At 69.6% G+C, this 53,372-nt stretch carries 52 protein-coding genes (1 of these 52 cut by a window edge); 31 read left to right on the forward strand and 21 right to left on the reverse strand.

Going from position 1 to position 53,372, the window contains the following annotated elements; translation table 11 throughout:
- Nucleotides 1–1,038, reverse strand: partial view of an NAD(P)/FAD-dependent oxidoreductase gene (locus GGQ63_RS02825; protein ID WP_183852255.1) — the 5' portion only. Its footprint begins 303 nt before the window's first position; only the first 1,038 of its 1,341 coding nucleotides appear in the window; its start codon is at nt 1,036–1,038; its stop codon lies off the left edge, out of view.
- A 158-nt stretch (nt 1,039–1,196) separates the two neighbouring features.
- On the opposite strand from GGQ63_RS02825, the gene GGQ63_RS02830 reads away from it, so the two are divergent.
- Genes GGQ63_RS02830 through GGQ63_RS02850 form a run of 5 tightly spaced genes read left to right on the forward strand, consistent with a single transcriptional unit; the run spans nt 1,197 to nt 5,244 of the window.
- The gene (locus GGQ63_RS02830) at nt 1,197–1,847 is read left to right on the forward strand and encodes a sigma-70 family RNA polymerase sigma factor (protein ID WP_246429567.1); all 651 of its coding nucleotides are present in this window, start codon (nt 1,197–1,199) and stop codon (nt 1,845–1,847) included.
- Nucleotides 1,844–2,503: a ChrR family anti-sigma-E factor gene (locus tag GGQ63_RS02835; protein WP_183852256.1), complete on the forward strand. Its 660-nt coding sequence runs from the start codon at nt 1,844–1,846 to the stop codon at nt 2,501–2,503. Before GGQ63_RS02830 ends, GGQ63_RS02835 begins: the two co-directional genes overlap by 4 nt.
- Before the next feature lie 7 nt (nt 2,504–2,510).
- A complete protein-coding gene (locus tag GGQ63_RS02840) occupies nt 2,511–3,392 on the forward strand; it encodes an alpha/beta hydrolase (protein WP_183852258.1) in 882 nt (293 codons plus the stop codon).
- The gene (locus GGQ63_RS02845; RefSeq protein WP_183852260.1) at nt 3,389–4,219 is read left to right on the forward strand and encodes a DUF1295 domain-containing protein; all 831 of its coding nucleotides are present in this window, start codon (nt 3,389–3,391) and stop codon (nt 4,217–4,219) included. The genes GGQ63_RS02840 and GGQ63_RS02845 overlap by 4 nt, the downstream gene beginning before the upstream one ends.
- Nucleotides 4,216–5,244, forward strand: a complete 1,029-nt coding sequence (locus GGQ63_RS02850; RefSeq protein WP_183852262.1) for an SAM-dependent methyltransferase — start codon at nt 4,216–4,218, stop codon at nt 5,242–5,244. The genes GGQ63_RS02845 and GGQ63_RS02850 overlap by 4 nt, the downstream gene beginning before the upstream one ends.
- A gap of 69 nt (nt 5,245–5,313) precedes the next feature.
- Here GGQ63_RS02850 and GGQ63_RS02855 read toward each other — a convergent pair whose 3' ends face one another.
- The 9 genes from GGQ63_RS02855 to GGQ63_RS02895 form a co-directional block, all read right to left on the reverse strand.
- A complete protein-coding gene (locus GGQ63_RS02855; RefSeq protein ID WP_183852264.1) occupies nt 5,314–5,721 on the reverse strand; it encodes a DUF2177 family protein in 408 nt (135 codons plus the stop codon).
- A 50-nt stretch (nt 5,722–5,771) separates the two neighbouring features.
- Nucleotides 5,772–6,839: a hypothetical protein gene (locus GGQ63_RS02860; RefSeq protein ID WP_183852266.1), complete on the reverse strand. Its 1,068-nt coding sequence runs from the start codon at nt 6,837–6,839 to the stop codon at nt 5,772–5,774.
- 190 nt (nt 6,840–7,029) lie between these two features.
- The gene (locus GGQ63_RS02865; RefSeq protein WP_183852268.1) at nt 7,030–8,142 is read right to left on the reverse strand and encodes a CgeB family protein; all 1,113 of its coding nucleotides are present in this window, start codon (nt 8,140–8,142) and stop codon (nt 7,030–7,032) included.
- Entirely contained in the window at nt 8,139–9,233 is a 1,095-nt protein-coding gene (locus GGQ63_RS02870; protein WP_183852270.1) for a glycosyltransferase family protein, read from the reverse strand. The genes GGQ63_RS02865 and GGQ63_RS02870 overlap by 4 nt, the downstream gene beginning before the upstream one ends.
- Nucleotides 9,230–10,348, reverse strand: coding sequence for a CgeB family protein (locus GGQ63_RS02875; protein ID WP_183852272.1), 1,119 nt, complete (start codon nt 10,346–10,348; stop codon nt 9,230–9,232). Before GGQ63_RS02875 ends, GGQ63_RS02870 begins: the two co-directional genes overlap by 4 nt.
- Complete coding sequence (locus GGQ63_RS02880; protein WP_246429568.1) at nt 10,345–11,415, reverse strand: glycosyltransferase family 4 protein; 1,071 nt, start codon at nt 11,413–11,415, stop codon at nt 10,345–10,347. Before GGQ63_RS02880 ends, GGQ63_RS02875 begins: the two co-directional genes overlap by 4 nt.
- 23 nt (nt 11,416–11,438) lie before the next feature.
- Nucleotides 11,439–12,734, reverse strand: coding sequence for a TIGR04295 family B12-binding domain-containing radical SAM protein (locus tag GGQ63_RS02885; protein WP_183852276.1), 1,296 nt, complete (start codon nt 12,732–12,734; stop codon nt 11,439–11,441).
- Complete coding sequence (locus GGQ63_RS02890; protein WP_343061059.1) at nt 12,731–13,822, reverse strand: NAD-dependent epimerase/dehydratase family protein; 1,092 nt, start codon at nt 13,820–13,822, stop codon at nt 12,731–12,733. Before GGQ63_RS02890 ends, GGQ63_RS02885 begins: the two co-directional genes overlap by 4 nt.
- A complete protein-coding gene (locus tag GGQ63_RS02895; protein ID WP_183852280.1) occupies nt 13,822–14,931 on the reverse strand; it encodes an SDR family NAD(P)-dependent oxidoreductase in 1,110 nt (369 codons plus the stop codon). The genes GGQ63_RS02890 and GGQ63_RS02895 overlap by 1 nt, the downstream gene beginning before the upstream one ends.
- Before the next feature lie 185 nt (nt 14,932–15,116).
- Here GGQ63_RS02895 and GGQ63_RS02900 point away from each other — a divergent pair, with 185 nt between their 5' ends.
- The 3 genes from GGQ63_RS02900 (at nt 15,117) to GGQ63_RS02910 (ending at nt 17,725) form a co-directional block, all read left to right on the forward strand.
- Nucleotides 15,117–15,647, forward strand: a complete 531-nt coding sequence (locus GGQ63_RS02900; RefSeq protein ID WP_183852282.1) for a DUF1003 domain-containing protein — start codon at nt 15,117–15,119, stop codon at nt 15,645–15,647.
- A gap of 61 nt (nt 15,648–15,708) precedes the next feature.
- Complete coding sequence (locus GGQ63_RS02905; protein WP_183852284.1) at nt 15,709–16,518, forward strand: SDR family NAD(P)-dependent oxidoreductase; 810 nt, start codon at nt 15,709–15,711, stop codon at nt 16,516–16,518.
- A gap of 34 nt (nt 16,519–16,552) precedes the next feature.
- Nucleotides 16,553–17,725: a zinc-dependent alcohol dehydrogenase gene (locus GGQ63_RS02910; RefSeq protein WP_183852286.1), complete on the forward strand. Its 1,173-nt coding sequence runs from the start codon at nt 16,553–16,555 to the stop codon at nt 17,723–17,725.
- A 491-nt stretch (nt 17,726–18,216) separates the two neighbouring features.
- Here GGQ63_RS02910 and GGQ63_RS02915 read toward each other — a convergent pair whose 3' ends face one another.
- From GGQ63_RS02915 to GGQ63_RS02935, 5 genes are all read right to left on the reverse strand, one after another.
- A complete protein-coding gene (locus GGQ63_RS02915; protein WP_183852288.1) occupies nt 18,217–18,399 on the reverse strand; it encodes a hypothetical protein in 183 nt (60 codons plus the stop codon).
- Between the two features lie 65 nt (nt 18,400–18,464).
- Complete coding sequence (locus GGQ63_RS02920; protein WP_183852290.1) at nt 18,465–19,391, reverse strand: glycoside hydrolase 5 family protein; 927 nt, start codon at nt 19,389–19,391, stop codon at nt 18,465–18,467.
- Nucleotides 19,392–19,413: 22 nt separating this feature from the next.
- A complete protein-coding gene (locus GGQ63_RS02925; RefSeq protein ID WP_183852292.1) occupies nt 19,414–20,172 on the reverse strand; it encodes a TIGR04290 family methyltransferase in 759 nt (252 codons plus the stop codon).
- Between the two features lie 83 nt (nt 20,173–20,255).
- Nucleotides 20,256–20,855 (reverse strand): histidine phosphatase family protein, encoded by a 600-nt coding sequence (locus GGQ63_RS02930; protein ID WP_183852294.1) that lies wholly within the window; start codon nt 20,853–20,855, stop codon nt 20,256–20,258.
- Nucleotides 20,852–21,946: an inositol-3-phosphate synthase gene (locus GGQ63_RS02935; protein WP_183852296.1), complete on the reverse strand. Its 1,095-nt coding sequence runs from the start codon at nt 21,944–21,946 to the stop codon at nt 20,852–20,854. Before GGQ63_RS02935 ends, GGQ63_RS02930 begins: the two co-directional genes overlap by 4 nt.
- A gap of 132 nt (nt 21,947–22,078) precedes the next feature.
- On the opposite strand from GGQ63_RS02935, the gene GGQ63_RS02940 reads away from it, so the two are divergent.
- On the forward strand, nt 22,079–23,815 hold the full coding sequence (locus tag GGQ63_RS02940; RefSeq protein WP_183852299.1) for a hypothetical protein: 1,737 nt from the start codon (nt 22,079–22,081) through the stop codon (nt 23,813–23,815).
- A 20-nt stretch (nt 23,816–23,835) separates the two neighbouring features.
- Here the strand turns inward: GGQ63_RS02940 and GGQ63_RS02945 are convergent, their stop codons facing one another.
- From GGQ63_RS02945 to GGQ63_RS02955, 3 genes are all read right to left on the reverse strand, one after another.
- Nucleotides 23,836–24,060, reverse strand: coding sequence for a hypothetical protein (locus GGQ63_RS02945; RefSeq protein WP_183852301.1), 225 nt, complete (start codon nt 24,058–24,060; stop codon nt 23,836–23,838).
- Nucleotides 24,057–24,575 (reverse strand): DUF4142 domain-containing protein, encoded by a 519-nt coding sequence (locus GGQ63_RS02950; RefSeq protein ID WP_183852303.1) that lies wholly within the window; start codon nt 24,573–24,575, stop codon nt 24,057–24,059. Before GGQ63_RS02950 ends, GGQ63_RS02945 begins: the two co-directional genes overlap by 4 nt.
- 130 nt (nt 24,576–24,705) lie before the next feature.
- Nucleotides 24,706–25,227, reverse strand: a complete 522-nt coding sequence (locus GGQ63_RS02955) for a ferritin-like domain-containing protein (RefSeq protein WP_183852305.1) — start codon at nt 25,225–25,227, stop codon at nt 24,706–24,708.
- Between the two features lie 249 nt (nt 25,228–25,476).
- Between GGQ63_RS02955 and GGQ63_RS02960 the strand changes: the two genes are divergently transcribed.
- From GGQ63_RS02960 to GGQ63_RS02980, 5 genes are all read left to right on the forward strand, one after another.
- A complete protein-coding gene (locus tag GGQ63_RS02960; RefSeq protein ID WP_183852307.1) occupies nt 25,477–26,346 on the forward strand; it encodes a manganese catalase family protein in 870 nt (289 codons plus the stop codon).
- Nucleotides 26,347–26,527: 181 nt separating this feature from the next.
- Entirely contained in the window at nt 26,528–27,283 is a 756-nt protein-coding gene (locus GGQ63_RS02965; protein WP_343061060.1) for an SDR family NAD(P)-dependent oxidoreductase, read from the forward strand.
- An 11-nt stretch (nt 27,284–27,294) separates the two neighbouring features.
- Nucleotides 27,295–28,200 carry a polysaccharide deacetylase family protein gene (locus GGQ63_RS02970; RefSeq protein ID WP_183852309.1) on the forward strand — a complete coding sequence of 302 codons (906 nt, stop codon included), beginning with the start codon at nt 27,295–27,297 and terminating at the stop codon, nt 28,198–28,200.
- On the forward strand, nt 28,200–28,673 hold the full coding sequence (locus GGQ63_RS02975; protein WP_183852311.1) for an ureidoglycolate lyase: 474 nt from the start codon (nt 28,200–28,202) through the stop codon (nt 28,671–28,673). The genes GGQ63_RS02970 and GGQ63_RS02975 overlap by 1 nt, the downstream gene beginning before the upstream one ends.
- On the forward strand, nt 28,670–29,578 hold the full coding sequence (locus GGQ63_RS02980; RefSeq protein WP_183852313.1) for a polysaccharide deacetylase family protein: 909 nt from the start codon (nt 28,670–28,672) through the stop codon (nt 29,576–29,578). The genes GGQ63_RS02975 and GGQ63_RS02980 overlap by 4 nt, the downstream gene beginning before the upstream one ends.
- Before the next feature lie 20 nt (nt 29,579–29,598).
- Here GGQ63_RS02980 and GGQ63_RS02985 read toward each other — a convergent pair whose 3' ends face one another.
- A complete protein-coding gene (locus GGQ63_RS02985) occupies nt 29,599–30,300 on the reverse strand; it encodes a GntR family transcriptional regulator (RefSeq protein WP_183852315.1) in 702 nt (233 codons plus the stop codon).
- Nucleotides 30,301–30,741: 441 nt separating this feature from the next.
- Between GGQ63_RS02985 and GGQ63_RS02990 the strand changes: the two genes are divergently transcribed.
- The 9 genes from GGQ63_RS02990 to GGQ63_RS03030 all read left to right on the forward strand — a co-directional run bounded on the left by GGQ63_RS02990 (nt 30,742) and on the right by GGQ63_RS03030 (nt 43,343).
- Nucleotides 30,742–32,073 carry an aspartate aminotransferase family protein gene (locus GGQ63_RS02990; RefSeq protein ID WP_183852317.1) on the forward strand — a complete coding sequence of 444 codons (1,332 nt, stop codon included), beginning with the start codon at nt 30,742–30,744 and terminating at the stop codon, nt 32,071–32,073.
- A gap of 11 nt (nt 32,074–32,084) precedes the next feature.
- Nucleotides 32,085–34,100 (forward strand): hydantoinase/oxoprolinase family protein, encoded by a 2,016-nt coding sequence (locus GGQ63_RS21915; RefSeq protein ID WP_183852319.1) that lies wholly within the window; start codon nt 32,085–32,087, stop codon nt 34,098–34,100.
- Nucleotides 34,097–35,689, forward strand: coding sequence for a hydantoinase B/oxoprolinase family protein (locus GGQ63_RS03000; protein WP_183852321.1), 1,593 nt, complete (start codon nt 34,097–34,099; stop codon nt 35,687–35,689). The genes GGQ63_RS21915 and GGQ63_RS03000 overlap by 4 nt, the downstream gene beginning before the upstream one ends.
- An 81-nt stretch (nt 35,690–35,770) precedes the next feature.
- On the forward strand, nt 35,771–37,357 hold the full coding sequence (locus GGQ63_RS03005) for an ABC transporter substrate-binding protein (protein WP_183852323.1): 1,587 nt from the start codon (nt 35,771–35,773) through the stop codon (nt 37,355–37,357).
- Nucleotides 37,358–37,436: 79 nt separating this feature from the next.
- Nucleotides 37,437–38,477 (forward strand): ABC transporter permease, encoded by a 1,041-nt coding sequence (locus tag GGQ63_RS03010; RefSeq protein ID WP_210308350.1) that lies wholly within the window; start codon nt 37,437–37,439, stop codon nt 38,475–38,477.
- Nucleotides 38,478–38,482: 5 nt separating this feature from the next.
- Nucleotides 38,483–39,325: an ABC transporter permease gene (locus GGQ63_RS03015; protein WP_183852325.1), complete on the forward strand. Its 843-nt coding sequence runs from the start codon at nt 38,483–38,485 to the stop codon at nt 39,323–39,325.
- A complete protein-coding gene (locus GGQ63_RS03020; RefSeq protein ID WP_183852327.1) occupies nt 39,322–40,965 on the forward strand; it encodes an ATP-binding cassette domain-containing protein in 1,644 nt (547 codons plus the stop codon). The genes GGQ63_RS03015 and GGQ63_RS03020 overlap by 4 nt, the downstream gene beginning before the upstream one ends.
- Nucleotides 40,962–42,269 (forward strand): amidase, encoded by a 1,308-nt coding sequence (locus GGQ63_RS03025; RefSeq protein WP_183852329.1) that lies wholly within the window; start codon nt 40,962–40,964, stop codon nt 42,267–42,269. Before GGQ63_RS03020 ends, GGQ63_RS03025 begins: the two co-directional genes overlap by 4 nt.
- A gap of 51 nt (nt 42,270–42,320) precedes the next feature.
- A complete protein-coding gene (locus GGQ63_RS03030) occupies nt 42,321–43,343 on the forward strand; it encodes a LacI family DNA-binding transcriptional regulator (RefSeq protein WP_183852331.1) in 1,023 nt (340 codons plus the stop codon).
- 23 nt (nt 43,344–43,366) lie between these two features.
- Here GGQ63_RS03030 and GGQ63_RS03035 read toward each other — a convergent pair whose 3' ends face one another.
- The gene (locus tag GGQ63_RS03035) at nt 43,367–43,654 is read right to left on the reverse strand and encodes a putative quinol monooxygenase (RefSeq protein ID WP_183852333.1); all 288 of its coding nucleotides are present in this window, start codon (nt 43,652–43,654) and stop codon (nt 43,367–43,369) included.
- A gap of 244 nt (nt 43,655–43,898) precedes the next feature.
- Here GGQ63_RS03035 and GGQ63_RS03040 point away from each other — a divergent pair, with 244 nt between their 5' ends.
- The 8 genes from GGQ63_RS03040 (at nt 43,899) to GGQ63_RS03075 (ending at nt 51,361) form a co-directional block, all read left to right on the forward strand.
- Entirely contained in the window at nt 43,899–45,266 is a 1,368-nt protein-coding gene (locus GGQ63_RS03040) for an ABC transporter substrate-binding protein (RefSeq protein ID WP_183852336.1), read from the forward strand.
- 62 nt (nt 45,267–45,328) lie between these two features.
- Nucleotides 45,329–46,180, forward strand: coding sequence for a carbohydrate ABC transporter permease (locus GGQ63_RS03045; RefSeq protein WP_183852338.1), 852 nt, complete (start codon nt 45,329–45,331; stop codon nt 46,178–46,180).
- The gene (locus GGQ63_RS03050) at nt 46,177–47,013 is read left to right on the forward strand and encodes a carbohydrate ABC transporter permease (RefSeq protein WP_183852340.1); all 837 of its coding nucleotides are present in this window, start codon (nt 46,177–46,179) and stop codon (nt 47,011–47,013) included. The genes GGQ63_RS03045 and GGQ63_RS03050 overlap by 4 nt, the downstream gene beginning before the upstream one ends.
- Nucleotides 47,010–47,744 carry an SDR family oxidoreductase gene (locus GGQ63_RS03055; protein WP_183852342.1) on the forward strand — a complete coding sequence of 245 codons (735 nt, stop codon included), beginning with the start codon at nt 47,010–47,012 and terminating at the stop codon, nt 47,742–47,744. The genes GGQ63_RS03050 and GGQ63_RS03055 overlap by 4 nt, the downstream gene beginning before the upstream one ends.
- Nucleotides 47,741–48,502, forward strand: coding sequence for a creatininase family protein (locus GGQ63_RS03060; protein ID WP_183852344.1), 762 nt, complete (start codon nt 47,741–47,743; stop codon nt 48,500–48,502). The genes GGQ63_RS03055 and GGQ63_RS03060 overlap by 4 nt, the downstream gene beginning before the upstream one ends.
- Nucleotides 48,503–49,429, forward strand: a complete 927-nt coding sequence (locus tag GGQ63_RS03065; protein ID WP_183852346.1) for a phosphotriesterase family protein — start codon at nt 48,503–48,505, stop codon at nt 49,427–49,429.
- Nucleotides 49,430–49,436: 7 nt separating this feature from the next.
- On the forward strand, nt 49,437–50,942 hold the full coding sequence (locus GGQ63_RS03070; protein ID WP_183852348.1) for a xylulokinase: 1,506 nt from the start codon (nt 49,437–49,439) through the stop codon (nt 50,940–50,942).
- 71 nt (nt 50,943–51,013) lie between these two features.
- Nucleotides 51,014–51,361, forward strand: coding sequence for a RidA family protein (locus tag GGQ63_RS03075; RefSeq protein ID WP_183852350.1), 348 nt, complete (start codon nt 51,014–51,016; stop codon nt 51,359–51,361).
- 58 nt (nt 51,362–51,419) lie between these two features.
- Here GGQ63_RS03075 and GGQ63_RS03080 read toward each other — a convergent pair whose 3' ends face one another.
- Nucleotides 51,420–52,463 carry a hypothetical protein gene (locus GGQ63_RS03080; protein WP_183852352.1) on the reverse strand — a complete coding sequence of 348 codons (1,044 nt, stop codon included), beginning with the start codon at nt 52,461–52,463 and terminating at the stop codon, nt 51,420–51,422.
- Nucleotides 52,464–53,372: the final 909 nt, after the last annotated feature.

Consider the following 53,372-nt stretch of genomic DNA (forward strand, 5'->3'; position numbering starts at 1 on the left):
GAGCGTCACGAAGAGCGGCACGTCGGAGCGCAGCTCCTGCAGACGGTTCATCCAGTAGGTCACCGACAGCCGCCGCTCCGCCCCGCTCGCGGACAGATAGTTCCAGCTCGACCATGCCGCCCGCCGCTTCGGCATCAGCGCGGCATCGCTGTGCAGCACCGCCTCATTGGTGCTGTAGCGGAAGGCGGAGAGCACGCGGCCCTCCTCCTCGGTCGGATCGGCGAGGAGCGCCAGCGCCTGGTCCGCATGGGTGCCGATCACCGCATGGTCGAAGCGGCGGACCGCGCCCGAACCGTCCGTGACCTCGACCCCGCCGGCGATGCGCCGGAGCGCCTTGACCGGATTGCCGGTCTCGATCCGGTCGGCGAAGCCGCGCGTCAGCCGCTCGACATAGACCCGGCTGCCGCCGTCGACGGTCCGCCATTGCGGCCGGCCGACGAGTTGCAGCAGCCCGTGATTGTCGCAGAAGCGGATGAAGGCGGCGGCCGGATAGTCGCCGATCTCGAGCGCCGGGGTCGACCAGATCGCCGCCGCCATCGGATAGAGATGGTCCTCCCGAACCGCCCGGCCATAGCCGCGGGCGTCGAGATAGGCGTCGAGCGTCATGTGGGCGATGCCGCTGTCGCGCGGCGCCTCGCGATAGAAGCGCAGCAGATCGCGCAGCATGGTCCAGAACCGGCGGCTCACGAGATTGCCCGGTTGCGCGAGGAGGCCCGAGGGTGAGCCGGCATATTCGAGCCGCCCGTCGTCGAGCGAGACCGCGAACGACATGTTCGACCGCCTGGTCGGCACGCCGAGATGCCGGAACAGCGCCGTCAGGTTCGGATAGGTCGCCTCGTTATAGACGATGAAGCCCGTGTCGACCGGCTGAGTGCCCGCCATCACGGTGTTGCTGTGGCCGCCGGTCCGCTTGTCCGCCTCGAACACCGTGACCCGGTGGCGCTGCGACAGCAGCCAGGCGGCGGAAAGGCCGGATATGCCGCTGCCGATGATCGCTATGTCGAGACCGGCCGCCGCGCCGGTCGGGGGATTGCGCATCAGGCGCTCCGCAGGTGTGGAAAGTCGGTCGTCGATTGCCTACCCTCTACGGCCATCCGGCGAACCCGGATCACCGGTTGTCGCGGCGGCGCGATGCCGGCAAGAAAAAGCCGGGCCGCCCGCTGATCCGCGGTGTGCCGGGGCGCGTAACAGGGAGCATGAACGCCCTTGAGCCGAGTGCCGTCTCCGTCAAGCCGGTCGCCCCGCGGCCGCCGCGTCGCGTCGTGCGCATGAGCACCGCGCCGCCCGACGAGATGACGCTGTCGCCGGAGGCGCAGGTGCGGCTCGTCGCGGCGATCGCCGCATCGGCCGACCGGCAGGCCTATGCCATCCTCTTTCGCCACTTCGCCCCCCGCGTGAAGACCTTCCTGATGCGCTCCGGTCTACCGGCCCTGACTGCCGAGGAGCTTGCACAGGAGACGCTTCTGAGCGTCTGGCGGAAGGCCTCCTATTTCGATCCCGGCCGGGCCGGCGTCGCGACATGGATCTTTACGATCGCCCGGAACTTGAGGATCGACCACCTGCGCCAGCAGCGGCGGCGCGATGTGCAGGAGGAGGACCCGAGCGAGGAGGCCGACGCGCCGCCGACGGGCGAGGCCGTGCTGATCACCGCCGAGCGCGAGGCGATCGTCCGGCGGGCGCTGACCCAGCTCTCGGACGAACAGGCGACCGTCGTGAAGCTCTCCTATTTCGGAGAAAAACCCCATTCCGAGATCGCGAGCGAACTCGGCATTCCGATCGGCACGGTGAAATCCCGCATTCGCCTCGCCATGCTCCGCCTCCGGGCGCTTGTGGACGACCTTCGATGACCATCAACCACCATCCGAGCGAGGAATCGATCGCCCGTTATGCCGCCGGCCGCCTGGAAGCCGGACCGGCGCTCGTCCTCTCCGTACACCTCGCCGGCTGCCCGCATTGCCGAGGCCTTCTGCGAACCTTCGAGGCGGTCGGCGGGGCGCTGATCGAGGACATGCCGCCCGCCGAGATGGCGGAGGACGCGCTCGAGGTCGCCCTCGCCCGGCTCGATGCGGACGCGCAGCGCCCGGCGCGCCGCGTGTCCGCGCCACAGCAGCTCGCACCGCGCCTCGGCGATGTCGAATTGCCGGCCGCGCTCGCCGGCTGCGAGATCGGTCCGTGGCGATGGATGGGGCCGGGCTTCCGTCTCAGCCGCGTCCGGCTGCCCGGCGAGCCCGACGCCAACATTCTGCTGATGCGGATCTCCGCGGGCCGCAAGATGCCGGAGCACGGCCATACCGGCCGGGAGTTCACGCAGATCCTGTCCGGCTCCTTCTCCGATTCGAACGGGCGTTACCGCGCCGGCGACCTCGCCGAGGAGGATTCCGAGACCGAACACCAGCCGATCGTCGACCGCGAGAGCGAGTGCATCTGCCTCGCCGCGGTCGAGGGCCGCATGAAGCTGCAGGGCTTCGTCGCCCGGATGGTCCAGCCGCTGCTCGGCTTCTGACCACCCGATGGTACGCGCGCTCGCGCTCGGCCTGCTCGGCCTCGCGACGGCTGCGGGGGCATCGGCCGCCCTCGCCCCGGTCGGCGCGCTCAACCTGATCGCCCGGCTCGGCGGCGGCTATTCGCTCGAGCGCGACATCGCCTACGGCCCCCTGCCGCGCCAGCGTCTCGACGTCTACAGCCCTCGACGCGCTCCGGCCGATGCGCCCGTCGCGGTCTTCTTCTATGGCGGCAGCTGGGAGAGCGGCGAAAAGGCGATGTACCGTTTCGTCGGCGCCGCGCTCGCCAATCGCGGCATCGTCACGGTGATCCCGGATTACCGGGTCTACCCGGACGTCCGCTTTCCGACCTTCCTCGAGGACGCCGCGCGCGCGGTGGCCTCGGCGCGCCGCAGCGTGTCGCCCGGCGCGCCGGTCTTCCTGATCGGCCATTCGGCCGGCGCCCACATCGCCGCCATGCTGGCGCTCGATCCGCAATGGCTGGACGGCGTCGGCCTCACGCCGCAGCACGACGTCGCCGGCCTCGTCGGCCTGTCCGGCCCCTATGACTTCCTGCCGCTCCACAGCGCGACGCTGAAGGCGATCTTCGGCCCGGGCGAGACGCTCGCCCGCACCCAGCCGATCGAGTTCGTCGGACCGGGCGCGCCGCCCGCTTTCCTCGCCACCGGCCGGCGTGACACGGTGGTCGATCCCGGCAACACGGAGCGCCTCGGCGAACGGATCCGTTCGGCCGGCGGCGACGTAGAAACCCGCATCTATGACCGGGTGAGCCACCAGACCATGATCGGCGCCTTCTCCTTCCCCCTTCGGCCGCTCGCGCCCGTCCTCGCCGACGTGGCCGCCTTCATCCGCCGCGACGCCCCGGCCGCGTGGGAGCGCGTCCGCCGATGAGCGTCGGGCTTCTCGTCCTCCTCCTCGCCCTCGGCCTCGCGGCCGTGATGGCGTTCGCCTGGTCCGCCGTGGTGCGGAGCGGCAAGTCGGGCTTCGCCGACGCCGTCTGGTCGATCGGGACCGGCGCCGCCTGCGCGATCGCGGCGATCGTGCCCTCGGTCGGCGCCGCGCCGAGCCTGCGCCAGGGCGTGATGGCGGCGCTCCTCCTCCTCTGGGGTCTGCGGCTCGGGCTCCACATCGCCGGCCGTGCCGCGCATGGCGACGATCCGCGCTATGCCGAACTGAAGAAGCAATGGGGCGCGCGCTATCGCAGCCGGCTCTTCCTGTTCCTGCAGATCCAGGCCGCCGCCTCGCTCGTGCTCGCCGTCTCGGTCATCGCCGCCGCCCGCAATCCGGCGCCGGATTTCGGGCTCGCCGACTGGATCGCGGTGGCGATCGTCGCCGTCGCCGTCGCCGGCGAGGCGATCGCGGACCGCCAGCTCGCCGCTTTCCGTGCCGATCCGCGCAACAAGGGCCGGGTCTGCGATGTCGGCCTCTGGGGCCTGTCGCGCCACCCCAACTACTTCTTCGAATGGCTGGTCTGGATGGCCCTCCCGTTCTTCGCCTTCGACGCGAGCGGCGGCCATCCCTTCGGCTTCGTCGCCCTCGCGGCACCGGCGCTGATGTACTGGCTGCTCGTCCGCGTCTCGGGCATTCCGCCGCTCGAGGAACACATGCTGCGCTCGCGCGGCGCCGCCTTCCGCGCCTATCAGCGCCGCGTCAACGCCTTCTGGCCCGGCCCGCCGCGCCCCGAGACACAGACCGTCGAGAGGAACCCGTCGCCATGAGCGTCGTCGCCAGCGCCATCCGCACCGTCGAGCGCACGCCCCTGCCCGATCCGCTGACCCGGGCGGGAATCTCCCTCCTCGTCGGCCGCACCCGCCGCCGCCTCGCGGGCGAAAGGGATCGCGATCCGGATTTCGCCCGGTCGATGGTCGAGCATCCGATCGCCGAGCACACCGACGCGGCGAACGACCAGCATTACGAACTCCCGCCGGCCTTCTTCGGCCATGTGCTGGGGCCGCGCCGGAAATACTCGTGCTGTCTCTACCCGACCGGCCGCGAGACCCTCGCCGAGGCCGAGCTTCTGGCGCTCGAAGAGACCGTCGCCCATGCCGGCCTCGCCGACGGGCAGCACATTCTGGAGCTCGGCTGCGGCTGGGGCTCGCTCACCCTCTTCATGGCCGAGCGCTTCCCGAATGCGCGGATCACCGCGGTCTCGAATTCGAGCGGCCAGCGGCTCCATATCGAGGCGGAGGCGGCACGGCGCGGCCTGTCGAACGTCACCGTCGTGACCGCGGATATGAACGGCTTTGCACCGTCGGGCCTGTTCGACCGCGTCGTCTCGGTCGAGATGTTCGAGCACATGTCGAACTGGCGAGCCCTTCTCGCGCTCGTCCGCTCCTGGATCGCGCCCGACGGCCGGCTCTTCCTGCACGTCTTCTCGCACGAGCGGCAGCCCTATCGCTTCGACCACCGCAATCCGCAGGACTGGATCGCCCAGCATTTCTTCACCGGTGGCATCATGCCGAGCCATCGCCTGATCCGGCAGTTCTCCGAGAGCTTCGCGGTCGAGGACGAGTGGCGCTGGAACGGCACGCATTACCGCCGCACCGCCGATAACTGGCTCGAGAATTTCGACGCGCGGCGCGCCGCGATCGATCCGATCCTCGAAAGCGTCTATGGCGGCGACGCGGCGCTGTGGGCGCGCCGCTGGCGGCTGTTCTTCCTCGCAACGGCCGGGCTGTTCGGCCATGCCGAGGGCCGCGAATGGGGCGTCAGCCATTACCGCCTGCGGCCGCGCAGCGCCTGAAGCGGAGTGCCGCGGCGATCGTCCGCGGCTCCGATCGCCCGCCCGACCTCGGTCCGCCCGGTGGCGGCGCTACCGCCGATCCACCCGCTTTGCGACGATGAGCCCCACGGTCGCGGCGAGGCCGGTGACGAAGGTGCCCCAGGCGAGATCGGCGACGGTCAGCACGGGCGACCAGACGGCGAGCGTCGCCTGATTGGTGAGATCGTAGGTCGCATAGGCGCAGAAGCCGAACGCCCCGCCCCTCAGCGCCGCGGCCGCAAGCCCGCGCCGGCGCGACGGATGAACGGCGAAGAACACGATGCCGGCGACATAGATCAGGTAGAAGAGGCCCGCCGCCACGAGATCGGGTTCGGCCCGCAGGATCGGCCCGAGCACCGGCCGATAGAGCACCCCGCTCATGCCGACGAGCCACACCGCATCGACGGCGAGAAAGGCGACGAGGGTCGCGGGATAGGCGACGGCGACAAATCGGGACATCGGGCGCTCCTTCGGCTCGCAATCCCTTACGAGCACCAGCCCGGTCCGGATCAGGGCGTGAAGAGGCGCATGATCTCGATGGCGATGTTCTCCACCGGATCGATCTTGCGGCCGACGATGTGCGCCATGGGCAGCAGGATCCCGGCGATACCGGTCCAGAGGAGCACACGGCCGGCCTTCGGGCCGAACCGGGCGGGGAAGCCGAGCATGCCCAGCACGACCACCGGAAGGACGATCGCGCTCGATCGGGAGATGTCGGCCGCCGTGATTGTGGTCAGCCCATAGGTCGCGAGCATCACGCAGACGAACAGCACCCGCGACGTGGGCCTCTGATCCGCGACGGCAGCGCCGAGCGGGAACCAGGCGGCCCGCAGCCCGAACCACCAGCCGAGCGGCGTCAGGCCGACCCACCCCGCCGCCATCCGCAGGCTATCCGCCATAAAGGCCCGCTCGACCGTGGTGCCCGCTCCGAAAAAGGTCAGGCCCCCTCTGATCGCGGCATAGACGAGCAGTGGTGCGAGCAGCCAGAGATCACGGCCGAGCAGGCGGTTCTCCGTCCGGCTGCCGCGCACCAGCCAGGCGAGCGGCAGGCCGATGATAAATCGCTCGTCGACCCAGGGTGCGAGAAGGACCGCCGCGAGGACCGCCGCCCGGGAGCGGTCGAAGGCGACCACCAGAAGCGCGAGCCAGACCCAGGCGTCGTTGATGCCGTACCAATGCAGCGGCACGATCGCGGCGGACGTCGTCGCGACCAGCAGGACGCCGCCGAAGACGTAAGCGGCCGAGGCGTGTCGCTCCCACAGGAGCCGGCCGACATAGGCGAGCAGACAGAAGAGGCCGATCCATGGAATGACGAACGGCCAATAGCCGGGGAGTTGAAGGTAATGTCCGACCAGCGGCGGCAGCAGCCGCCACCGCATCGCCGCTTCGATATCGCTGCGGAACGGCTCGGACACCTGCAGCAGGAAGGTCTGCGCGCGATCCCACTGGAAGGTCCCCGGCCGATAGTCCGTCATGACCCAGAGGCGTGGCGCCTGAAGCAGGAGGACCAGCGCCGCAGCCATGAACGGAAAGACGAGAATGTACCGAAACTTGATCGTTTCGCCCCGCCCGGCCATCGCTCTTCCGTCGATTCAGGAAGACAGTCCCCGGCCCAGCACTATCCTGTCCGTGAACTCGGCGCAACGCGCGTGATCGGACCTCGCCGGGCCCCGCCCGGCAGAGCCGAAGCGGGCCCTCAACGCCCACGGTACAGACCGCGACCGCGCGTCGGCCGCTCAGGACGCCCCCCTCTGCCTGGGGAACGTTTCAGCCCGCCGCGACACGTCCGGGTGGGGGGTGTGCCGCCCGGCGTGCGATCGCGGCACGGAGCTCCGCTTCCAGCTCGCCGGCGCGCACGGTCCCGGTGTGCCGCGCGAGCACGCGCGCCCGCGCCGCAGCCGCGATGGCGGTCCGCTCGGCCTCCCCCGTCCCGGTGAGGATCTGCACGACCGTGTCCGGACCGTCGGCGGTCAGGATCGCCGTGCCGACGGGAAAGAAGTCGGAGAGGCCCCGCCAGCGGTCGCTGACGATCGGCGTGCCGCAGGCCGCCGCCTCGAACAGCCGCACGCTCGGCGACCAGCCGGCGGCGATCATGTCGGCCCGCGTCACATTGAGGGTGAAGCGCTGCCGGCTGAAGAAGGACGGATGCTCGGCCGGCGGCAGATGCGCGATCCGCTCGACATTCTCCGGCCAGTCGATGTCCTCGGGATATTGCGGGCCGGCGACGACGAAACGCCGCCACGGCAGGCGGCGCGCCGGCTCGATCAGCAGCGCCTCGAGCGTCGGCTGCCGGTCGGGGCTGTAGGTGCCGAGATAGCCGAGGTCCCAGCGGATCGGCTCGCCGGTCGGCCGGTAGCGCCCGGCGTCGACCGCGCAATAGAGCGGCGCGGCGCGGTGTGCCCCGAAATGGCGCTCCAGCCGCTCGAGCGTGGGGCCGCCGGTGAAGGAGAGATAGACGTCGAAGAGCGGGATCTGTCCGGGCGCGAGGTAGTCGCGCTCGCCCGCCGCCATCCTTGCGAGGGTGACCGGCGTGTCGATGTCATAGAAGGCGACCGGACCGGTCGCCATCGCAGTGACGAGGTCGATCACCGCGACCCCCTCCGGCACATAGGAGCCGATCACCACCGCATCGGCGCGCTTGATCGTCTCGTCCAGTTCTTCGTGCAGCGCCGCGACGGTCTCATAGTAGATCAAGGAGCAGAAATCGGGCTCCGGCAGATCGCGGTTCGCGGCATACCATGGCATGTCGCGTTCGAGAAAAGTGAGCCGGTGGCCGGCCGCCGCGAGCCCGCGCATCAGGCCGCGAAAGGTCGTCGCATGACCATTGCCCCAGGAGGAGGAGAGCGACAACCCGATGAAGACGATGTCGAGCGGCCTCATTCGGCGGCCTCCGCCGCCGGCCGGTTGACGTGGGCACGGAACAGCCGGTCCGCTTCCGCCGCGCGCCGGGCATAGGTGTGCTCGCCGAGGACGCGGGCGAGCGCGCGTGCGCCGATCGCCTGCGCCCGCTCGGCGGTCAGGCCTGCGACCGCCTCCGCCACATCGGCCCCGTCCCGCGCGACGAGCACCTCCTCGCCCGGCTTCAGGAAATGCTCGATGCCGACCCAGGCGTCGGTGATGAGGCAGGCTCCGGCCCCCGCCGCCTCGAACACCCGTGTCGCCGGCGAATAGCCGGTCTCGGCCATGCTTTCCCGCGAGACGTTGAGGACCGCCTTGGGGCTCACATTGAAGGCGTTGTGATCGGCGGTGCCGACATGGCCGAGCCGCTCGACATTGCCGGGCAGCGGCTTGTCCTGCCAGCCGGCGCCGCCGAGCAGCAAGCGCTCCGCCGGCAGGCGCGCCGCCGCATCGAGGAAGAACCGCTCGATCCGCGCCTCGCGGTCCGGCAGGCGGTTGGCGAGCAGGCCGAGCGCGCCGGAGAAGCGCGGCTCCGGCGCCACCGGATGATGCGTCTCCGGGTCGAGCGCGTTGTAGATCGGCACGCAGTGCGCCGCGCCGAGTTCGCGATAGGCGGCAACGACCGGCGGTCCGCCGCCATAGGTGAGCACGAGATCGATGCGGGAAAGCGCCCGGCGGAGCGGGTGCTCCGGCGTCTTCCTCAGTGTTCCGAGCGTCACCGGCGCGTCGACGTCCCAGAACAACGTCGTCGCGCCGGGCCGGGCGTGGGCGAGCACGGCGCGCAAGAGCGCCTCGTCCTCATAGCCGACGCCGCTCGCCTTGACGACGATGTCGGCCTCGGCCGCTTCCCGCGCGACCGCGATCAGGGCGGCGGGCGTCGCCTCATAGACCACGACCTTCGCCCAGTCAGGCGGGTCGATGTCGCGGTTCTGCTGCCGGTCGTAGACGTCGGGCTCGTAGAAGGTGATCTCATAGCCGAGCGCGGCGAGCGCGCGCAGCATGCCGCGGTAATAGGTGGCGGCCCCGTTCCAATAGGAGGAGACGAGGCTCGAACCATAGAACGCGATCTTCACGGCGTGACCTCCTCCAGAGCGGCAGAGCGGACCCCGCAGGCCGCGAGGACGGCGAACAGTTCGTCGACCCGGTGCCGGCAGGTATGCCGCGACAGCACGGTTTCGAGACCCGACCGGGCGAGGTCGCCGGCGCGCGCAGGGTCGGCGAGGACACTGCGCAGATGTGCCGTCATCTCCGCCCCGTCGCGCGCGAAGAGGAAGTCGCGGCCCGGCCGGAAGAGGCCCTCAGCGTCGTCCCAGGGCGCCGAGACGAGCGGGATGCCGCAGGCGAGCGCCTCGAACATCCGGATCGTCGGGATGCCGGGCAGCGCCTCGACATAAGGCCGCCGCGGCACATGGACGGTGACATGGTGGCGGGCGAAGGCAAGCGGCGCGTCGGCATTGGCGATCGAGCCGCCATAGCGGATGCCCGCCGCGTCGAGCGCCGCGCGGGCATGGTCGGGATAGCGGACGCCGTGCACCGTCGCCGCGAGGCCGAGCGCGCGCACCGGCTCGACGAGGAAGGCCATCAGCTCCGCCGAACGCTCGTCATCGCCCCAATTGCCGATCCAGACGAGGTCCTCGCCGCGCGCGATCTCCGGATGTGGCCGGAACAGCCGGTCGTCCGCGGCCTCGTGCCAGGTGAAGACCCGCCGCCCCCATCCGGCGGCGCGGTAGCGCTCGGAGAGCGTCTCGCCGAAGGCGAGCACCGCATCATAGGCGTCGAGCCGCAGCGCCGAGATCTCGTCCGCAGCCGAGGCGGCGCGGTGATGGGTATCGTGGAAGAGCAGCGCGAACCGACCGCCGGCGGCGCGGGCGCGGCCGATCCGGGCGACGAGCGCCGGCTCCGTCCACTCGTGCACCACGACGACGTCCGCTTCCGCGAGCCGCGCTTCGTGCTCGAAGCCGGCTCCATAGGTCTCGGCACGCAGCTCGGGAAAGTCGGTCGCGAAGCGGGTGACCGCCTCCGGCCCGCGATCGGCGAGGAGGTTCGCCCGGCTCCAGCCGTCCTCCGGTTCGAGCGCCAGCGCCTCATGGCCGCGGGCCACGAGATCGCGCATGATACCGCGCAGAAAATGCGCGTTTCCGTGGTTCCAATCGGAGACGAGGGAATGGGTGTAGAAGAGGAACCTCATGCCGCCCGGCCCATCCGCATCTCCATCGCCGCTCGATAGACCCCCGCCATCGCGGCGGCCTGCGCGGCGAGCGTGAAGCGCTCCGCCCGCTCGCGCGCCGCGTCCCCGAGCCGCCGCCGCAGCGCGCCATCCCCCGCCAGCCGGTTCGCGGCGTCGGCGAGGCCTGCGGCGTCGCGCGGGTTGAAGAACAGCGCCGTGCCGTCCCACAGCTCCCGATGGGTCGGGATGTCGGAGAGCACGAGGGCGGCACCGGTTTTCGCCGCTTCGAGGGCGGCGAGACCGAACGGCTCGTAGAGCGAGGGCGAAACGAACACCGCCGCACGCGCCATCAGCCGGTCGACCTCGGCGGCCGGCAAGAGGCCGGCGGAGCGGCCCGAGGCCAGCGCACAGACGGCACCGTTCGGCCCCTCCGTCGCGCCGGCCATCATCACGGGCCAGACGATCGCATCGGCCGCGAGGTCGAGCGTGCGGCCGCCCTTCGCCTCGTCCCACCAGCGCGCCGCGGCGAGTACGACCGGCTCCTTCTCGACCCGCTGCGCGACGCTCGGCGAGCCGTTGTGCACGACGCGGAGGCCGGGGATCGGGCCATAGACGGCTTCGAGCAGCCCGGCATGGCCGGCGCTCGGCGCGACGACGGCATCGGCGCGATCGAAGCCCGCGCGATTGCGGGGGTGGTGCCAGTCCCAGCCGGGGGGCAGGCCGCCGCCGCGGACCGCCTCGAACCATGTCGTGACGCAGGAATGCGAGACGACGACGAGCGGACAGCGAAGCGCCAGACCGACGGCCTGCGCCGGCGCGTTGACCTGCACGAGATCGGCGCCGAACCGCTCCGCGACCGTCCGGAGCGCAGCGGGCAGCCCGTCGAGATCGGCCTCGCACATCGTCATCCAGTCGAGCGGGACATCGAGCCAGACGAGGCCGGCACCGGCCCTCTCCGCCTCGCCGCGCTGCGCGGGCGATGGCGGCGGGCCGAGCCCGGCGAGGAGGACCTCCGTCCCCTCCCCGTGCAGCGCGGCCGCGAGGTCGAGCGCGTAGCGCCACACCCCGCCCACGGCATCGACCGTCATGAGCACGCGCCGCGGTCCACCGCTCAGGCCGGACAGCATACGCCCTCCAGCTCGCGCAGCGGCCGCGGCGCCCGTTCCTGAATATCGCTGAAGCGGTTGAAGGCTGCGAGATAGTGGGCGTGCGCCCGCTCCCAGGCCTCGTCGTCCGGCTCGCCGAACAGCTGCCGGTAGCTCGGCGAACTCGGATAGGGATAGAGCGGCACCGGCTCGTTCGCCCAGACCCCGTTGCTGATCAGATGGTTGCGCCAATAATCGACGAGCGCGGGGTCATCCTCGACGACGCCGATCAGATTGGCCTGCACGAAGGGCACGTGGCGGCGGGCCTTGATGAGCAGTTCCGCCAGTTCCTCGGTGCCGAGACGACACCGCTTGGAAAGCATCTCCCTGCCCTCGACGGTGAGGCTTTCGAGCCCCGCCTCGATCGAGACGCAGCCGGCGGCGCCGAGCAGTTCGAGCAGGTCCGGCTTCCACAGGTCGATGCGGGTCTGCACCCCGAATTCGATGTCGCGTTCGACCAGCGCCTCGAGGAGCGCCTTCTGCGGCAGGAAGATCTCGTCGATGAAATAGAGGTAGCGCACGCCCTGCGCGATCAGGTGGTCGATTTCCTCGACGATCGCGGCGTGATTGCGCCGCCGATAGGCATCGCGAAAGTCGATCTTCGCACAGAAGCTGCAGGTATAGGGGCAGCCGCGCGAGGCTTCGACCTCCGCGCCGATCCCGGCCTTGCCCGCGTCGAAACGGTGGTGATGGTGATGATGGCGCGCCAGCCAGTCCTCCGGCCAGACGAGCGCGGGATGATCGACGAAACGGCTCGCATGGACACCGCCGACTTCCACCAACCTTCCGTCTGCGGCGAGATGTGCGGTGCCCGGAACCGTGCGTCCGTCGAGGGAGTCGGCGAGAGCGGCGACGACCTCCTCGCATTCGCCGCGCACGACGACGTCGACGCCGAGCTTGCGCAGCGTCGGCCCCGGGGTCGCCGAGCCATGCGGCCCGACCGCCACCTCGCGTCCGCCACGCCCGGCGAGCAGGCGCAGGAATTCTGCCGGAACGCGCAATTCGGGGGGTGCGCAGCGCCAGAAGAGATAGGTCGGCGCCGTCGTCACCACCGTCATATCGGGGGTGAAGGACGCGACCCGCTCGGCAAGCTCAGTGTTGCCGAGATCCTGCAGCTGACCGTCGAGCATCAGGACGGTGTGGCCGGCGGCTTCGAGGAGCGCCTTCGAATAGCCGAGCTCGAGCGGCAGATGCGGCTCGCGGCAACCGAAATAGATCGAGCCGTCATAGCTCCATGCGGGATTGACGAGCGCAACCCTCATGCGGTGATCCTCCGCTGGACGCGTGGCTCCGCCGGGCGGAGCCGGTTCTCGGCGAGCCAGGCTGCGAGCTCCCGCACCCCGTCGCGCCACGGAACCGCAGCGCGCCAGGGGGTCGCGGCCTGCAGCCGCCGGGTATCCGCAACGAAATACAACTGGTCGCCCGGCCGCCAGTCGCGGAATTCGACCGCCGGCTCGCCGCCGATCACCCGGCCGATCTCGATCAGCAGCCGCCGCAGGCTGACGGCGTTGTGCGGCCCGCCGCCGAGATTGAACGCCCGGCCGGCGAGCCGGCCGATATCGGCGAGCACCGCGCGATAGGCGGCGACGGCATCGGCGACGTTCAGAATGTCCCGCACCTGCCGGCCGTCGCCATAGATGGTGATCGGCTCGCCGGACAGAGCGCGGATGAGGAAATGCGCCACCCAGCCCTGGTCCTCGGTGCCGAACTGGCGCGGCCCGTAGATGCAGCTCATGCGGAGCACCGCGGTCGGCAGGCCGAAGGACTTGCCGTAATCGAGCACGTACTGGTCGGCTGCCCCCTTCGAACAGCCATAGGGCGTGCAGAAATCGAGCGGCCGGCTCTCGTCGACGCCGTGGGCGCGTGTCTTCTCATCCACAGGGACGTAACGGTCGTCGAGCTCGACGAGGGCGATATCGTCGAGCCCGCCATAGACCTTGTTGGTGCTCGAGAAGACCACCGGAATGGCCCTCCCGGTTTTGCGCGCCGCCTCGAGCACGTTGAACGTTCCGCCGGCATTGACCTCGAAATCGGCGCGCGGATCGGCGAGACTCGTCGTCACGGCGGTCTGTGCCGCGAAATGGAAGACTGCGCCGGCGTCGCGAACCAACCGCTCAAGCGCGGCCTCGTCCCGCACGTCGGCGATCACCCTGTGCACCCGGCCGCGGTGCCGGCTCTCGAGCCAGGCGAGGTTCTGTTCCACCCCCGCCCGGCTCAGATTGTCGAGCACGATCACCTCGCCGCCCGACCCGGCGATGCTGTCGGCGAGGTTGGCGCCGATGAAGCCCGCTCCGCCGGCGATCAGGGTGGGGCGGCCGGTCCGGCCGCCGGTCTCCGGGGCCGCGAGCATCACGACACCAGCCCGAGCGCTTCGAGCTCGCGCTTCATCTCGGCACCCCGGTCGACTGCCGTCGTGCCGCGAACCCATTTGACCAGTTCGTCGAGCGAGCGTTCGAGCCGGAACTGCGGCTCGAAGCCGAGCAGCTCGCGCGCCTTCGAAATGTCGGCGAAACAGTTGCGGATATCGCCGGCCCGGGCCTTGCCGAGGATCTCCGGACCGATCTCGGGCACGCCCATCGCCTCGGCGAGCATGGTCGCGACATCGCGGATCGGATAGGCCGAGCCGCTGCCGATATTGAGGACGTGGCCGGCGGCGCGCTTCTGCTCGAGGGCGAGGCGGAAGGCGCGCGCGACATCGCGCACATGGACGAAATCGCGCTTCTGCGCGCCGTCCTCGAACACCATCGGCGCCGCGCCATTGGCGAGCCGCGACGAGAAATTGGCGAGCACTCCCGTATAGGGATTGGAGAGCGCCTGGCCGGGGCCGAAGACGTTGAAGAGCCGCAGGGCGACGGCGTCGACGCCATAGGCCTCGCCGAAGATCAGCACCTCGCGCTCCTGCGCATATTTGGTGAGCGCATAGATCGAGGCGAGGTCGACCGGCTTCTCCTCGTCGGTGCCGATCGGCGTCAGCCGTTCGCCCTCGGCGGAGACGGGTTCCCAGGCGCCCTGCTTGAGCAGGTCCGGCCGCCGGCGGGCGTTGCCGACGCGGCGGCCATCCTGTGTCTCGTAGAGGCCCTCGCCATAGACGGACATCGAGGAAGCGACGACGATCCGCGTCACGGGCTGCTTGATGAGCGCCTCGAGGAGCACCGCCGTTCCGAGATCATTCGCGCCGACATAGCGGGCGATCTCGTACATCGACTGGCCGACGCCGACCTCTGCCGCGAGATGAACGACCGCATCGACTCCGGCGACGGCACGATCGACGAAGGCGCGATCGCGCACATCGCCGCGGATAAATTCCACGCCCCGGGCGAGGCCGGCCGGCTGGTCGCCGCCGTGGACCTGCTCGACGAGGCTGTCGAGGACGCGCACGGCATAGCCGTGGCCGAGAAGCTCTTCCGCAACATGACGGCCGATGAAGCCGCAACCTCCGGTCACGAGCACTGTCTTCACGAAGCGGCTCCCCAATGTGCAACGGGTGGGTCTGTCGCCGCCCGAACCCGCCGCCCGGAGCTTTGTTCCCGCCGCTGCCGCCGGACACGCGTAGTGATGAGAGGACCCCGAAAGACCCTCTCGCTCGCCGAACGAAGCCGTCGCCACGACGTTCCTCCGGCGGCAGAGCGGCGGAGGCGCGCGGGATGAGTGAGCGGACCGAACAGGAACGAGGCGGAGCGGTCGCCGCGCCGCTCGAGCGGAACATTCGCGCGCTGATGGCGCGGCGCGAGCGGGAGATCGCCGAGGCCGGCTTGTCCGAGCGGCTGTCCGGCGCGATCGCCGACTTCACCGGCAGCATGTGGTCGGTCGCGCTCCACCTCGTGGTGTTCGGCCTGTGGATCCTCGTCAATCTCGGCTGGCTGCCGCTCGTCCCGGCCTGGGACCCGAGCTTCGTGATGCTCGCCATGGTCGCCTCGGTGGAAGCGATCTTCCTCTCGACCTTCGTGCTCGTGAACCAGAACCGGCTCGCCCGGATCGACGACCGGCGGGCCGATCTGACGCTGCAGATCGGCCTGCTCACGGAATACGAGCTCACCAAGCTCGCCGAGTTGACCGCCGCACTCGCACGCCATGTCCAGGGACCCGGTGCAGTCGATCCCGAACTGGAGGCGCTCACCGAGGAAGTCGCGCCCGAGGCGGTACTCGACGAGATCGATCGCAACCGGCCGGAGTGACACGAGCGGCGGCCGGAACAAGCGGCGCGGCGCCCGGTTCGGCGGGAAAGAGGAGGCTCTCATGCCGCTGAATGCACACGCAACGGACGAGGCCGAGGAAGCGAGGCTCGCCGTTGTGACCGGCGCCTCGACCGGAATCGGTCTCGAGCTCGCCAAGCTCGCCGCGCGCGAGGGCTACGACCTCATCATCGCCGCCGATGAGCCGGCGATCGCGGACAGCGCGTCGGCCCTGAGCGCCACCGGTGTCGACGTGATCGGCGTCGAGGCCGACCTCGCGAGGATCGAGGGTGTCGACCGGCTGCTCGCAGCGATCGGCGACCGGGACGTCGACCTGCTCTTCGCCAATGCCGGACGCGGCCTCGGACGGGGCTTCCTCGACCAGGACTTTGCGTCGCTCCGCCATGTGGTCGACACCAATGTGACGGGAACGCTCTATCTCGTTCACGCGCTCGCCCGCCGGATGGTCGCGCGCGGCGAGGGCCGGATCCTCTTCACCGGTTCGATCGCCGGCTTCATGCCGGGGACGTTCCAGGCGGTCTACAACGGCACCAAGGCCTTCATCGATTCCTTCGCGATCGCGCTGCGGCACGAACTCGCCGACACCGGCGTCTCGGTGACCCTCCTGATGCCCGGGCCGACAGATACACGCTTCTTCGTCCGCGCCGACATGCTCGATACGCCGGTCGGCCAGCAAGAGAAGGACGACCCGGCGGACGTCGCCCGCACCGGCTTCGAGGCGATGATGGCCGGCGAGGAGCAGGTGGTGAGCGGCTGGAAGAACAAGCTGCAGGTCGCCGGCGCTCATCTTATGCCAGCCGGCCGGCTCGCCGAGCAGCACAGGAAGCTGGCCGAGCCCGGCCGCGACGCCTGACCGCCTTTTCGAAACCACTCAGAGGAGATCGCCCATGAGAGCCTTGTGCTGGCACGGCAAGGGAGACATACGCTGCGACACCGTCGACGATCCGACGATCGAGGATGACCGTGACGTCATCATCCGCGTCACGTCCTGTGCCATCTGCGGCTCCGACCTCCATCTCATGGACGGCTACATGCCGACCATGGAATCGGGCGATGTGCTCGGTCACGAAACGATGGGCGAAGTGGTCGAGGTCGGCCGCGGCCACACCAAGTTCAAGGTCGGCGACCGGATCGTGGTGCCGTTCAACATCTCCTGCGGCGACTGCTATTTCTGCCGCAAGCAGCTGTTCTCATTGTGCGACCGGTCCAACCCCAATGCCGCCCAGGCGGCGAAGATGATGGGCCACTCGCCGGCCGGCCTGTTCGGCTATTCCCATATGCTCGGCGGCTTCTGGGGCGGCCAGGCGGAGTATATGCGGGTGCCCTATGCGGATGTCGGTCCGCTCAAGGTGCCGGACGGCATGCCGGACGAGCAGGCGCTGTTCCTCTCCGACATCTTCCCGACCGGCTACATGGCGGCCGAGAACGCCGAGATCGAGCCCGGCGACACGGTGGCGATCTGGGGCTGCGGCCCGGTCGGCCAGTTCGCCATCCAGTCGGCATGGATGCTGGGCGCCGGCCGGGTCATCGCGATCGACAAGGTGCCGGAGCGGCTCGCCCTCGCGCGCTCGGCCGGCCGCGCCGAGACGATCGATTTCAGCGATGAGGATGTCTACGACCGGCTGATGGAGATGACCGGCGGCCGCGGGCCGGACCGCTGCATCGACTGCGTCGGCACGGAGTCGGATGCGACGGCGAGCGCAGATTCGATGCTCGACAAGGCGAAGGCCGCGCTCTTCCTCGCCACCGACCGGCCGCACGTGCTGCGGCAGGTCATCACGTCCTGCCGGAAAGGCGGCACCGTGTCGGTGCCCGGTGTCTATATCGGCCTCGTCGACCACATCCCGTTCGGCGCGGCGATGAACAAGGGCCTCACCTTCCGGATGGGCCAGACGCACACCCAGCGCTACATGGAGCCGCTGCTGCGCCGCATCGAGGCGGGCGAGATCGACCCGACTTTCGTCATCACGCACCGCGCGACCCTCGAGGATGGCCCCGAACTCTACAAGCGCTTCCGCGACAAGGAAGACGGCTGCATCAAGGTCGTGATGCAGCCCTGAATGCGACGGGAGCCGGGCAGCCCCGGCTCCTCCTTGGTTTCGGGGCATCGCCCCTGCTCCGGGATCGGCGGGGCCGCGCTGGTCGGGATCGGCGCCGCCGACGGGCGCATCGCCTTCCACCGTGTTGACACCGTCCGGCTCGTCGTCGGCTGCGGCATCGGCACGCGCCGTGCCCTTCGACTGTCCGATGCCGGCACGGCGGACGAGATCGCCGTCGTCGTCCCGCCGCTGCGCAGATGTTGGGTCCTGTCCTCTTCCTTTCGACGAGAAGGGAACGACCGACTCCCATGACGGCTCAAAAAAACGGCCGGCCCAAGACGGACCGGCCGAGTTGCCACGGAACGGAGATCGTTCCCACTGCATGAGAGAAAATCCCCTCTCTCATGCCGCACTGAGAGAACATTTCTATCAACATTGTGTTCCGTAATATGGAATATATTCGTCTTCTACTTCGTTCCTGCTCGCGACGGATCAACTCAATGGGTCCTCCTTCAGCGGTCCTGCTGATGGCCCTGATGCGTGGTGTTGATCTTGCTGTCGGCCTGATGGCCGCGCTCGTCCGGGTTCGGCGTGGTGTCGCCACGAGGCCGGGTCTCGAGCGGCGCGCCGGTCGCATCGCCGGTGCCTTTGGGGCTGCGGCTCTCGGGCGGGACGGGTGGCGGCTTGTGGGTCATCGCGGGCGCCTCCTTGCTGTCGCCGAAGCAGAACCGGTGCGACCCCGCCGATGTTCCCTCCCCGCTCAGGCGGCCGTGCGCGCCGGCAGGTCGATGACAGTTCCACGGCGGCCATAACGCTCGATCATCGCGCCGCAGAAGGCGGCGAACTCCTCGGGCCATAGCGGCGGGCTGGTGTGGTGCGGCAGGTAGCCGCGATGCTCGGGCGTGAAGCAGAAGGTGACCGTCACGTCGAAATCGGCGAGCGCCGCCATTTGCCGGTCGAACCAGTCGAGCGCGCCGGGGCGGAAGCTGTCGGCCCAGGAGAGGCCGGTCCGCAGATGGGTCACGCCGAGCCGCTTCATCCAGGCGACGGCCTCGTCGAGCCGATGATCCTCGAAGTGGAACCACTGGACGAGCCCGAACCCGGGTGTCAGCCGCGAGAAGGTCTCGAGCGCCGGCTTCGGCGTGCCGTCCTCGCGCAGCAGCCCCATATAGAAGTGACGGTAATAGGAGGAGCCCTCGGCCTCGCGATGGCGGGTCGTGGCGCCCCAGGCCCGCGGCAGGTCGTAGAGGCTGTACCACTGGATGCGCGGCACGCGGCCGGCGAGCAGTTCCGCGGTCCGCTTCAGGCCCCAGTCCTGCACGGCCTCGGCGCCGAAGGTCGAGACGCCGACCTCGCTCACCCAGAGCGGCAGGTCGGTGACGGCGCGGATCTCGTCGATCCTCTGCGGCCACTCGTCGATCTGCCAGAGATTCCAGTCGAGCGGGAAGCCGTGCACCGCGACCGCATCGACCCGGTCGAGCACGCCGGCGCTCTTCATGCGGGTCATGAAGCCCGGATCGATCGGCGAGATACCGCCGAGCACCCGGGTGATCGCGGGTTCCGCCCGCTCGATCGCCTGCGCCGCGAGGATCGCCATCTCCGCGAAGAGCCGCCAATGCGGATCGACCTCCGGATCCCAATGCGACTTGTTGTTCGGCTCGTTCCAGATCATCGCCGCTTCGATCATCGCGACACTCCCCTCTCACGCGTCACGGCCGCGCCGGATAGACCGGACCCTCACCCGCCGGCGGCCCGGCCGGCCGGCACAGATAGACCTCCCGCTCGGGATGGCCGATGATCTCGAAGCCTGAACTGCGCAGCATCGCCTCGGCACAGGCGGCGTTCGGCACCCACCAATTGGTGGGATCGTCGGCGAAGCGCCGCTCGATGAAGTGGAGCCGCGGAAACCCTTCGCCCTCGAAGGGCGCGTCGTCCCAGAAGGCATAGTTCTCCGCGACCACGGCGACCTCGCGGCTGCCGCGCTGCATCGACTGGAAGACGAGCAGGTCGCCGGCGACGTGCTCCCGGATCAGGTCGAGCGCGAGAAGCGGATGGCGCAGGTGATAGAGCACCCCCATGAAGAGAACGATGTCGAACCGCTCGCCGAGCGCGCCGACGTCATAGACCGACATCTTGCGGAACTCGACCGCGACCTCCTCGACTTCCGCGGCGAAGCGGGCCTGGGCGAGATAGGCGTCGTCGAAATCGATGCCGATCACGCGGTCGGCTCCACGCCGCTTCATGGCGATCGAGTAGAAGCCGGCATTGCAGCCGATATCGAGCACGGTCTTGCCCGTCAGGTCGGCCGGGATCGCATCCGCGAAGCGCCGCCATTTGACCGCCGGATAGTCGCCGAGAAAATGCCCCGGCGCGGTCGGGACGCCGCCGAGCTCGATGTTGTGGAACCAGGGGCCGAGCGCCTCGACCTTGCTGCGGATCTCGGCGGTCGAGAGCGGCGTCGTCATCATGCGCCTCCTGAAATGACGGGAAGGGACGGACCGAAACGGCGCGGGACGAACGACGGATGGCTGCCGCGGCATAGGTCCCGCCCTCAGGCCACGACCTCGTTGAGGCCGATCAGCTTCGCCCCCCACGCGCCGGCGACCACGGTGGTGATCGAGGCGGGCGCAATATCGAACCGATCAATCCGATCGAGCGGCAGGCCGAGCACGTCGCAGACCGCCGCCTTGATGACGTCGGCATGGCTGACCAGCACCACGGCCCCGGCTGCACCCTCCGCCTGCAGCCGCTCCATGACGGAGACGATGCGGAAGCGAACGTGCTCCATCGTCTCGCCGGCGGGCGTCGCGGCGTGGCCGCGATCCTCGTTCCAGCGGCGCCAGTCCGGATCTTCGTCGAGGGTCTCGAAATCGTGGCCGGACCAGCGACCGAAATCGATCTCGTCGAGTGCCGCGGCGGTCTCGACGGTGTCGATCCCGGCCGCCTCGGCGACCGCGCGCGCGGTCTCCTGCGTCCGTTCGCGCGGGCTCGCGAGGATGCGGCCGAACCGTTCTCGCCGCATCCGCGCGCCGAGCCGGGCCGCCTGGGCGCGGCCCTCGACGCCGAGCCGGACACCCGGCCTGCGGCCAGCGAGATAGCGGCCGACGTCATCGTGCGCGGCGTGACGGACAAGAAGGAAGGTGACCGTCACGACGGATTTCCACCCCCTGCGCCGGCGATGAAATCGAGCGTCAGCGATCGCGCTTCGGCGTCGGTGAACTGCTGCGGCGGCGATTTCATGAAATAGCTCGACGGCCCGACGAGCGCGCCGGAGAGGCCGCGGTCGAGGGCGAGCTTGGCGCAGCGCACGGCGTCGATGACGATGCCGGCCGAGTTCGGCGAATCCCAGACTTCGAGCTTCACCTCGGCATTGAGCGGCACGCCGCCGAAGGTCGTGCCCTCGAGGCGGATATAGGCCCATTTCCGATCGGTCAGCCAGGGCACGTGGTCGCTCGGGCCGACATGGATGTCGCCCGCCGCGAGCGGCACGTCGAGCTGGCTCTCGACGGACTGCGTCTTCGAGATCTTCTTCGATTCGAGCCGCTCCCGCTCGAGCATGTTGAGAAAGTCGGTGTTGCCGCCGAAGTTCAGCTGATAGGTCCGGTCGAGCCGGACGCCGCGCTCCCGGAAGAGATTGGCGAGCATGCGGTGGACGATCGTCGCGCCGACCTGGCTCTTGATGTCGTCCCCGATCAGCGGAAGGCCGCGGGCCTCGAAACGCTGCCGCCATTCGGGCCTGGAGGCGATGAAGACCGGAATGCAGTTGACGAAGGCACAGCCCGCGGCGAGCGCCTGCTCGGCGTAATAGCGCGTCGCCGCCTCCGAGCCGACCGGCAGATAGGAGACGAGCACATCCGCGCGGCTCTCCTTGAGCGTCGCCGCGACGTCGGCCTCGGGCTCGTCGGCGAGCTCGATGGCGTCGGCGAGATAGCGTCCGATGCCATCGAGCGTCGGCCCGCGGGCGACACGCACCCCCGTCGGTGCGACGGTCGCAAAGCGTTGCGTGTTGTTGGGCGGCGCGAGGATCGCGTCGGCGACGTCCCGTCCGACCTTGCCGGCGGCCACGTCGAAGGCGGCGGCGATCTCGACATCGCCGACATGATAGCCGCCGAGTTCGACATGCATCAGGCCGGGGACCGGCGCATTGCCCTCCGCCTCGCGATAATAGCTGATGCCCTGGACGAGCGAGGAGGCGCAATTTCCGACCCCGACGACCCCGATCCGGACCTTCCTCTTGCCCATGGCCCGCGCTTCCTCGCCCCGTTTCAGCAGGTAAGTTCCTGAGCCGAACCGGAGGACGCCGGCTTTGTTCCCGCGTCCCGGGATCGAAGCTCCTGCGCCGCAGTTGCCCGACGGACATCGAGAGAGGCAGCGATGCTCGTCTATGGCGACCAGGACCGGCTCGAGCCGGCCGAGGAGATCCGCACCGAAGTGCGGGCGCGGCTGCGGCGGGCGGCCGGCTGCAGCGGGCTCGAACGGCACGCGGCCCTCGTCGGCGCCTTCATCCGCGCTGCCGAGCTGGCGCAGGCCGAGGCGGATGCGCTGTTCGCGCGAGAGGGGCGCGACCGCCGGTCGGACGGGCAGGACGGGGCGGCGCGGCTGCTCTGCGCCCTCGGCGGCGCGATCGACCGCTCCTGGACATCCGGCTTCCAGGCCGGCTTCGATCCGGGCGCGGCGATCCGTGCGCTCGTCGGCCCGCGCGACGACGCACCGGTCCGCACGCGGCGGGCCGAGGGCTACGCCTTCTATGCGCTTTATCCGGAAGCGGTGATCGCTGCGGCGCACCACTGCGGCCTCGGCGCCGATACCCGGCTGATCGGCATCCGCAGCATCGGGCTCGGCCTCGCCGCGCTCGTCGCCGCCGCGCTTGCCGCCGCCCCGCCGGTCAGCCTGCGCCCGGTGGGTCATCCGTTCCGGCGCACGATCGCGGCGGCGCCCGAACTCGCCCGCGACCTCGTCGCCGCGGCCGGCGAGGCACCGTTCGGCATCGCCGACGAAGGACCCGGCCTCTCCGGCAGCTCCTTCGCCGCGGTCGCGGCCTGGCTCGAAGAAGAGGGCGTCGCGCCGTCCCGCATCCACTTCTTCCCGAGCCATGACAGTCCGCCCGGTCCTGCGGCGGACGCGGCGATTCGCGCACGCTGGCGGGCGGCGCCCCGGCACCCGGCCCAGTTCTCGACCATCCTGCGGGCAGACGTGGCCGGCGGCGGGCTCGCAGGATGGATCGCGGGCCTCGTCGGACCGCTCGATGCGCCGCTCGAGGACATTTCGGGCGGCGGCTGGCGGCGCCATGGCCCGCACCGGGATGCGCCGTTCGACCCGCGGCTCGAGCGACGGAAGTTCCTCGTCCGATCCGCCGGCGGAGTCTGGCTCGCCAGGTTCGCCGGGCTCGGCGCCTCCGGCGAGGCCGCGCTCGAGCGGGCGCTGGCGCTGCATCGGGCGGGCTTCGTGCCCGAGCCCGCCGGCCTCGTGCACGGCTTCCTCGTCGAACGGTGGGTCGCTGGCGCCCCGCTCACCGGCGGCACGGCGGATCGGCAGCGCCTCGTCGAGCATCTCGGCCGCTATCTCGGCTTCCGGGCGCGCGCTCTTCCGGCGTCATCGGAGGGGGCGGCGCCGGCGGCGCTCGCCGCCATGGCGCGCCACAATGTCGAGACCGCGCTCGGCCGCGACGTCGCCGCCGCGCTCGACCGGCGGCTGGGGCCGCTCGATGAAAGCGCGCGCGGCGCAGCGTGCGTCGACACGGACAATCGCATGCACCGCTGGGAATGGCTCGTCACCGCCGGCGGCACGATCCTGAAGACCGATGCCGTCGACCACGCACACGGCCACGACCTGATCGGCTGTCAGCCGGTGGAATGGGATGTCGCCGGCGCCATCGTCGAGCATGAACTCACAGCCACCGAACGGGACCGGCTGGTGGCGATTGTGGCGGAGGAAGCCGGTGGCTGTTCCCCTGCCCTCGTCGCGGCGCTCCTGCCGGCCTATCTCGCCTTCCAGCTCGGCCTCTGGACCATGGCCGCAGAAGCGGGGGCCGAGGAGGGCGCGGCAGCGCGGGCGGCGGCGGTGGCGCGCTATGAAAACGGCCTCCGCGCGCTGGTCGCGGAGGCCGTCTGACCGGCGCATCCCGGCGCCGGCTATTTCCAGCGCTTGGGCAGCGAGGGATCCGACTGGTTCTCGGCACCGGCGTCCCAGTCGCTCGCGGTCTCCTCGCCATCGCCGCCCAACACAGCCGGATCGGCGCTCGCCGCTCCGCCGGGATTGGGGTCGGCCTGGTCGGGCCGAGCGAACTGGCCCTTCGCGTCGCCCTTCACGCGGCGCGCGGACGACGCCGATGCGTCTTTGCCGGCTTCACCCGTCACTGCGACAGGTCCGCATTGTCGAGCTCCTGCACGTGCTGCAGATGGGCCTGCAGGGTCGGCAGGGTCTTCGCCGCGAAGGCCTTCAGGTCCGCCTGATCGCCGGTCTCGGCATAGCGCGAGAACAGCGCGACCGCGTTCTGATGCGCTTCGAGCTGCTGGTCGACATAGGTCTCGTCGAAGTCCTCGCCCTCCTCCTCGCGGAGTTCGGCGATCTTCTGGTTGTGCGCCTCGTCGAGTGCCGTGGGCGCCTCGAGGCCGACCTTCGCGACGACCTGCTTCATCTCCTCGCCCGCGGCGGTGTGATCCGCGATCATCTGCTGCGCGAAGGTCTTGACGGCCGCGTTGCGGCCGCGCTGCTCGGCGATGCGGGCGGCCTCGATCTCGTAGAGGTTGGACGCGCCGGCGGCCACCACGAACTGTTCAGCGGTCAGCGCATCGGCGGCGCGCTCTTGCGCCTGCGCTGCGGTGAGGCCGAAGGCGAAGACCGCGGCAGCGGCCAAGGACAGGATCTTCATCGGGATACTCCGGGCGTTGGTGGGCGGCGCCATGCCGCGATGGTCATCGAACCGGGCGTCACGCCCGCTTGTTCCGGCCGGCCTTGGGAGGAGCGCCGGCCGGCGGCATGGCGCCGCCCGTCGGACCGGCTCAGCGCTTGCCGCGCCCGCCGGAATCTTCGAGCGCGATGTAGCGCTCGGTCACGTTCGGGACATTCTCACCGAGCCAGGCGGCCATCGCCATCTCCTCGCGCAGCGTCTCTTCGAGGAGCGGCACCGCAGCGTTGAAGCCGCCCGCCTTCGCCATCGTGATCAGGGAGGTGTAGCTGGCGATCTCGTAGCTCTCGAAGGCGACATCGGCGAAGGTGTTCTTCAGCACCTCGTCGCCGGCCACGGCGTGGCCGAGCGCCGCCATCGAACCCATCACCGAGGCGGCCGCATCCTTGAAGCTCGAATGGTCCTCTCCGAGCTGTTCGAGGATCCGTTCGAGCCGCTCCTGCTGGATCTCGGTCTCCTGCCGGTGTTCCCGCAGACGGGCGAGCATGTCCGGATAGTTTTCGAGCCGCTCGATCTGGCGGTTCATGATCGACAAGGCTTCGTTCTCGAGCGCATGCGCATTGCGCAGCCCCGTGACGAAGAGCGGGCGGATCGTGTCGATGGCGGTGATGGTCATGCGGATCTCCGTGACGAAGGTGCGCTCCAACCCGTGGGACCACGACCTGTTCCAGAACCCGGACGACCGAGCCGCGCCGTTTGGTCCGGCCCCGAACCCCGCGGCAAATCTCGCCGGCGTGCCCTGCGGATCGGAACAGCGGGCAAGCGCGGCGGTTCGGGGGCCATGCGGCGGCGGCCGCGGTCCGCGCGAGAGGTGTGGACCGGCACGCTGTCGCCGCCGTCACCCCAATCCCGAGAGGATTTCTCAATGTTCTATACGGACGGAAAGCTGCAGTTCCCGGTGCGCGTCGAGCAGCCGAACCCTGTCTTCGCGCGGGCGCTGCAGCAGGCGATCGGCGGGGTCGAGGGCGAGATCCGCGTCGCGCTGCAGTATATGTTCCAGGCCTTCGGCGCCCGCGGCCCGGCGAAATATCGCGACATGCTCCTCAACACGGCGACCGAGGAACTCGGCCATATCGAGATGCTCGCCACCGCGGTGGCGCTCAACCTCGAGAACGCGCCGCTGTCGCTGCAGGAGGAGGTGTCGGCGGACGCCGTCGGCGGCGCGGTGCTGAACGGCATGGACATGCGCCACATCCTGTCGACCGGCCTCGCCGCGCTGCCCTCGGACGCGAACGGCGTTCCGTTCGACTGCTCGCACGTCTACGCCTCGGGCAATATCGCCGGCGACATGTATGCCAACGTGACCGCCGAGGCGACGGGCCGCACGCTCGCCGTCCGTCTGTTCAACATGACGGACGATCCGGGCATGCGGGAGATGCTCTCCTTCCTGATCGCGCGCGACACCATGCACCAGCAGCAATGGCTGGCCGTCCTCGAAGAACTCGGCGGCGAACAGGCGGTGCTGCCGATCCCGAACAGCTTCCCGCAGGAGAAGGAGCAGACCGACTTCTCCTATGCCTATCTCGGCCACATGATCGACGGCAGCATTCCGGAGGGCCGCTGGTCGGACGGACCGGCGATGGACAAGCGCGGCATGTTCACGGCGCAGGCCTCGGAGCCGCTCGGCGACAAGCCGGTACTCGCCCCGCCGCGCCCACAATCGGGTGCGCAATCCGAGCAAATCGCCAAGGGCTCCGCGAGCCCGCTCGTCGAGAAGATCGGCGGCATGATCTGAGCCGCGGCGCGAAAGACCCTCACCCTGCCCTCTCCCGCGATGCGGGAGAGGGCCCCTCTGCACGAAGAAGGGCGTTTGCCTGTCAGAACGGCAGCCTCTGACTAAAATATTAGCATGCCGATTCATCTTGCACATCCCGGAAATCTGATATCTGATCAGATATCAGATGATGGAGGGTGCGGTGTCGGGATTCAGTCTTGCCGGCCGGACGGCCGTGGTCACCGGCGGCAGCCGGGGCATCGGAGCGGCGATCGTCGAGCTCTTCGCGGCCCATGGCGCGACCGTCCATTACTGCCATGTCGACGACGAGGCGCGCGCCGCGGCGCTCGACGCGCGGATGGCGGAGGCGGGCACGCCGACGCACGGATCGTTCTGCGACGTGTCCGACGAAGCCTCGGTCGCCGCCTTCTTCGCGGGCGTCGAGGCAGCCGGCGCGCCCGTCGACATCCTCGTCAACTGCGCCGGCATCGGCGGCGACAAGCCGTTCGGAGCGATCAGCATCGCCGATTGGGACCGCATGATCGGCGTCCACCTGCGCGGCACCTTCCTCGCCACACGGCAAGTCTTCGACAAGATGGTGGCGCGCGGCTATGGCCGCATCGTCAACTTCGCCTCGCAGCTCGCCTACAAGGGTGCCCCGCACCTCGCCCATTATTGCGCGGCGAAAGCGGGCATCGTCGGCTTCACCCGCGCGCTGTCTTATGAAGGTGCGCCGCACGGCGTGCTCGTCAATGCGATCGCGCCGGGGCCGGTCGAGACCGAACTCCTGATGGCGCTGACCGACGAGTGGCGCAGCATGAAGAAGGCGCAATTGCCAATCGGCCGCTTCGGCTTGCCGAACGAGATCGCGCCGGCCGTGCTGCTCCTCGCCTCCGAGGCCGGATCCTATTTCGTCGGCCAGACCCTGTCGCCGAACGGCGGCGACGTGATGATCTGACGGCGGATGGAATGACCGATCAGGAACGACCCGGCGCCGGGGTCAGAGCGCGCCTTCCCTATGTCCCGATCACCGCCCGCCCCGCCTTCCGCCTGCCCGGCGATGCCCGGGTCGCGGTCTGGACGATCGTCAATGTCGAGGCCTGGAGTCCCGAACGGCCGATGCCGCGGGCGGTGCTGCCGCCGCCGATGGGCCGCATGCTGACGCCCGACATTCCGAACTGGGCCTGGCACGAATACGGCATGCGGGTCGGCTTCTGGCGCTTCGTCGAGGTGCTCGCGGCGCGCGGGCTGAAGGCGAGCTTCGCCGTCAACGGATCGGCGATCGACACCTATCCGCAGGCCTGCGCCGCCGCGCGAGACGCCGGCTGGGATTTCGTCGGCCATGGCTTCGAGCAGCGGCCGATGCACGATGTCACCGACCAGGCGGACGCCATCCGCCGGACGATCGAGGCGATCACCGCCTTCACCGGCAAGCCGCCGCGCGGCTGGGAAAGCCCGGGCCTCACCGAGACGGACGAGACGATCGACCGGCTCGCCGAGGCGGGCATCGACTATGTCTGCGACTGGTGCCTCGACGACCAGCCCGTCCGGCTCGCGGCGAGTGGCCGATCGATCCTGTCGGTCCCCTATACGGTCGAGCTGAACGACGTCGTCGTGCACGCCGTCCAGGGCCACAGCTCGGACGAGCTGATGAAGCGCGGCATCGCCCAGTTCGACCGGCTCCACCGCGACGGTGCCACGGCGCCGCGCATCATGGCGATCTCGATCCATCCCTATCTCACGGGGGTGCCGCACCGCATAGGCTATCTCGAAGAGCTCTACGACCACATTCTCGGCCATGACGGCGTCGTCCACTGGACGGGCGCGGAGATCTGCGACTGGTTCGCCGCCGAGGAGCGGAGGCTCGGCCTCTGATGCGGGCGGAGAAGATCAGCGAGGCCGCCTTCGCCCCGTTCGGCACGCTGATCCGCTACGCGGCCGACGACGGGCGGCACTATCTGCCGGCCGTGCTCGAGGCGACCGCGCCGGCGGCGCCCGCCCTCTGGATCAATCGCATCGCCGCGGCACGGCCGCCGGTTCGCATCGCCCGGCTGGAGCGCCATCCCTTCGGCGCGCAATCCTTCGTGCCGCTCGGCGGCGGGCGGCTGCTCGTCACCGTCTGCGCCGCGGCGGCCAATGGAGCGCCCGATCCGGGCCAAATGCGGGCCTTCGTCGTCCCCCCCGGCACCGGCATCACCTACCGGCCGGGCACCTGGCATCACGGCCTCGTCGCCCTCGACGGCCCGCTCGATGTGCTCGTCGTGATGGCGACGCATGGGATCGCCGGCGAGACGGAGGACGCCGACCTCGAGGCGCCGATGATCATCGAGGCGATGGACATCCCATGACCCAACCCGACACCCATCCGCGCGATTTCGTCGGCTATGGCGGGACGCCGCCCGATCCGCGCTGGCCCGGTGGCGCGCGGCTCGCCCTCAACCTCGTCGTCAATGTCGAAGAAGGGTCCGAGCCCTCGATTCCGGACGGCGATCCCGCCTCGGAAAGCGGCCTGACGGAAGGTGGCGGCGGCGGTTTCGAGGGACGCGACCTCGCCGCGGAATCGATGTTCGAATATGGCGGCCGCGCCGGCTTCTGGCGCCTCCACCGTGCCTTCGGGACGCGCGGCATGACCGCGACGATGTTCGCCTGCGCGCTCGCGCTCGAACGCAACCCGGCGATCGCCGGCGCGATCCGCGAGAGCGGCTATGACGTCTGCTGCCACGGCTATCGCTGGGAGCGCGTGCAGCCGCTCGGCGAGGCGCGCGAGCGGGCGCTGGTCGCCCGCGCGGTCGCGAGCGTCGCGGCGACGCTCGGCACGCCGCCGGCCGGCTGGTATTGCCGCTACGGGCCGAGCCTCGCCACCCGCCGCATCCTCGTCGAGCACGGCGGCTTCCTCTACGATTCCGACAGCTATGCCGACGACCTGCCCTACTACGCCGATGTCGGCGGACGGCCGCACCTCGTGCTGCCCTACAGCCTCGCCAATAACGACGTGAAATTCGTCCGCGGCGGCATGTCGACCGGGCGGCAGTTCGCCGAGTTCCTGATCGACGCCTTCGACGTGCTCCACCGCGAAGGCGCGCATGCGCCGAAGATGATGTCGGTGGGCCTGCACCCGAGGATCGTCGGCCATCCGGCGCGCTTCGCCGGGCTCGAGCGCTTCCTCGACCATGTCGCCCGGCAAACCGGCGTCTGGGTCGCCCGCCGGCTCGACATCGCCCGCCACTGGCGCGCCGGGCACCCCCCGGCCTGACAACCAGGCGGCGGCGCGGCCTACCCCCCGACGCGCACCCTTGGCGCCGGGGCGTGACGATCTTCGTCCGCGGCAGCGGCAGTGCGGGCGCGGCGCACGGCCCGGTTCCAGGCGAGGCGGATCTCCTCAAGACGCTGCGTCAGATAGGATTCGAGACCCTTCTGGTCGCGCGCCTCGACGAGATCGACGATGCGGCGGTTCTCGACCGGCAGCACGGGCTTGCGGTCCGGCATGAAATCAAAGAACGAGGCCGAGGAATACTGCCAGGTCCGGTCCCACAGCTCCTCGATATGACCGCGCAGAAAGCCGTTCGGGGCGCGCGACATCAGGAGCGTGTGGAACGCCCGGTTGCGGCGGGCGGTGGTCACCGGATGGTCGAGATCGAGCTCCAGCTCGGCGATCAGCGCCCGCAGCCCCTCGATCGAGTTCGCATCATGGTAGGGCGCGGCGGTGGCGCAGGCGAAGGCCTCGAGATGCAGCCGCACCTCCTCGATCTCCCAGGCCGACTGGAAGGAGAGCGTCGCCACCTCGGCGCTGCGGTGCAGGTTGAGATGGACGAGGCCGTCCTTGTGCAGCAGGCGGAGTGCCTCGCGCACCGGCATCTCGCTCAAGCCCAGTTCCGCCGCGATGTGCGCGAGCCGCAGCCGCTCGCCGGGCTTCAGCGTGCCGTCGAGAATGCGCCGCCGGAGCGTCTCGTAGGCATGGTCCGTCTTGGAGAACATGAAGGACGTCTTCCGCCGCTTGGGGGTCGGCCCCGGCGGGCCGGCACCGAAGGCGGCCGGTTCTCGCGTGAGAGGCCGGCACCCGTTCCCCGTTCAATCGGCCGGCCGCGTTCGCCTGTCAAGCGGGGTCCCGATCCGGCCGCGCTCCCGAGATGCCTGCGGGCAATGACGGTACTTTGAGCAGCTCCGGGCAGCCCCTCGCCGCGCAGCGCTTTGCCCGACAACGGCTTTGCTCCGCCGGCCGCGCGCCGGGCGCGCCGCCCGAGCACCTTGACCAGTTTCCAGTCGTCCTCTGCCTATCTTTTAGCATTGCCGAAAAATGTGATAGGATTTGATATCATATCAAATATCAAAGAGCGCCCGCGGCCGGCAGCCGGATCGCGGGGTGTCCGCCGGAGGCCGGCGGCACGGCTGCAATGTCGACCATTCGGGAGGACCGCCATGTTGAACGCCCATTACCAGCCGACCGAGCGGGTCGCGGGGTCGATGGCCTGGTTCGAGCGGGCCCGCAAGGTCGCTCCGCTCGGCGCCCATGGCGACGGCAAGTATTACGCGCCCTACCCGCACTTCCTGGCGAAGGGCGCCGGCTCGAAGGTCTATGACGTCGACGGCAACGAATACATCGACTACTGGAACGGCGCCGGCCCGACCGTGCTCGGCCATGCCGATCCGGTTGTCGACGCGGCCGTGGCCGAGACGATGCGGACCCGCGGCACCGTCTTCTGCGCGCCGAGCGACCTCGAAGTGCTGCTCGGCGAAGCGATGGCCGAGCACGTGCCCTGCGCCGAGATGTCGGGCTTCCTCAATGCCGGCTCCGACGTGCTCTATATGGCGGGCCGCGTCGCCCGGGCGGTCACCGGCCGCAAGATCTTCGTCAAGTTCGCCGGCTCCTATCACGGCTGGCACGAGGACTTTCTCTTCAACGTCTCGTCCTATGCCGGACCGCCGGGCAATAACGGCCTCTACAAGCCGATCCCCGAGACGATCGGCCTCAAGGACGAGACGATCGCTTCCATCCGCGTGCTCGACTACAACGATCTCGAGGCGGTCAAGGAACTCTTCCGCACCGAGGGCGAACAGATCGCCGGCATCGTCGTCGAGCCGGTGATGCACGGGCCGCTCACCGGCAACATCGTGCCGCTGCCGGGCTTCCTCGAGGGGCTGCGCGCGCTCTGCACCGAATACGGCGCGCTGCTGATCTTCGACGAGATTCTGACCGGCTTCCGTCACCACATCGGCGGCGCGCAGGCGATCCTCGGCGTCACCCCCGACATCGGCTGCTTCGGCAAGGCGATCTCGAACGGCCTGCCGATCGCAGCGATCTCGGCCTCGGCCGCGATCATGGAGAGGCTGGCGCCGGCCGGCCGCGCCTTCTTCTCCGGCACCTATAACGGCAATGTCGCCTCGGTCTCGGCCGCGCTCGCCACCATCGGGCGGCTCGCCGACGGCAGCGTCCACGCGCACATCTCGGCGCTCGGCGAGCGGCTCCGCGCCGGGCTCGACGAGGTGTTCGCCCGCCGCGGCGTCGCCGCGCACGCCGACGCTTTCCACTCGATCATTGCGATCCACAATTCGGAGCGCCGGCTGCATTCGCTGAGCGACGTCCATGCGCATCACGACATGACGACCGCGATGCCCTTCGCGAGCTTCCTTTTCGACAACGGCATCTATGCGAAGCCCCGCAAGGTGCAGCGCCTGCTGGTCTCGGCGGCGCACACCGAAGCCGAAATCGACCGGACGATCGAAGTCGTCGACCGGTTCTACGCAGCGTGAGGCCCTCTTCCGTGACGTCCCAGACCAAGACCAAGCGCGTCGGCATCGATATCGGCGGCACCTTCACCGACATCGTGGTGTTCGACGAGGCGACGGGCGAAGTCGTCCGCTCGAAGACGCCCTCCACCCCCGAGGCGCCGGAAGAGGGCTTTCTCGCCGCGCTCGCCGCCGTCGGCGTGCCGGTCGAGGAGATCGGCACGCTCGTGCACGGCACCACCATCGTCACCAATCTGATCCTCGAACGGAAGGGCGTGCGCACCGCGCTCATCACCACCCGCGGCTTCCGCGACGTGCTCGAGATCATGCGGGCGACGCGGCCCCTCCCCTATGATCTCGGCTGGCGCCGGCCGGTGCCGCTGATCCCGCGCGAATTCTGCTTCGAGGTGGACGAGCGCATCATGGCCGACGGCACGATCGAGACGCCGATCGACCCGGAAGCGGTCGCGGCCGTCGTCGACGGGATCGTGGCGCTCGGCGTCGAAGGCATCGCCGTCAGCCTGATGCACGCCTATCTCGACGATCGCCACGAAAAGGTGGTGGAGGCGGTGATCCGCGAGCGGGCTCCGCATCTCGCCGTGTCGATCTCGTCCCGCATCTGCCGCGAGATCCGCGAATACGAGCGCGCGAACACGACGGTTGCCAACATCTACAGCATGCCGCGGGTGCGCCGTTACGTCGACGCGCTCGCCGGCCGGGTCGGCGTGCCCGGCCTCGTCAACTATCTGAGCTCGGAAGGCGGCATCCAGGCCGGCGCCGAGGCCGCCGAACGGCCGGTGACCCTCTGCGTCTCGGGACCGGCGGGCGGCGTGCTCGGCGGGGCGTTCCTCGGCGAGCAGATCGGCCGGCGCAACCTCGTCACCGTCGACATGGGCGGCACGAGCTTCGATGTCGCGGTGATCCGCGACGGCCGCTTCGACATCAAGAACACCTTCGAGGTCGAGTGGGGCATCCCGGTCAAGACCCCGACCATCGACATCAAGACGATCGGCGCCGGCGGCGGCAGCATCGTCTGGATCGATGCCGGCGGGGCGCTCCGCGTCGGGCCGCACAGCGCCGGCGCCGATCCCGGGCCGGCCTGCTATGGCCGCGGCGGCACGGAATGCACGGTGACCGACGCCAATCTGGTGCTCGGCCTCATCCACCCCAACCCTGCCTTCCCGCTCGATATCGAGCGGGCGCGTGCCGCGGTCGGCCGTATCGCCGATCATTTCGGCGTGCCGATCGAGGAGGCCGCGGAGGGCATCTACCGGGTCGTCAACGCCGCGATGGCGACCGCCATCCGCCAGATGACGGTCGAGAAGGGCATCGACCCGCGCGACTTCGCGCTCGTGCCCTTCGGCGGCGCCGGCGGCCAGCACGCCGCGATGCTCGCCGAGGAGGTCGGCATCCCGGAGATCGTCGTGCCCAATATGCCGAGCGTCTTCTCCGCCTTCGGCATGGTGAGCGCACCGCTGAAGATCAGCCGCGCCCGGACGATCCTGAAGCCGCTCGCCGCGCTCGAGCCCGGCGCCATCGCCGCCTTCTTCGACGATCTCGCCGGCGAGATCGATCCGGACGCCTTCGCCGGCGCATCCGGGCCGCCGCGCTACGAGTTCAGCCTCGATCTGCGCTACGTCAAGCAGGCGCACGAGATCAGCGTGGTCGTCGAACCGGACTGGCCGGCCGAGCGGATCGTCGCCGCCTTCGAGGACCGCCATTTCACCCTCTACGGCACGCGGCACGGGCACCCGGTGATGGTCGTCACCGGCCGCATCACGGCGATCGCCGACATGCCGCCGCTCGAAATCCGGCCCGAGACCGAGACCGATCGGCCGGCCCCGCCGGCGGAACGGACCACCGCCGTCGCCGGCCTCGCCGAACCGGTCGCGATCATCGACCGGCAGGGGCTGCGGCCCGGCATGCGTCTTGCGGGACCGTGCCTGGTCGAAGAGGTGGACACCACCTTCTACGTGCCGCCCGGCGCGAGCGCACGTGTCGACCCCTTCCGCAATCTCATCATCACCGTCAAGGGCGGAGCATCGGCATGAGCGGCCTCGACCCCTTCACCCAGCAGATCATCCGCAACCATCTCTTCTCGACCACCGACGAGATGATCCAGACGACGGTGCTGACCGCCTATTCGCCGACCTTCGCCGAGGGCTTCGACTTCTCCTGCGCCCTGTTCGACACGGTCGGCAAGATGGTCATGCAGTCGCGCGGCGTCGGCGTCCATCTCGGCTCGCTGGTCGGCGCGATGCAGGCGGTGGTGAAGCGCTTCCCCGAGCCGAAGCCGGGCGACGTCTTCATCACCAACAACCCCTATCTCGCGACCCATCAGTCGGACGTCGTCGTCGCCCGGCCGATGTTCTGCGAGGGCACCCATGTCGGCTATGCCGTCAATATCGGCCATTGGACCGATATCGGCGGCATGAGCGCCGGCGGCTGCGCCGGCACCTCGACCCATGTCGTGCAGGACGGCCTGATCATCCCGCTGTCGCGGCTCTATTCCGAGGGCGTGCTCGTCGAGGGGACGCGCGATTTCATCCTCGCCAATGTCCGCCTGCCCGAAGACGACTGGGGCGACCTGATGAGCCAGGTCTCGGCGACGGCGATCGCCGAGAACCGGATCCGCTCGCTCGCCGCGCGCTACGGCGTCGCCGCGGTGATCGACGGCATGGAGGCGGCGATCGACTATTCCCGCGCCCGCTTCCTCGCCGCGCTGAAAGACATTCCGGACGGCGTCTATGAGGCGGAGGACGCGATCGAGGACGACGGGCTCACCGACAAGACCTATCCGATCCGCGTCAAGGTGACGAAGTCGGCCGAGGGCTTCCTGCTCGATTTCGCGGGGACCGCGGGGCAGGCGCCGACCCCGGTCAACGCCACCTTCACCTCGGCCCGCGCCGCCGCCTATGCCGCGATCGTCGCGCTCGTCGACCCGACCATCCCGGTCAATGCCGGCATCTTCGACCAGGTCGAGATGGTGGCCCCGCCCCGCTCGATCGTCAGCGCCGAATGGCCGGCGCCGGTCTATGGCTGCACCTTCGAGATGGCGAAGCGCGTTCCGGAGACCATCCTGAAGGCCTTCGCCGATGTCGTGCCGGAGCGGATCGGCGCCGGCAGCCATGCGTCCGGCAACAACCTCGCCGGCCGCGCCTTCGACCCCAGGAGCGGCGAGGAGGTCGTCTGGTACAACTATTACGAGGGCGGCCAGGGCGCGACGGCGGCCGGCATCGGCAACGACGCCGTCTACTTCTGGGGCGAGACCTCGATGAACCAGCCGATCGAGGTCTGGGAGCACAAATATCCCGTGCTCGTCGACCGTTACGCCATCCGCGACGGATCGGGCGGGGCCGGCCGCAACCGTGGCGGCCACGGCACGGTGCACGAATACCGCCTGCTCGCCGACCACTATCTCTCCGGCCTCGGCGACCGCCACCGCATCGCCCCGTGGGGCCTCGCCGGCGGCGCCCCGGGCACGCCGAACCGCTGGTCGATCCGGCGCGACGGCGTCACCGAGGAGGTCGGCACCGTCTACGGACTGAAGAGCCCGTCGAAATTCTACAACCTCCATCTGCCGGCCGGCGACGTCCTGATCATCGAGACGGGCGGCGGCGGCGGCTATGGCGCGCCCTAGTCAACGAGAGGGGGCAGAAGCCCCCCGGGAACACCTCCAAAGAACGAAGACCCCTTCCAGAGTCGGAACCAGAGGCATTTCATGTCAAAGCTAAGGATGCTCGCACTCTCGTCGGCCCTGTTGGCCGGCACGCTGCTGCCGCTGCTTCCAGCCGCGGCGCAGTCGCCCAGCGAAACGCTCATCGTCGCCGGCCCGCGCACGCCGGAATCGCTCGAGCTCGAATACCCCTCGACCGAGGCCGTGCAGGAAGCCCGCAAGAACGTCTACGAGCGGCTGCTCGCCTATGAGATGAAGCCGAACGAAGACGGCGTGATGGTCGAGAACTTCGACAAGCTGACCGGCGCGCTCGCCAAGTCCTGGGAGGTCTCGCCGGACCGCACCTCGATCACCTTCCACCTGACGGATGCGAAGAGCCACGCCGGCAACACGCTCTCCGCCGACGACGTGATGTGGACCTTCGAACGCGGCTGGACGCTCAAGGGCACCTTCTACTGGTACATGCACCAGATGCTGAAGATCCAGGACTTCAGCGCCTTCCAGAAGGTCGACGACCACACCGTCAAGGTGACGCTGCCCGGCCCCTCGCCGCTGATCGAGCGGCTGTGGGTCAATTCCGACCTCGGCATCATCGACGCGACCGAGGCGAAGAAGCACCTCACCGACGAGGACCCCTGGGGCACCAAGTGGCTGAGCACCAACACGGCCTCCTTCTCGCCCTACAAGGTGACCACCTTCACGCCCGGCCGCGAGATCGTCTATGAGGCGAACGAGGCCTATTACCGCGGCGCGCCGACGCTGAAGAAGATCATCTTCCGCGAGATCCCGACCTCGGCCAACCGTGTCGCGGCGCTGCAGGCGGGCTCGATCGACGTCGCCGAATGGCTGCTGCCGCGCGAGCTGAACCTTCTCGAGAAGGCTCCGGGCGTCAAGGTCTGGAAGGTGTTCGGCAACTACATCCACCGTGTCGACCTGACCAACACCATCGAGCCCTTCACCGACAAGCGCGTCCGCCAGGCGCTCAACTATCTCGTCCCGCGCGACCAGATCGAGAAGAGCGTCTATTACGGCACCGCCCGGCCGACGAAGAGCCCCGTCTCGGAGATCTATCCGGGCTTCACCGACGCGTTCTTCAAGTATTCCGAGGACGTCGAGAAGGCGAAGGCGCTGCTCGCCGAGGCCGGCTATGCGAACGGCTTCAAGACCGAGCTCGGCTACCGCACCGGCGACGAGATCGAGGAGCAGATCGCGATCATCCTGAAGACCTCGTTCGCCCGCGCCGGCGTCGACCTCCAGCTCTCGAAGCTGCCGAGCTCGACCCTCGTCGAGCGCTATACGAGCGGCAAGATCCCGGCCTACTTCCTGCGTGACATGGCGATCGTCCCCGACGCCGCCTATGTCACCAATCTCTGGCTGAACAGCCAGTCGCTTGTCGATTTCTCGCGCTACAAAAACCCCGCGGTCGACACGCTGATCGACAAGAACCTCACCGCCACCGACGAAGCCGCCCGCCTCGCCGACATGAAGAAGGTGCAGGAAATGGTGGTCGACGACGCGCCCTGGGTGTTCCTGTTCAACCCCGGTTACCAGCTCGCCACCCGCGCCAATGTGAGCGGCACCTCCTGGTACACGCCGAACGGCAACGCCTGGTTCGACTACAAGAAGAACTGAGCCGACCGATCCGCGGACGGGTCCTCCGGGACCCGTCCGTCACGCGTGTCTCGTCCTCCTGAGAAGCGGGTGCCCGTCCATGCCGATCCGGGAATTCTGGCGCCGCCAGCCGCGCCTCCTGCGCATCCTCGCCGTCCGTCTCGCCCTCATCGTCCCGCAGATGTTCGGCGTGACCCTCGTCGCGTTCCTGCTGATCCGCCTGCTGCCCGGCGACCCGGCGCGGCTGATCCTCGGCAATTTCGCGACGGACGAATCGATCGCGCTCTACCGGCAGAAGCTCGGCCTCGACAAGGACGTCTGGACGCAGTTCGCGATCTATCTCGACAATGTTCTGCACGGCGATCTCGGCACGTCGCCCTTCACCTCGAAGCCGATCATCGAGGACCTTGCCGACCGGGCGCCCGCGACGCTCGAGCTGATCCTCTACGCGGTGATCTTCACCGTCGGCCTCGGCATCCTGATCGCCGTCGTCTCGGTGGTGAGGCGCGGCAGCGCCTTCGACTGGGGCGCCCGCGCCTATGGCTTCGCGGCCGGCGCCATCCCCGATTTCTGGGTCGCGCTCCTGCTCGTCTTCTTCCTCTATACCGTGCTCGGCTGGGCGCCGGCGCCGTTCGGCCGGATGGACCTGATGCTCGCGCCGCCGCCCCGCATCACCGGCTTCCTCACCATCGACGCGCTCTTCGCCGGCGACTGGGAGGCCTTCCGCTCCGCCGCCGGCCGGCTGATCCTGCCGGTCGCGACGATCACCATCGTCAATGCGGGCGCCGTCACGAAGATGACGCACAGCGTCTTTTCGGAGATCTGGGACGCCCCCTTCGTCGCGCATATGCGGGCCTGCGGCGTGCCGGAACGGCAGATCATCCGGGCGGCGCTCCGCAACAGCCTGCCGCCGATCATCAGCGTGTCGAGCTTCATTCTCGGCTTCCTGCTCGGCGCCGCTGTGCTCGTCGAGACGATCTTCTCCTGGGGCGGCCTCGGCCAGTATGCGGTGCAGGCCGTGATCAACAGCGATTACGCGGCGCTGCAGGGCTTCGTGCTCGTCGCCTCCGCCTTCATCCTCATCGTCTATTCGATCGCCGACATTCTCTACGAGATCGTCGATCCCCGGATCAGGACCTGACGGCGATGGCGCGGCGCTCCTCCTCCCTTCTGCGGCCCGGCCTGCTGATCGGCCTCGCCCTCCTCGCCGTGCAGTTCGTCGCGATCGTCTTCGCGCCGTGGATCGCCCCGTTCTCACCGATCGAGGCCAATCCGCTCGATTCGCTGCAGCCGCCCAATCTCGTCCACTGGCTCGGCACCGACGAGCTCGGCATGGACATCTTCTCGCGCATCGTCTTCGCGACGCGCGTCAACCTGCTGATCGGCTTCGCGGCCGTCGCCCTGTCGCTCGCCATCGGCGTGCCGGTCGGGGTGCTCGTCGGCTATTATCGCGGGCTCGGCGGCGCGCTCGTCATGCGCTTCTTCGATTTCATCCAGTCCTTCCCGGTCTTCGTGCTCGGCATGGCGCTCGTCGCCGTGCTCGGCCAGGAGATCTGGAGCGTCGTCATCGTGCTCTGCATGCTGTTCGTGCCGATGTTCGCGCGGATCGTGCGGGCCGAGGTGCTGTCGCTGCGCGAGCGGCCCTTCATCGCCGCGGCGCGCTGCAGCGGCGCCAACGATTTCGCGATCATGTTCCGGCACATCCTGCCGAACGCCATGACGCCGGTGATCGTCCAGGTCTCGGTGTCGATCGGCATGGCGATCCTGCTCACCGCCGGCCTCTCCTTCATCGGCGCCGGCGTGCGCCTGCCCTCGCCCGAATGGGGGCTGATGGTGAGCTCGGGGGCGCAGCAGATGATCCTCGGCATCTGGTGGGTGGCGCTCTTCCCCGGCCTCGCCATCGTGTTCTCGGTGCTCTCCTTCGCCCTTCTGTCCGACGAGGCGCAGCGCCTCGCCGACACCGCCCGTCGCAAGGAGGGCGCCCGATGAGCGCGTCGCCGGAAGCCCCCGTGATCGCACTCGAAGGCCTCACCGTCGGCTTCGGCGGGGCGCCCGTGCTCGACGGCATCGACCTCGAACTCCGCCCGCGTGAAATCTTCGGCGTGGTGGGCGAAACGGGTGCGGGCAAGTCGGTGCTCGCCCGCGCCATCCTCGGGCAACTGCCCCCGGGCGGCCGGATCGAGGCGGGCCGCATCCTCCTCGAGGGCCGGCCGATCGACGCGCTCGATGCGCCGCAAGCCGCCCGCTATCGCGGCGGCCGGGTGGCGCTGATCGGCACCAATGCCAAGGCGCTGCTCGATCCCGTCGCCCGGGTCGGCGACCAGATCGGCCGGGTGCTGCGCGCCCATGGCAAACCCGACGGCCGGACCGACCGCCGAAGCGTGCGCGACCGCGCGGTCGCCCTGATGCGCGAGGTCGGCATCAATGATCCGGAGCGGCGGGCGCGCGCCTATCCGCACGAGCTCTCCGGCGGCATGGCGCAGCGCATCGTCATCGCGATGGCCCTCGCCGGCGAGCCGGAGGTGCTGCTCGCCGACGATGCGACGCTCGGCCTCGACGCCACGGTGCAGGCGCAGGTGCTCGAACGGCTCGTCGAGCGCTCGCGCGAGCGCGGCCTCTCCGTGCTCCTCATCACCCATGACCTCGGCATCGTCCGGCACTATTGCGACCGGCTCGCCGTGATGCGCGGCGGCCGGCTCGTCGAGGTGAGCGAGGTGTCGCGCTTCATGGCACATCCGGCGGACGGCTACAGCCGCGACCTGCTCGCCGCGGCGCGGGCGCGCCCCGCTTTGCAGCCGCCGCGCAAGAGCGACGACCGCCCGCCGATCGTCGACGTGCGCGACCTCACCATGCACTTCCAGGTGCCCGGCTCGCCGCAGCCGATCCGCGCCGTCGACGGCATCAGCTTCTCGGTGGCGCCGGGCGAGACGCTCGCGCTCGTCGGCGAGAGCGGCTCGGGCAAGACGACAGCCGGGCAGTGCCTGCTGCGCCTCCTCGACAACACCGACGGCCGTATCGTCTTCGACGGGCGCGACATCACCGACATGAAGGAGGCCGCCTTCCGGCCGCTCCGCCGCCACATGCAGATGGTGTTCCAGGAGCCCTATGTGGCGCTCAATCCGCGCCGGCGGGTGCGCGACCTGCTCGCCGAGCCGCTCGCCCTCGTCGAGCCGATGACCGGCGCCGAGCGGGGGCGCCGGGTGGCGGAACTCCTCGCCGCGGTGAACCTCGATGCCGCCGTCGCCGACATCCGGCCCGGCGAGCTGACCGCGGGCGAACAGAAGCGCGTCGGCATCGCCCGCGCGCTCGCGACGAAGCCGCGCTTCGTCGTCTTCGACGAGCCGACCACCGCGCTCGACATCCGGGTCCGCGCCCAGATCATCGACCTGATCCGCGGCCTGCAATCGAGCATGAATCTCGCAGCGCTCTTCATCACCCACGATCTCAACTCGGTGCGCTCGCTCGCCCACCGGGTCGCGGTGATGCATCTCGGCAAGATCCTCGAACAGGGCGAGACCCGCGCGATCTTCGAGAGCCCGCGCGAGGATTATACGAGGAAGCTGCTGGCCGCCGAACTGCCGATCGACGCGGAGACGAGCGAACCGGCGAGCGCCGGGTCGGCCGCTTGAAGGCGCCGGCCGATCTCGGCGCGGCGGAGGGCCTTGCGCGCATCCGGGAGGGCTCGCTCACCGCCGTCGCCTGGACCGCCGCCTGCCTCGACCGGATCGCCACGGAGGAGCCGCGCATCCGCGCCTTCGCCGCGCTCGATCCGGAGGGGGCACTCGGCCGTGCCCGGGCGGTCGACCGGGGGACCGTTCCGCCCGGGCGGCTCGCCGGGCTGCCGATCGCCGTCAAGGACATCATCGACGTCGAGGGCCAGCCGACCGGCTTCGGTTCCGACCTGCCGATCGGTGCGGTCGCGGCGCGCGACGCCGGCATCGTCGCGCTGCTCCGGGCGGCCGGCGCGATCCCGCTCGGCAAGACCGAGACGGTCGAGTTCGCCGCGCTCGGCCGCATCCCGCCGACGCGCAACCCCCGCGATCCCGGCCGCACACCGGGCGGCTCCTCGTCGGGCTCGGCCGCGGCGGTCGCCGCCGGCATGGTGCCGCTCGCGCTCGGCACCCAGACCGGCGGCTCGCTCGTCCGCCCCGCCGCCTTCACCGGCGTTCATGCGCTCAAGCCGAGCCACGGCCTCGTCTCGCTCGACGGCGTGCATCCGCACGCGCCCTCGCTCGATTGCGTCGGCTGGCACGCCCGCTCGGTCGACGATCTCGCTCTCCTCGCCGAGGTCTGCGGCTTTCCGCCCGCCGCGGCGCGACCGGCCCGGCGCCTGCGCATCGCGGCCTGCCGCTCACCGGCCTGGAGCGCCGCTGCGCCCGACATGCGCGCCGCCTTCGAGGCGGCGCTCGGCACGCTGCGGCAAGCCGGCGTCGAGATCGTCGATCTCGACCTGCCGCCCGATTTCGATACGCTGGGGGAGACCCAGCTCGTACTGATGCGAGCCGAGGCGCAGGTGTCCTTCGCGCCCTGGCGCCGCCGCTGGGGGGCGCACATGCACCCCGACCTCGCGGCCATCCTCACGGAGGAAGCCCGCATTCCCCCCGCCCGGCGCGCCGCGGCGCAGGCGCATGCCGCGCTCTGCCGGATCGCCTTCGCCGAGATCATGGCCGGTGTCGACGCCGTCTTGGCGCCGGCGGCGATCGGCGAGGCGCCGCCCTTCGGGACGGGCACCGGCTCGCCGGCGATGAACAGGATGTGGACCGTGCTGCAGGTGCCGATCGTCGCGCTGCCGATCGGCCGCGGCGCCGCCGGCCTGCCGCTCGGCGGGCAGCTCGTGGGCCCGCTCTATGGCGACAGAGACCTGCTCGCTATCGCCGGCCGGGTCGCGACCATCCTCGGCGCGCCGGCGGAGGCCGCCGACGGCACGGCTTGACCTTCCCGGCGCCGCCGACCGACAGTGTCGCCAGCAAGGCTTCGGGCGGTCATGGGTTCGAGAAGAGCGACGCTATCCGACATCGCGCGGCTCGCGGGGGTCTCCCGCAGCCTCGCCTCGCTCGCCATCCGTGGCGAGGGGCCGGTCAATGCCGAGACGCGGAAGCGCATCATGGCCGCCGCCGCGCAGCTCGACTACCGGCCGAACCTCGTCGCCCGCTCGCTCGCCTCGGCGGATGCGAAATATCTCGGCATCGTGGTCGGCGAGATCGAGAACCCGCTGCAGGCCGAGATCGCCAAGATCGCCAGCCTGCTCGCCCGCGAGCACGGCTACAGCGCGCTCGTTTCGATCGACGCCGACACGGACGAGAACGCCGAGGAAGCGATCCGCACCCTGATCGCCCATCGCGTGTCGGGCGTGCTCGCGATCGGCGCGCCGTTCGAGAAGCCGGCGATCGCCGAGGTCGCCGGCTGGATTCCGATGGTCTATGTCGGCCGGCTGCTGAAGATCGTCGCCGTCGACGCGGTCACCACCGACGACATCAGCGGCGGCCGGCTCGCGGTCGATCATCTCGTCCAGCTCGGCCACCGGCGAATCGCCCATATCGATGGCGGCGCCTCGCCGGGCGCCGAGCGCCGCCGCTCCGGCTATCGTGACGGCATGGCGGCACACGGGCTCGACCGGCATATACGGGTCGTCGCGGGCGCCTATACGATCGATGCCGGCGCCGCCGGAGCGCGCGCCCTGCTCGCCGATTCGGAGTGGCGCCCGACCGCCGTCTTCGCCTCCAACGACATGGCGGCGATCGGCCTGATCAACGAGGCGCTCCGTCTGGGGCTCTCCGTGCCGGGCGATCTTTCGGTCGTCGGCTATGACGACGTCACCCTCGCCGGCACCGAGACGCTGTCGCTCACCACCATTCACCAGTCGGCCCGCGACCTCGCGACGAGCGGCATCAAGGCGATGATGGAGCGGCTCGCCGCGCCCGACGCGCCGGTGCGCAAGGTGCTCGTGCCGCCCCGCCTCGTCGCCCGCCGCAGCACCGGCGCGGCGAGCGCCAAATCGGCGGCGTGACGGCCGGCGGTCGCCGTCTGCGCTCAGCCGCCTTTGCGGATCGCGTAGTGACGCGCCAGTCCCGCGGTAACGGCGAACCAGGCCGAATTCTTCATCCGCTCCTGATGCGCCGCGAAGGCGGCCTCGTCCACGAAGCTCTCCGAGACCAGAAGCCGCCCCGGCGGGTCAACGCTCCAGCGGAGCTCGAACGTCAGGCACCCGGGCTCGGCGCGCGACAGGGCGACGTGCTCCGCCAGCGCCGCGGCCACGCCGGCCCGCCGTTCCTCCGGCACGTCGATATGGCCGTCGAGATGGATGGTCGGATCGTTCATGTGTCGCTCCCCCTCGGTCCTCCGCTCTCGATAGACCGCGGCATCCGCGATGGCGAGCCTGCAGCCGGCCGTCGTCCGATCGTCACAGAGCCGCCCCGCCCCCTTGACATCCCGCGCGCGGAAGCGTGTTGTGTCGCTATTGGAGCGCTCCAATAAGGCCGCGATCGAAACCGGCGGAGGCGCTCCGAAAGCGATGTCGGGAACTAGGGCCGGCTCCGCCGGGAGCCTCGATCGGGAGAAAGAGATGATCAGAACGCCAGTCCGCGCCGCGGCACTTCTCGCCGCGACGCTCGCGATGGCCGCGCCCGCCATGGCGCAGACGCAGGTGAACGTGGTCGGCTTCGGTGCCGGCTTCGTCTGGGCCGACCTCTTCGGGCCGTCGGGCACCGAGAAGACCCAGAAGCTCCTCGACTTCGAGAAGAAGGAGGGGATCACCATCAACATGGAATTCGCCGACGAAGAGGTGGCACGCCAGAAGGTGCTGCTCGACCTCGTCAACGGCACCGGCAATTACGATCTCGTCATGCTCGGCAGCGACGGCGCCGTGCAGACCTTCTCGGCGGCCGGCTATCTCGAGCCGCTCGACGGCCATCTCGACAGCGCCAAGGATTACTTCGACGCCTCGAAGGTCTACAAGCCCTTCCTGGAGGCGAACACGGTCGACGGCAAGCTGTGGGCGCTGCCCTATTATTCCTTCGGCGCCGGTGTCGTCTATCGCAAGGACATCTTCGACAAGTACGGCATCACCGAGTTCCCGAAGACCACGGAAGGGCTCGAGACCGCGCTGCAGACGATCAAGGACGGCCTCGCCAAGGACGGCGTGACCGACGTCTATCCGCTCACCATGCGCGGCGCGCCGGGCGAGGAACCGACCCTCGATCTCGCCGGCTTCGTCTATGCCTATGCCGGCTATCCGGCCTGGTTCGAGGGCGGCGCCGATACGCCCGCCGCGATCAAGGAGAAGAAGGCGAAGCCGATCTTCACCGGCGATTTCAAGCCGGGCTTCGACACCTTCGTGCGCTGGGCGAAGACCTTCGGCCCTCCGGGCATCGCCACCCACACCTGGGTCGACATGATGAACCTCTACGCCCAGGGCAAGGCGGTCGTGCTGATGCCCTCGGCGATCAACGCCTTCGCCGGCATCCCCGGTTCCAACGTGCCCGAGGTCAAGGAGCACAGCGCCTTCGCGCCGAGCCCCACCGGCCCGTCCGGCAAGGCGGTGCAGAGCTTCTGGACCTTCTCGATCGGCGTCTCGAACTTCTCGAAGGACAAGGACGCCGCCTACAAGGCACTCGCCTTCATGACGAGCGAATCCGCCATGAACGCCTTCGCCGAGCAGATCGGCTGGCCCTACACGACCTATCCCTCGATCATGCACGGCCCGGTGCTGACGGCGAAGTGGCCGAAGACGATGCTCGACCAGATCGAGGCCTCCTTCACCGACGCCGACCCGCACTACTTCCCCTACATCCCCGAACTGACCGAGTTCATGAACCAGGTCGGCACGGCGGCCTCGGAGGCGATCGCCGGCACGAAGACCGAGGATCAGGCGCTTTCGGACCTGCAGGGCTGGGCCGAGGAGCGCATGGACCGCGCGGGCTACTACAAGTGACCCTCTCGAGCGGCGCCCTCACGGCGCCGCTCCCCTCGCGGGAGCGGAAAGAAGGAAAGACGATGCTCGACTGGCGCTTCTGGTTCGTCGCGCCGATGGTGCTGGCGCTCGGGATCGTCGTGCTGTTCCCGTCCGGCTATCTCGTCTGGATGAGCCTGACCCACTGGCTCGTCACCGATCCGAACGTCTATTTCGACGGCATCGGCAATTTCCGCGTCCTCTTCCGCTCGGCCGAGTTCTCGTCCGCCATCGGCGTGACGGCGATCTATCTCGTCGCCTCGACCGCGGCGATGCTCGCCTTCTCGCTCGGCCTCGCGCTCGCCTTCCGCAGCCCGCGGACGCCCGGGGCGCTCCGCTCGATCGTCATCATGCCGCTCGTCATCCCGCCCGTCGTCGCCGGCTTCACCTGGCGCTTCCTGATGAATGGAGAGATGGGCTTCATCGGCGCCTTCCTTTTGCCCGAGATCGGCATCCGCACCAACATGCTCGCCGACCCGACGGGCGCGATGATCTCGATCGTCATCGCCGACGTCTGGAGCCGCGCGCCCTTCATGTTCCTGATCTTCCTCGCCGCGCTGCAGAGCATCCCGCGCGACTATTACGAGGCGATCCGGCTCGACGGCGCCAACCGATTGCAGGAATTTCTGCACGTCACCCTGCCGATGATCCGGCCGGCGATCGTCGTCGCCCTGCTCTTCCGCGTCATCGATGCGCTCAACACCTTCGAGCTGATCTATGTGATGACGAAGGGCGGCCCCGGCCGGGCGACGCAGACCCTGTCGCTGTTCGGCTGGAAGACGGCCTTCCAGAACTTCGATTTCGGCCTTGCCGCCGCGCTCGGCGTCGTCATGGTGGTCGTCACCACGGTCTGCGCCTCGATCGTCTACCGCCGCTTCCTGAGGGCGCCCGCATGACCGCCGCCGACGAACCGAAAGGGCCGCTCTCCGTCCGCCTCGCGCGGGGCCTCTTCACCCTCTTCGCCCTCGCCTTCGTGCTCCTGCCGATCGCCTGGCTGGCGCTCGGCTCGCTGAAGACGCGGAACGAAGCGCTCGCCCTGCCGCCGCAACTCTTCTTCACCCCGAGTTTCGAGGCCTATACGGCGATCGTCTCGAAGGGCTTTCTCGGCGCCTTCGGCAACAGCCTGACGATCGCGCTCACCAATGTCGTGCTCACGCTGCTGCTCGGCACGCCCGCCGCCTTCGCCCTCGCCCGGATGAGCGGCAAGGTGCAGGACAATCTCTCCTTCTGGGTCATCTCGATCCGGATGGCGCCGCTCTTCTCGGTGATCCTGCCGCTCTATGTGCTCTTCAAGGGGCTCGGCCTGCTCGACACCAAGATCGCCGTGTCGCTCGCCCATCTGACCCTCACCCTGCCGCTCGCGGTGTGGATGCTGCTCACCTATTTCCGCTCCATCCCCGAGGAGCTCGACCAGGCGGCGATGCTCGACGGCGCGAGCCATCTCCAGATCCTGACCAAGATCGTCGTGCCGATCGCCCGGCCGATGCTCGCCTCGGTCGCCATCGTCGTCTTCATCTTCTCCTGGAACGAGTTCCTGCTCGCCTTCATCCTCACCGCCCGCGGCGCCCAGACCGTGCCCGTCGCTGTCGCCTCGCTCGCCGGGACGATGTCGTTCGACTGGCCGCTGATCGCCGCCGTCTCGATCTGCTCGATGATCCCGGCGCTGATCTTCGTCGGCTTCGCGCAGCGCCACATCGTCGCCGGTCTCGCTTCGGGAGCCGTCAAATGAACATGCACGTCGTGATCACCGGCGCCGCCGGCGGCATCGGCCGGGCGCTGTCCGAGGGTTTCCTCGCCGCGGGCTGGCTCGTCACCGGGCTCGACCGCGCCGAAACCGCGCTGAGGACATCCCGCTACCGCCACCGGCGGATCGACATCACCGACGAGGCGGCGCTCGACGCCGCCCTTGCCGAGGCCTGGGAGCGCTCGCCGGTCTCGACCGTGTTCGGCAACGCCGCGCTCACCGATTTCGATCATCTCGCTGCGGTCGACCTGCCCTATGAACGCTGGCAGCGCATCCTCCGGGTCAATGTCGACGGCGCCTTCCTGACCGGGCGTCTCGCCGGCCGGCGCATGGCGGCCCAGGGCTTCGGCAACATCGTCTTCGTCACCTCCTCGCTCGCCTTCCTCGATCAGGCGAAGGCGAACGACGCGCCCTATTGCGCCTCGAAGGCGGCGGTCGAGATGCTGATGCGGGTGCTGGCGCAGGAGCTCGCGCCGCGGGTCAACGTCAACACGCTGTTTCCGAGCGTCAAGGTGGACACCGGCTTCTTCGCCCATCTGTCGCCGGCGGAACGCGCCGACCTCGCCCGGCCCGACATCCTCAACGAGGCCGCCCTCGCCCTCGCCGCCCTGCCGCCCGGCGTGCTCTCCGGTGTCTCGGTCGATCAGGAACGGTTCGATCGCGACCCCGCCTATCGCGCCGCCCTCGTCACCGCGGACGAGGAGGTGATGGCGTGAGCGGTCCGCTCTTCCTCGAGGCCGGGCGGGCGACCCTGCCCGAGATCCGCGATTTCGTCGCGCGCGTGCCCTTCGCGATCGTGCCGCTCGGCTCGACCGAGCAGCACGGGCCGCATCTGCCGACATCGACCGACACGCTGATCGCCGAGCGGATGGCGCTCGAAACGGCGCGGCTGAGCCGCGGCCTCGTCGTGCCGGCGCTGCCGCTCGGCTATGCCTGGGTCTGGCGCGACATCCCCGGCACGCTGACCCTCTCCTTCGACACCTATATGCGCGTCGTCCGGGACATCGCCGACAGCCTCGACCGCTGGGGCATCAAGGCGGTCTTCTTCATCTCCGGCCACGGCTCCAACCCGCAGCCGCTCAAGCATGCGCTGCGCGAGCTGATCCACGACCGGCTCGGCATCCGGATGCTCTACGGCATGTATGGCGGACTGAAGGAGATGACCGCCGAGGCGACATCGAAGCCCTGGGCGGACGACTTCCACGCCGAGGAGATCGAGACCGCGCTGATGCTCGCCATCGCGCCCGATCTCGTCCATATGGACCGTGCCGCGCCCGACTATCCGCCCGTGCCGGCCGATTACGGCAGGTCCGAGCTTTCGATGGGCGATTTCATGCGTTCGGGCGTGTTCGGCGACCCGACGCCGGCGACGCGCGACAAGGGCGAACGCTGGATCGCGCTCGGCGCGGCGCGTTCCGCGGCGCTGTGGACGGGCTTCCTCGCCCGCCACGGACTGATCACCGGAGAGGCCTAGATGACCGAAATCATGACCGTCCACGGTCCGATCACCCCGGACCAGCTCGGCGTCACCGACTATCACGAGCATCTCTATGTCGAGCCGCCGTCCTGGCTGCACAGCCGCGATCCCGACTTCGCGCTCGACTCGGTCGAGAAGTCGGCCGAGGAGCTGAAGACCTTCGCCGCCGCCGGCGGCCGCACGCTCTGCGAACTGACCGCCGTCGACTTCGGCCGCAATGTCGGGAAGATCAAGGCGATCGCCGACCTTGTGCCGGAGGTCAATGTGATCATGACCGCCGGCTACAACCGGCCGCATTATATGGGCCGCTGGGCGCATTCCGTTTCCGAAGCCGACATGATCCGCGACACGGTGCGCGACTGCCTCGTCGGCATCGACGGCACGGAGATCAAGGCCGGCATCATCAAATGCGGCACGGAATACAACAATTTCAACGACATCGCGCAGAAGCTCGTGCGCGTCGCGGCGGCCGCCCACAAGGAGACCGACCGCCCGGTCATCACCCACACGACGGCCGGCACGATGGGCTACGAACAGTCCGGCCTGCTGATCGAGAAGGGCGTCCCGGCGCATCGCATCGCGCTGTCGCACATGGACCGCAATCTCGACCTGCCCGACCACAAGCGGATCGCCGCGCTCGGCGTCTATCTCGGCTATGATTCCTTCGGCAAGTCCAAGTACGGCCCGGAGAGCCGGCGCATCGCGGCGCTGCGCGAGATGATCGACAGCGGCCATGGCGAGCGGCTGCTGATCGGCAACGATCTCGGCCGGCCGAGCTATTGGCGCGCCTATGGCGGCGGCCCCGGTCTCGATTATGTTCTGACCGATTTCCGCAAGCGCCTCCTCGCCGAGGGCTTCACCGAGGCCGAACTCACCATGCTGCTCGTCGACAATCCGCGCCGCTTCTTCGCCGGCGAGCTCTGAGCCGGCCTTGAGCGCGATCTCCGACGCCACGCTCGGCATCGACATCGGCACCTCCGCCGTCAAGGTGGTGGCCGTCGGCGCGGACGGGCGCGTGCGCGCCCGCGCCAGCCGGCCCTATCCGATGGCGACACCGGCGCCGGGCCATGTCGAGCAGGCGCCGGAGGACTGGTGGCGCGCGACCGCGGCGGCGGTCGCCGAGGTGGTGGCGGCGGTCGGCGCCGGCGCGATCGCCGGCATCGGCCTCTCCGGCCAGTTGAACGGCGTCGTGCTGATGGATACCGAGGACCGGCCGCTCGGGCCGGCCCTGATCTGGCTCGATACCCGCGCCGCCGCGGTCGCCGCCGACCTCGCCGCCCGCCACGGCCCTCTGCTGCGCGAAGCGGCCGCGACCGAGCTGACCGCCATCGCCGTGCTCTCGAAGCTCGCCTGGCTCGCCCGCCATGCGCCGGAACGGCTCGGCGCGGCGAAGCGGGCGCTGCTCGTCAAGGACTACATTCTCTGGCGGCTGACCGGCACGGTCGCGACGGACCCCTCCGACGCCTCGGCGACCGGGCTGATGGACGTGCGCCGCCTCGACTGGACCGGCGCGCTCTGCGAGGCCGCGGGCATTGCGCCCGCCCTGCTGCCGCCGATCCGGCCCTCGCTCGCGATCGCCGGTGCCATCACGTCGGACGCCGCGGCCGCGACCGGCCTCGCCGCCGGCACTCCGGTCGCGCCGGGCGGCGGCGATGTCGCGGCGCTCGCGGTCGGCTGCGGCGTCGTCGAGGAGGGCGTGCTCGGCGTCACGCTCGGCACGGCCGGCCATGTCGTGCTGTCGGCCCGCAGCCTGCCGGAGATCGGCCGCGAGCCCGGCTTCTGGCCGATCACCCATGCCGATCCGGCGCGCACCATCTGGCTCGGCCTCGTGATGAGCGGCGGCCTCAGCCTCTCCTGGCTGCACAGGACGCTCTCCACCGGCGATCCGGCCCGGCTCGCCTTTCCCGCGATGACCGCGCTCGCCGAGGGCGTGCCGCCCGGTGCGCGCGGCGTCTCCTTCGTGCCCTTTCTCGAGGGCTCGGCGACACCGGCGCCCGAGGCCGCCGCCCGCGCCGGCTTCTCCGGCCTCTCTTCGGCGCATGGCGCGCCGGAGATGGTGCAGGCGGTGATGGAGGGCGTCGCCTTCAACGTGAAGGACTGCGTCGCGATGTTCGAGCGGCTCGGCGGCACGGTGCGCGAGGTGCGCGTCGCCGAGGGCGGCGCCCGCGTCGACCGCTGGTGCCGGATCATCGCCGATGTGCTCGAACGGCCCGTCGTGCGCATCGAGGAGCTCGACGCCTCGAGCGTCGGCGCCGCGCTGATGGCGCAGGTCGCGGTCGGCTGGGGCGGTCTCGAGGCGGTGGTCGCCCGCACGGTCGCGAACGGCACCGCCTTCACGCCGACAGAGGCGCATTTCGAGGCTTGCCGCGCCGCCTATCGCCGCTATCGTCGCCGCGCCGCGACGGAGATCGCCTTCGCCCGGTCGGACGCCGACTGACCCCCCGTCCTTCCCACCGGCCGGACCGCCCACGCGGACGGCCTCCCATTGCGCCAAAAAGGAGAAGTTCCATGTCGATCAAGCGGCTCGAGGTCGGCCCCCGGATGAGCCAGGCCGTGATCCACGGCAATGTCGTCTATCTCGCCGGACAGGTCGGCAAGGATGGCGAGGACGTCGCCGCGCAGACCCGCTCGGCGCTCGCCGAGGTCGACCGGCTGCTGGCACTCGCCGGCTCGAACAAGTCGAAGATCCTGTCGGCCACGATCTGGCTCGCCGACATCGCGGATTTTGCCGAGATGAACAGTGTGTGGGACGCCTGGGTCGACCCGCAGAACACCCCGGCCCGGGCGACCGGCGAGGCGAAGCTCGCCGCGCCGCGCTACAAGGTCGAGGTGATCGTCACCGCCGCGCTCGACTGAGCCGCACGCCGATCAAGATGGGCGGCCCCTCTGGAGGGGGCCGCCGCATTCTCTGCGCTCAGGCGGCCAGCCGCTGCGCCGCGTGCTTGAGCGGCTCCTCGGTGATGACGAGGTCGTCCTCGAGGCTGCGGGTCGGGGTGATGCCGAGCGTCTTCAGCGTCGCGTGATAGGCACGCACCGCCTCGTCGGGCGCGATGTCGCCTTCCGCCACGCGGCGCATCATGGCGACGATCGTCGTCTGCGATTCGGCGAGGTTGATCTTGCGGCCGAACAGCGCGAGCCGCCCGCCATAGCGCTCGGTCTGGGCGATCAGTTCGAAGGTGTCGCGCGTCGTGCCGGCGCCGCCGCCGAGCACGCCGACGACGAGATCGGGATCGAAGGAGGCGAGCTCCTCGAGCGCCGCCGGCCCGTTGAACGGGATTTTGAGGAATTGCGGCCGGTCGGCCTTCGTCACGCCGCCGAGCACGCGCAGGATGTTGTCGTTGACGAACTCCGCCGCCGCGGCGCGGTCGAGCCCGCAATCGACGTTCGGATTGAACACTTCGAGGAAGTATTTGAAGCCGTTGCGGGCCGCGTCCTCGCGGAAGGCGGCGAAGGCCTCGCCGGCGGCGAGATCCATCTCGACATCGTTGACGAAGGTCATCGAATAGAGGCCGAGATCGGTGCCGGTCACCGGCTTCGTCGGATCGGGATCGAGCCCGCCATGCATGATGCGCGGCAGGCTCGCGGTGCGATGCGGCCGCGACGGCGCCCTGGTGTAGCGCTGGTGACGCACGCCGCCCCAGCAATCGGTCGCATCATTGGCGCGGATCGCAGGTTTCACCCGGCTGTTCGCGAACACGCCGCGCTCCTGCAGCAGTTCGAGATTGGAGGCCGAGACGAGCATGATGTCGACGACGTCCTGCGCGACGATCTCGGCGATCTGGTCGAGGAACTCGGCGCGCGTGCGATAGCGGCTCCATGAACCGTCCTTGCCGCGATGGGGCGCCGTCGCGGTCACGCCCGATCCCATGTCGCCATCCTTCGCATCGGCGATCACGAAATCGCTCCGCCGGTATTGGCCGGCGCGAATGCGGGCGAGCTTCTCCTCGAGGCGGGTCACAGCCGTTTCCTTCCGATGATCGAGCCGGACGCTCGCCGGCCTTGGGCGCTGGTGTCGTGGCGATGGAGACCCGAGCGGCCGGACACCACGGCACGCCAGATCGGATGACGCCCCTTCTCTATCATGATCAAACTCTACCAATCCAGAGCAAACTATCTTCCAAAGCCTGTCATATGGGTGGTGATGACCCTCGGCAGACCCAGGGACGGTTCGGGCAGGAGCCGCCCCCGCCACGCCAGAGCACCCGTCACCCCGGCCTCCGTGCCGGGGTCCATAATCGTGACGCGCGAGGACCGAACGCCGCTGCCTCCCCCAACACACCCTTCATCCGGGGCGGGACGAAGCGCAGACCCCGGGACCCACGTGCAGAGCTCGGGCTGCTCCCCTGCCCCGCCACGCGAGCGCCGCCCGGCTTGATGGGTCCCGGCTTCCGCCGGGATGACGGATGGAGAGGGCGTACCCAGAACACCAACCGGCACGATTATGGATGCCGGCACGGAGGCCGGCATGACGGGTGGAGGGGGCTGTTCGAAAGAACAGGCAGAAGGGGCCGTGGAGCAGCCGGCGGGGTCCCGGAGCAGCGGACTCCCTACCCCCTATGGGACCACAAGGGGCGAGGATCGAGGTGGGGGTGACGGCGCCGAGGCCGAAGGCCCGCCACGCCAGAGCACCCGTCACCCCGGCCTCCGTGCCGGGGTCCATAATCGTGACGCGCGAGGACCGAACGCCGCTGTCTCCCCCCACACACCCTTCATCCGGGGCGGGACGAAGCGCAGACCCCGGGACCCACGTGCAGAGCTCGGGCTGCTCCCCGCCCCGCCACGCGAGCGCCGCCCGGCTTGATGGGTCCCGGCTTCCGCCGGGATGACGGATGGAGAGGGCGTACCCAGAACACCAACCGGCACGATT

The sequence above is a fragment of the Prosthecomicrobium pneumaticum genome (assembly GCF_014199915.1).
GTDB classification, from domain to species: Bacteria; Pseudomonadota; Alphaproteobacteria; order Rhizobiales; family Kaistiaceae; genus Prosthecomicrobium; species Prosthecomicrobium pneumaticum.

Coding starts and splice junctions, on each gene's coding strand:
- GGQ63_RS02830 (WP_246429567.1), top strand. CDS start 1,197: ATGAACGCCCTTGAGCCGAGTGCCGTCTCCGTCAAGCCGGTCGCCCCG.
- GGQ63_RS02835 (WP_183852256.1), top strand. CDS start 1,844: ATGACCATCAACCACCATCCGAGCGAGGAATCGATCGCCCGTTATGCC.
- GGQ63_RS02840 (WP_183852258.1), top strand. CDS start 2,511: ATGGTACGCGCGCTCGCGCTCGGCCTGCTCGGCCTCGCGACGGCTGCG.
- GGQ63_RS02845 (WP_183852260.1), top strand. CDS start 3,389: ATGAGCGTCGGGCTTCTCGTCCTCCTCCTCGCCCTCGGCCTCGCGGCC.
- GGQ63_RS02850 (WP_183852262.1), top strand. CDS start 4,216: ATGAGCGTCGTCGCCAGCGCCATCCGCACCGTCGAGCGCACGCCCCTG.
- GGQ63_RS02855 (WP_183852264.1), bottom strand. CDS start 5,721: ATGTCCCGATTTGTCGCCGTCGCCTATCCCGCGACCCTCGTCGCCTTT.
- GGQ63_RS02860 (WP_183852266.1), bottom strand. CDS start 6,839: ATGGCCGGGCGGGGCGAAACGATCAAGTTTCGGTACATTCTCGTCTTT.
- GGQ63_RS02865 (WP_183852268.1), bottom strand. CDS start 8,142: ATGAGGCCGCTCGACATCGTCTTCATCGGGTTGTCGCTCTCCTCCTCC.
- GGQ63_RS02875 (WP_183852272.1), bottom strand. CDS start 10,348: ATGAGGTTCCTCTTCTACACCCATTCCCTCGTCTCCGATTGGAACCAC.
- GGQ63_RS02880 (WP_246429568.1), bottom strand. CDS start 11,415: ATGACGGTCGATGCCGTGGGCGGGGTGTGGCGCTACGCGCTCGACCTC.
- GGQ63_RS02885 (WP_183852276.1), bottom strand. CDS start 12,734: ATGAGGGTTGCGCTCGTCAATCCCGCATGGAGCTATGACGGCTCGATC.
- GGQ63_RS02890 (WP_343061059.1), bottom strand. CDS start 13,822: ATGCTCGCGGCCCCGGAGACCGGCGGCCGGACCGGCCGCCCCACCCTG.
- GGQ63_RS02900 (WP_183852282.1), top strand. CDS start 15,117: ATGAGTGAGCGGACCGAACAGGAACGAGGCGGAGCGGTCGCCGCGCCG.
- GGQ63_RS02905 (WP_183852284.1), top strand. CDS start 15,709: ATGCCGCTGAATGCACACGCAACGGACGAGGCCGAGGAAGCGAGGCTC.
- GGQ63_RS02910 (WP_183852286.1), top strand. CDS start 16,553: ATGAGAGCCTTGTGCTGGCACGGCAAGGGAGACATACGCTGCGACACC.
- GGQ63_RS02915 (WP_183852288.1), bottom strand. CDS start 18,399: ATGACCCACAAGCCGCCACCCGTCCCGCCCGAGAGCCGCAGCCCCAAA.
- GGQ63_RS02920 (WP_183852290.1), bottom strand. CDS start 19,391: ATGATCGAAGCGGCGATGATCTGGAACGAGCCGAACAACAAGTCGCAT.
- GGQ63_RS02925 (WP_183852292.1), bottom strand. CDS start 20,172: ATGATGACGACGCCGCTCTCGACCGCCGAGATCCGCAGCAAGGTCGAG.
- GGQ63_RS02935 (WP_183852296.1), bottom strand. CDS start 21,946: ATGGGCAAGAGGAAGGTCCGGATCGGGGTCGTCGGGGTCGGAAATTGC.
- GGQ63_RS02940 (WP_183852299.1), top strand. CDS start 22,079: ATGCTCGTCTATGGCGACCAGGACCGGCTCGAGCCGGCCGAGGAGATC.
- GGQ63_RS02950 (WP_183852303.1), bottom strand. CDS start 24,575: ATGAAGATCCTGTCCTTGGCCGCTGCCGCGGTCTTCGCCTTCGGCCTC.
- GGQ63_RS02955 (WP_183852305.1), bottom strand. CDS start 25,227: ATGACCATCACCGCCATCGACACGATCCGCCCGCTCTTCGTCACGGGG.
- GGQ63_RS02960 (WP_183852307.1), top strand. CDS start 25,477: ATGTTCTATACGGACGGAAAGCTGCAGTTCCCGGTGCGCGTCGAGCAG.
- GGQ63_RS02970 (WP_183852309.1), top strand. CDS start 27,295: ATGACCGATCAGGAACGACCCGGCGCCGGGGTCAGAGCGCGCCTTCCC.
- GGQ63_RS02975 (WP_183852311.1), top strand. CDS start 28,200: ATGCGGGCGGAGAAGATCAGCGAGGCCGCCTTCGCCCCGTTCGGCACG.
- GGQ63_RS02980 (WP_183852313.1), top strand. CDS start 28,670: ATGACCCAACCCGACACCCATCCGCGCGATTTCGTCGGCTATGGCGGG.
- GGQ63_RS02985 (WP_183852315.1), bottom strand. CDS start 30,300: ATGTTCTCCAAGACGGACCATGCCTACGAGACGCTCCGGCGGCGCATT.
- GGQ63_RS02990 (WP_183852317.1), top strand. CDS start 30,742: ATGTTGAACGCCCATTACCAGCCGACCGAGCGGGTCGCGGGGTCGATG.
- GGQ63_RS03000 (WP_183852321.1), top strand. CDS start 34,097: ATGAGCGGCCTCGACCCCTTCACCCAGCAGATCATCCGCAACCATCTC.
- GGQ63_RS03005 (WP_183852323.1), top strand. CDS start 35,771: ATGTCAAAGCTAAGGATGCTCGCACTCTCGTCGGCCCTGTTGGCCGGC.
- GGQ63_RS03010 (WP_210308350.1), top strand. CDS start 37,437: ATGCCGATCCGGGAATTCTGGCGCCGCCAGCCGCGCCTCCTGCGCATC.
- GGQ63_RS03015 (WP_183852325.1), top strand. CDS start 38,483: ATGGCGCGGCGCTCCTCCTCCCTTCTGCGGCCCGGCCTGCTGATCGGC.
- GGQ63_RS03020 (WP_183852327.1), top strand. CDS start 39,322: ATGAGCGCGTCGCCGGAAGCCCCCGTGATCGCACTCGAAGGCCTCACC.
- GGQ63_RS03030 (WP_183852331.1), top strand. CDS start 42,321: ATGGGTTCGAGAAGAGCGACGCTATCCGACATCGCGCGGCTCGCGGGG.
- GGQ63_RS03035 (WP_183852333.1), bottom strand. CDS start 43,654: ATGAACGATCCGACCATCCATCTCGACGGCCATATCGACGTGCCGGAG.
- GGQ63_RS03040 (WP_183852336.1), top strand. CDS start 43,899: ATGATCAGAACGCCAGTCCGCGCCGCGGCACTTCTCGCCGCGACGCTC.
- GGQ63_RS03045 (WP_183852338.1), top strand. CDS start 45,329: ATGCTCGACTGGCGCTTCTGGTTCGTCGCGCCGATGGTGCTGGCGCTC.
- GGQ63_RS03050 (WP_183852340.1), top strand. CDS start 46,177: ATGACCGCCGCCGACGAACCGAAAGGGCCGCTCTCCGTCCGCCTCGCG.
- GGQ63_RS03055 (WP_183852342.1), top strand. CDS start 47,010: ATGAACATGCACGTCGTGATCACCGGCGCCGCCGGCGGCATCGGCCGG.
- GGQ63_RS03065 (WP_183852346.1), top strand. CDS start 48,503: ATGACCGAAATCATGACCGTCCACGGTCCGATCACCCCGGACCAGCTC.
- GGQ63_RS03075 (WP_183852350.1), top strand. CDS start 51,014: ATGTCGATCAAGCGGCTCGAGGTCGGCCCCCGGATGAGCCAGGCCGTG.